The sequence below is a fragment of the bacterium genome (assembly GCA_035295165.1).
Taxonomy (GTDB): domain Bacteria; phylum Sysuimicrobiota; class Sysuimicrobiia; order Sysuimicrobiales; family Segetimicrobiaceae; genus JAJPIA01.
The window spans coordinates 57,672-115,342 of sequence record DATGJN010000092.1; the positions used below are offsets into that span (position 1 = coordinate 57,672).

The following is a 57,671-nucleotide window of genomic DNA, read 5'->3' on the forward strand; positions in this document are numbered from 1 at the left end:
CACTCAGGACATCACACCGTACGGCAACGGCGTGTATCATGTGAACAGCATTCTTCAGCCGAGCGTCGCGACGAGCGCGCCGGTCGTGGGAGTGGCGCTGACGGCCGAGATCGCTGTCCCGGGTTCGGCGACGGGGGCCAGCCAGGCGACGGACATCGAACAGGCCGTGCGGTTCTGCGTCGAAGTGGCCAAGGCGTTTGGCGCAGGCGGGTGCCGATTCTACGATCCAGCCGAATACGCTCGGCTGCTCGAACTCTACGGATCGCTCTCGTGCTTGCAGGGGTCAGGAACCGAACGGCGTGCCGCACATTGAGGGGCGCGACGTGGAGCGCGCAGGAGGGGGAGCCATGCGGACCGTTGGGTTCGTCACGATCGGACAATCGCCCAGACTGGACCTGATCGACGAGTTCGACCGGGCGCTCCAACATGCGCGGCTCGTGCAGGCGGGCGCGCTCGACGGCTTGAGCGACGCCGAGATCGCCCAGTTCGCACCGCGCGACGACGATGCGGTTCTCGTCAGCCGTCTGCGCACCGGGCGTGAGGTGCGGCTCGCGCACGGCTGCGTCGCACCCAGGGTGCAGGCCGCCGTGCGCCGGCTCGAATCCGAGGGGGCCGACCTCATCGTGCTCCTCTGCACCGGCGACTTCCCCGACCTCGTGTCCCGCGGCGCGGTCGTGTGCCCGAACCGGATGTTCCCGCACGTCGTCGCGGCGGCGCTCGAGGGCGTTCGGGCGCCGGGCCGGGAAGCGCGGCTGGGCGTGACGGTGCCTGACGCCGCGCAGGTGCCGTGGGCGGAGACTCACTGGGGTCGGCTCGCACCGGCGACCGCCGTCACGGTGTCGCCGTACAGCGAGTCGGGCGCGCTGGACGCCGCGGGGCGGGCGCTCGCGGCCGCCGGTGTATCGCTCGTGGTGATGGACTGCATCGGCTACACGAGGGCGATGCAGGGTGCGCTGGCGCGCGCGGCCGCGGCGCCAGCGGTGTTTGCGACCGGTGCGGTCTCGATGATCGTGCGGGAACTGCTCGCGGGGGCCGCCGCGCCTGAGTACGTCGGGCCGACGGCGACGCCACAAGACTTCTCGGCGGGAGCGGGACGATGAGCGACGGTCACACGGGGAGTCGCGTTGACGGCGTCGAGGTCACGGGGGTGGTGGAGGCCCGGCTTGCACCGGTGCTGAGCCCCGACGCGCTCCGGTTCGTCGCGCGTCTGCACCGCGAGTTCAACCCGACGCGGGTGGCCCTCCTTCGGGACCGCGCCGATCGGCAGGCCGCATTCAACGCCGGGGCGCTCCCAGCGTTCCTCTCCGCCACGCGGAGCATCCGCGAGAGCGCGTGGCGCACGGCTCCGGTTCCCGACGACCTTCAGCGGCGGCACGTCGAGATCACCGGCCCCGCGGAGCGGAAGATGATCATCAACGCGCTCAACTCTGGCGCGGATGTCTTCATGGCCGACTTTGAGGACGCGCTCTCGCCGACCTGGGCGAACGTCCTCGAGGGACAGCAGAATCTTATCGACGCGGCAGGTCGGACGATCGCATACACCAGCCCGGAGGGGAAGACGTACCGGCTGGGCGAGACGATCGCGACGTTGCTCGTCCGTCCGCGCGGCTGGCACCTGACCGAGAAACACGTGCTCGTGGACGGACGACCGATCGCCGCGGGGCTCTTCGACTTCGGGCTCTACTTCTTCCACAACGCGCGGCGTCTGTCGGAACGGGGCACCGGACCGTACTTCTACCTGCCCAAGCTGGAGAGCCACACCGAGGCACGGCTGTGGAACGACGTGTTCGTCGCGGCGCAGGACGCGCTCTCGGTGCCGCGCGGCACGATCAAGGCGACCGTGCTCGTCGAGACCGTGCTTGCCGCGCTCGAGATGGAAGAGATCCTCTACGAGTTGCGGGATCACTCCGCCGGCCTGAACGCCGGTCGATGGGACTACATCTTCAGCGTCATCAAGAAGTTCCGGGACCGCCCGGGGTTCGTGCTGCCCGACCGTGCGCAGGTGACGATGACCGTGCCGTTCATGCGGGCCTACACCGAGTTGCTCGTCCGGACATGCCACCGGCGGGGCGCGCATGCGATCGGCGGCATGGCCGCGTTCATCCCCAACCGCCGGGACGCGGCGGTGACCGAGGTGGCGTTGGCCAAGGTTCGGGAGGACAAGGTCCGCGAGGCGCAGGCCGGCTTCGACGGCACCTGGGTCGCCCACCCGGACCTCGTTGCGGTGGCGGCAGGTGTTTTCGACCGGGTGCTCGGGTCGCGCCCGCACCAGGTCGAGCGCCTGCGCGACGACGTCCACGTGACGGCGCGTGAAATCCTCGACGTGCGCGTGCCGGGCGGCGAGACGACGGAGGCGGGCCTGCGCAACAACATCAGTGTCGCACTGCAGTACCTCGAGGCGTGGCTCGGAGGCTCCGGCGCCGTGGCGATCTACAACCTGATGGAAGACAGTGCGACGGCGGAGATCTCCAGAAGTCAGGTGTGGCAGTGGGTGCGCCACGGGACCGCGCTCGCCGAGCACCGGCATGTCAGCGCCGAGTTGGTGCGTCGGATGTGCGACGAGGAGGTCGCCCGGCTGCGCCGTGAGCGCGGGGACACGGGCGGTGCCGCGGGTCGGCTCGATTGGGCGCGGAAGCTGTTCGAAGAGGTGGCGCTCAGCGAGACGTTTGTGGAGTTTCTGACGCTTCCCGGGTACGCTGCGTTGGACTGACCGGTTAGTGCAGCCCCAAGATCCTGGCGGCGTCCGGCACAACGCCCCAGAACATCACCAGCGCGAGCGCAATCAGCGGGATCACGATGACGTACATCATGACCAACCGCTCGAACTTGAGGTTCATGTAGTACGCGCCGATGAGGCTGGCCTTCAGGCACGCCGTGATGAGCAGGATCGTGACGCGCATCGCGGCCGGGAGCGCGAACACGAGCACGACGCTGACCTCGACCGCGGTGAGGACGAGCAAGATCAGCCACGCCGTGAGGAACGTGCGCGGCGGTGCCATGTGATCATGTTCGACGATCTCCGGGTCATGGTGATGCATTCGTTGCGCCCTCCCGCTACAGTAGGTAGATCGACGGCCAGATGAATACCCACACGAGATCGACGAAGCCCCAGTACAGGCCCGCGACCTCGAGCCCGCCAGCCCCGGACAACCCTTTGGCGATGCGATGCGCCATCGCCCACAGGTACACGCATCCGCCGACGACGTGCAGCCCATGATAGCCGGTGATGATGAAGAACGTGAAGCTGAACGCCGGCACTCCCCAGGGATTGGTGTTCAGCCGGGCCCCGTCCGCGATGAAGTGCGTCCACTCCGTCGCCTGGAGCGCGGCGAAGATGAACCCCGCCACAATCGTCGCCGCGATAAACCACACCGCTCGTTGCCGGGCGCCGCGCCGGGCCTCGTAGACCGACAGCGCCATCGTCGTGCTGCTGCAGATCAGGATGACGGTCATGATGCCGACGAGCCGGATGTTCATGATGTGCGCCCGGTCGGGCCACGTCGGACTCCCGAGGCGGAGCGTCCACAGGCCGATCAGCATGCCCGAGAACGTCAGGGCATCGGACATCAGGAACAGCCACATCATCAGCTTGCCCCAGCCGACGTCGAACGGCGACCGCCCCCCGTCCCACCTCGAGGCCGCCGTCTGATCCGGCTCGTGTGCACCTACCGCCGTCATCATCGCCTCCCCAGTGTCGCCGCCCCCGTCAGACCCAGAACAGGAGCACGAACAGGTACACCCAGAGCAGGGCCATGAAGTGCCAGTATGTCGCGCAGTTCGTGATCCCGGCGTGATTCTGCGCGGTGTAGCGCCCGCTCCACGTCCCCACCAGCACGAGCGCCAGCGCGGCGATGCCGCCGAGCAGGTGCACGCCGTGGACCGCGGTCAGCACGTAGAAGAACGAGCTGTGGGGGTTCGTGGTCAGGAACAGACCCTGCGCGGCGAGTTGCCGCCACGCGACGACCTGGCCGAGGACGAACAGCAGGCCGAGCGTCGCCGTCGCCTCGACCCCGCGCCGCAGCCCGGCGACGTCCCCCGATCGAATGCGCCGGCGCGCCCAGTCCAGGGTGACGCTGCTGCTGAGCAGCACGGCGGTGTTGAGCCACAGCACCCAGGGCGCCGCAAACTCGACCCAGCCCGTTTCCTGACGGCGGACCAGGTACGCGCTGGTGAATGCCAGAAACAGCATCGTGACTGCGGCGAGGAATGCCGCGACCCCGAGCAGACCCGTCCCGACCGGTGCCGGCTCGCGCCCCGGCGCGGCGCCTCCGCCCGAAGGTCCCCGTCCCCGGCCGCCGAGGCCGCGGAGGGGGGAGCCCGGGCGTTGGCGTTCAACGAGTTGCGTCGGCATCATCGCTCCTGGATGACCCCGTGTGGGTCACCGCGCCCCCACGTCTACGCTTCTCCGCCGCCCGCGCTCGCGGCAACGGGCACCGCCTGCACGGTCTGCGGCACGTAATCATCCTTGGCGCCGGGGACGCTGTAGTCGTACGGCCACCGGTACACCGTCGGCAGCTCGCCCTCCCAGTTCCCGTGCGGCGGCGGCGTCGTGGTGGTCCACTCGAGCCCGTTCGCGCGCCACGGATTCGGGCCCGCCGCGGGGCCGTGTTTCAAGCTCCAAAAGAAGTTGAAGATGAAGAAGAGCTGGGCGAATCCGAGCAAGAACGCGCTCAACGAGATGAACACGTCGACCGGCCCGGTGTTCGCGAGGAAGGGGTACGCGGTGTTTTCGTAGAGCCGCCGATCGTTGGAGTGGATCCCGATGAAGTGCATGGGGTAGAAGGTGCCGTAGATGCCGATGAACGTGAGCGCGAAGTGGATCTTGCCGAGCGTCTCATTCATCATGCGGCCGAAGAACTTCGGGTACCAGTAGTAGGTCGCGGCGAGAATCGCGAACAGCGACGCGCTCGCCATGACGAAGTGGAAGTGAGCGATGATGAAGTAGGTGTCGTGCAGGTAGATGTCGACGGGCGCGATGGCCAGAAAGATGCCGCTCAACCCGCCCGTGACGAACACGGACACGAACCCGATCGCGAACAGCAGCGCGGTCGTGAAGTGAATCCTCCCGTGCCACAGCGTGGTGCACCAGTTGAACGTCTTGATCGCCGACGGGACCGCGATGATGATCGTGGATCCCATGAACGCGGCGCCGAGCAGCGGGTGCATGCCGCTGACGAACATGTGGTGGCCCCAGACGAGGAAGCTCAAGAACCCGATCGCCGAGATCGACAGCACCATCGCCTTGTAGCCGAAGATCGGCTTGCGCGAGAACGCTGAGATAATATCCGACACGACGCCCATCGGCGTGAGGATCAGGATATACACCTCCGGGTGGCCGAAGAACCAGAAAAGGTGCTGCCACAGCAGCGGGTCGCCGCCCTGGTGGGCGACGGCTCCGCCCCCGATGATGAGGTTGGACGGTTCGAAGAAGCTCGTGCCCGCAACCCGGTCGAGCAGCAGCAGCCCGAGGGCGGCCATCAACACGGGGAACGTGAGCAGGGCGAGCACCGCGGTGACGAACGCGCCCCAGATCGTCAGCGGCAGGCGGCCCATCGACATGCCGCGCGTCCGCATGTTGAGGATCGTCGTGAGAAAGTTCAGCGAGCCGAACAGCGAGGAGACGACGACGAACAGGATGGCGATGATCCAGAGCGTTTGGCCGAGTCCCGCCCCACCTTCGGCCGCGGGGACTCCGGAGAGCGGAGCGTAGGAGGTCCACCCGTTGCCGGCCGGGCCGCCCGGGACGAAGAACGACGCGAGGATCGTGAGCACCCCGGGGACGAACGTCCAGTAGGAGACCATGTTCAGGAACGGAAACGCCATATCCCGGGCGCCGATCATCAACGGGATCAGCAGGTTGCCGAGCCCGCCGGTGAGCATGACCGTCAAGAAGAAGAAGATCATGATCGTGCCGTGCATCGTCACCGTCTGCAGGTACTGCTCCGGGTTGAGGACGCCGTTGTCGGGCCACCCGAGATGAGCGCGCATCAACATCGCCATGGCGCCGCCGACGAGCGCCATGAACATCGTCGTGAGGAAATACTGCTTCCCGATCATCTTGTGGTCGAGGCTGAAGATGTAGTGCCGGATGAAGCTCTCTTTCGGGTGGGCCTCGTGGGCCGCCTCCGGCTGGTGTACCGCAACCGCGTCCATGGAGTCTCCTTTTCCTCAGCGCGCTCGGCGAGCTACTTTTCCTGGGACTGGAGCCATTGGTCGAACGTACTCTGGCTCTCCACGATGACGTTCCCCCGCATCGTGTAGTGACCGACGCCGCAGAGCTGCGCGCAGACGATCTGGTAGTTGCCGGCTTTGTCGGGCGTGAACCAGACTTCGACGGTTCTTCCCGGCATGGCGTCTTGCTTCACACGGAAGTTCGGGAGCGAAAAGCTGTGGATGACGTCTATCGAGGTGACGCGGACGGCAACCGGCCGGTTAAGGATCAGGTGAAGATCGTTCACCGTGATGACGTTTTGCTTGTTCTCGGGATCGCTGGGATCCATCCCGAACGGGTTGCTAGCGGTGACGAACTTGGGATCCGTCCGGCCGAACTTGCCGTCGGGGCCGGGGTAACGAAACTGCCATTCGAACTGACGCCCGATGACATCGACCTGTTCGGCGTTCGCGGGTGGCGCGCTGTAGATCTTTGCCCAGACCACCTCGCCGAAGACGCCGAGGATGATGAACGCGATCGTCGGCACAATCGTCCACGTCAGTTCTGCGCCGAGGTGTTCGTGCCAATGCGCCGCCCGCTCGCCTCCCTTCGCGGGAAACCGCCAGAGGGAGATCCCCAGGAACAGATGGACAATTACGAACGGGATCGCGGTGAGAATCAAGATGACGTAGAACAGCTGATCCAGGACGACGCCCTGCGCGGACGCTAACGGGAGCAGCCAGTACGACCGTGCCGACCAGACGAACGAGAGGACGCCAGCGACGAGAATGAACATCATCAGCGCGGACATCCAGCGTCCCGCCCACCGCTCGTCCTTGACCTGGCCCGGGTGCTCCATCTGCCGTTATCCTCCAGAAAAACGCTTCGCCGCGGGTCGTCGCCCATGCCACGGCCCGCGGTCGCCTGCAGGTCTGTCAGTGGCCGATCGCTCCCTCAAATCTTCATCCTCGGCGTGACCGATCCCTCTCAGATGCGCGGGCACGGTCCGTCCACTCCCTCGCCCCACGATCGGCGGTCACGTTCGTTCGCGGTCGGCACTCGGTGGCCGATTTCGACCGCCTGGCCTCCGGCCCGGCGTCGTCGTGACTTTCGGTGAGAGGCTTCGTGCCCGGCGCGATCGACCCCGAACTGGAGTTCGTTACGCCATTACGGAAAGTCCACCTTGTTATTGTGCACACTCGAAGGAAAACGGAGCGGCACGGGGAATCTTACGCCAAATTCACCGCCGATGCCGGCGCGCTCGACCTGATGCGAGAAGGCATTGGGATTCCACAGCTCGGCGCGAGAGGAGGGGGTTATGCCCGTACGGACGACAACGCTATTCGCGAGGATTCTCGCGTTCTCGCTCGCTGCGACCCTCGTCGTCACGCTCACGATGTTCGGCAAGTCGTCCACGTCCTTCGCCCAAGCCAAGACGATCTACATCGGGATCGACCTGCCGCTGACGGGTGCGGACGCAGAGGACGCGACCCTGATCAAGGACGGCGCGCTCATGGCGATCGACGAAACGAACGCCAAGGGCGGGGTCGCCGGCTACAAGCTGGAGGCGATCGTCCTCAACGACGCGACCGCGACGGCCGGTCAGTATGATCCGGCGCAGGCGGCGACGAACGCGCGCCAAATGGTGGCGAACGTCGGCATCGTCGCGGCCGTGGGCCCGCAGATGAGCGGTGCGGGCAAGGCGATGTCGCCGATTCTGAGCGAGGGGGGGCTTGCGACGATCACCCCGAGCTCGACAAACCCCGACATCACCGACCCGAAATTCGCCTCGCAATACCGGCCGGGAGGCAAGGCCATCTACTTCCGCACCGTCACCACCGACGCGTACCAGGGCCCGAACATGGCCAACTTCTACGCAGAGACCCTGCACGCGAAGTCCGTCTATGTGCTGGACGACTCCGGCGCCTACGGCGTCGGGATCGCCGACACGTTCCAGAAGCAGGCGGCCGCGAAGGGCATCAAAGTCCTCGGGCGCGATCAGCTCAATCCTAAAGAGGCCGACTACACGACGGTGCTGACGAAGATCAAGGGGCTGAGCCCGGACGCGATCTACTACGGTGGTGTGGACCAGGCCGGCGCCAAGCTGGCCAAGCAGGCATACGATGTGATGCCCAAGCTGCTCAAGGGCGGCGGCGACGGCATGTACAGCGCCAACCTTCTCAAGGGTGCCGGCTTCCCGGCGTCCAACGGCTGGTACGCCACGATCGCGGGGCCGCATCTCACGGAGAGCCCAGCCCTCAAGCCGTGGGTGACGCAGTTCCACACGAAGTACGGGTCGTACCCCGGAGACTACTCCATTACCTCGTACGACGCCATGCTCGTGATCATCGACGCGATCAAGCGCGTGGCCGCCGGCGGTAAACCGGTCACCCGCGACGCGGTCCGCGATGCGATTCAAAACACACATCTCCAGACGCTGCAGGGCGTGATCGAATTCGATCAGAACGGTGACATCAAGAGCCGGGTGGTCAGCGTGTTCCAGGTGGTGCACAACACCGAGTACCAAGACGTCGACATTCTCCACCAGTTCAAGTACATCGGCGTCGCGCCGCAGAACTAGCGTGGCCAAAGTGCACGATGAGCTTCGGCGGAGCGGGCCGGCCTTAGCCCGCTCCGCCCGCCTATTGAGCCCGTGACTCGGAGCCCGGCGCGATGACCTTTACCGACGTACTGCTGCAGCAGATCATCAACGGGCTGAGCCTCGGCGCGATGTACGCGTTGCTCGCGCTCGGCTTCACGATGGTGTACGGCATCATCGAGCTCATCAACTTCGCGCACTTCAACGTGTTCATGGTCGGGTCTTTCGTCGCGATGTTCGTGCTGCAGTGGGTCGGCCTCTCCGGCCAATCCCGCGTGCTGACGGGGGTCCCGCTGATCGACGCGCTGGGGTTCGCGTTCGCGGCGACGATGCTGTTCTGCGGCCTGCTCGGGGTGGCGATCGAGCGCATGGCGCTCCGGCCGATGCGCCACGTTCGGGGCACGGCGGCGATGATCACCACGATCGGCGTTTCCTACATCCTCTACAATGTCGTGCTGTTGACGGCGGGCGCCGCGTCGCTGAACTATCCGGACCCGATGCCGCCGGTTTCCTGGCACATCGGCGGGGCGGTGCTGCGCTTACGCGAGGTCCTGCTCTGGACCGTGTCGCTCGTATTGATGGCCGCGCTCCACATCTTCGTTCGGCGCACGAAACTCGGGAAGGCGATGCGGGCGACTGCGCAGGACCAAGAGGCCGCACGCATGATGGGCGTGGAGGTCGACCACGTCGTCATGCTGACGTTCTTCATCGGGTCCGCGCTCGCCGGCGCCGCTGGGCTGATCTTCGGCCTCTACTACGACTTCACGAATTTCGTGATCGGGTACACGGCCGGGCTGCGCGCGTTTACCGCCGCCGTGCTGGGCGGCATCGGCAACATCCCCGGGGCGATGATCGGTGGCCTCGCGATCGGGCTGATCGAGTCCCTGGGCGGCCAGTTGCTTGCGGTCCGCTGGACCGACGTGATCATCTTCTCGATCCTCATCATCGTGTTGGTATTGAGGCCGTCCGGGCTCCTGGGGTTGTCCTCGCCCCAAAAGTCGTGAGGCGGGTCAATGGCTGACGTGTCTCCTTCGCCCGCGACGAGCGCCGAGGCCGTCCCGAGGTCCCGGCCGCGGTCGTGGACGGACGCGGTCGCGGCGCCGGTCCGCCGGATTCCCGAGACGACCCGTCGTCGGACGGCTCTGGTGCTGGTCGCCGTGGCGGCGCTTCTGTTTCCCGTGATCGTGCAGAACGGCGGGGATATCGACGCTGCGGCGAACGCCTGCTCGTTCGCGATCCTCGCGCTCGGATTGAACATCGTCGTCGGGTTCGCCGGCCTGCTGGACCTCGGGTACGCCGCGTTCTTCGCCATCGGCGCGTACACGTATGGAGTGTTCGCCTCGGGCCAAGTGCACCCGCTCTGGGGTGCCGCGTGGGAGCCGCTGCGGTGGCTCGGTCTGGTCAGCCGTTTTCACATCGCGGGAGCCCCGGATACCGTGCAGATGCAGTTTTCGTTCTGGCTGATGCTTCCCGGGGCGGCGCTCGTCGCGGCGTTCTTCGGCATCTTGTTCGGTGCGCCGACGCTACGGCTCAAAGGGGATTATCTTGCGATTGTCACGCTCGGCTTCGGTGAGATCGTTCCCATCGTGGTGCGCAACACGCCGTCGCTGACGAACGGCGCGATGGGGCTCAACGGGGTGATCTCGCCACAGATCTTCGGGCATCGGTTCGGCGTCAACGCGACCCCGTTCTATTATGTAGGTCTCGTCATGATCGCGTTGCTGCTGTTTGTCAGCTTCCGGTTGAAAGACTCTCGCATCGGGCGCGCGTGGATGGCGATTCGCGCGGATGAGATCGCCGCCGGCGCCATGGGGGTCAACCGGACGCGCCTGAAACTTCTCGCGTTCGCGGTGGGCGCGGCGTTCGCCGGCGCGACGGGGACGTTCTACGTGGCCAAGCTCCAGACTGCGACACCGGAGATGTTCATGTTCCCGGTGTCGGTGATGGTGCTGGTCATGATCGTGCTCGGCGGGACCGGGAGTCCCACCGGGGTCGTCGTCGGGGCGCTGCTCCTTCAGTTGCTCCAATCCTGGTTCCTCGAGGACCTCACCCAGTGGATCCACGCGTTCGGTCGGTTGGTGCATAGTGCTGCGATTCAGCAGATCGATCTCGTGCAGTCGATCGAGTTGATCTTCGGCATCATTCTCGTCGTGATGATGCTGTTCCGCCGTCAGGGTCTCATCCCGGCGACCCGCACGATCGCGCCCTTATCGTTCGCCGAGCAGGCCGCGAGCCCGACCCGCGGCGGCATCGGTGCAGAGGTGCGCGGTCTACGGCAGCCGGATCCCCCGTCGGGCGCCGCGATGCTCGAGACGCGGGGGCTCACGAAGCGGTTCGGCGGGATCACCGCGGTGAAGGGCGTGGACCTGACGATTCTGCCCCATCAGATCGTCGCGCTGATCGGTCCCAACGGATCGGGCAAGACGACGTTCTTCAACCTCGTCACCGGGCTGGACGGTCCCGACGCGGGCGCGGTGGTGTTCATGGGTACCGAGATCACCCGGCTGCCGGCGCACGTGATCGTGGAGCGGGGGATTGCACGCACGTTCCAATCGCTGCGGCTGTTCAACGACATGACCGTGCTCGAGAACGTCCTCGTGGGCATGCACGCGCGGATGCGGACCGATGCGATCGGCGCGGTGCTGCGGCCACCGTCTGCACGTCAGGAGGAGCGGCAGACCCGCGAGTACGCGATGGAGATCCTGGGGGTCTTTGGGAACCGACTGGTGCCGCGTGCCAATCACCTCGCGCACAGCTTGTCCTACGCGAACCGGCGCCGGCTGGAGATCGCGCGGGCGGTGGCGTCCCGGCCGCGGCTGCTCCTCCTCGACGAACCCACCGCCGGCATGAACCCGGCGGAGACCTTGGAGTTGGCCGATCAAGTGCGCAGTCTCCGGGGGATGGGCGTGACCGTGCTGATGATCGAGCACAAGCTCAACGTGGTGAACGATATCGCCGACCGCGTGGTCGTGCTCGACTACGGCGAGAAAATCGCGGAGGGGCTCGCCCGCGACATCCAAGAAGATCCGGAGGTCATTCGTGCCTATCTCGGACGCACCGCCACTGCTCGAGTTTAGAGACGTCGACACCTATTACGGCGAGCTCCACGTCCTCAAACAGGTGGGCTACCAGATCTTTCCCGGCGAGATCGTGTGCCTGCTCGGCGGCAACGCGTCCGGGAAGTCCACCACGATGAAGACCGTGCTCGGGATCGTCCGCCCGGCGCGCGGGACCGTCCACTACCGCGGGACCGTGATCAACACGTTGTCCACGTCCGAGCGCGTGCGCCGCGGCATCGCGCCGGTGCCGGAGGCCCGCCGTCTGTTCCCGCGGATGACCGTGTCCGAGAACCTGGAGATGGGTGCGTTCACGCGCAACGACCGCGCGGGGATCGAGGCCGACCTGGAGCGCGTCTACACGCTGTTCCCCCGGGTCAAGGAGCGACGCCATCAGCTCGCCGGCACGCTCTCGGGCGGCGAGCAGCAGATGGTTGCGATGGGGCGTGCGTTGATGGCCCGCCCGACGCTGTTGTGTATGGACGAGCCGTCGATGGGGCTCAGCCCGTTGTTCGTCGAGCAGGTCTTCGATATCATCCAGGAGATCAATCGTCAGGGCACCACGATCTTTGTGGTGGAGCAGAACGCCAACATGGCGCTGTTGATCGCCCACCGCGGCTACGTGCTGCAGACCGGTCAGGTCGTCCTCTCGGGATCGGCGCAGAGCCTCCGCGAGAACGAGATGATCCGGCGGGCATACCTGGGAGAGATGAAGACGGCGTGAGCCGCTGACGCCGGCGGGTTCCGTCCGGTGGTCACGCGAGGTCCTCGCCCCTCATGCGTCCCCGTCTTCTCGCAACCACTGTTGTGCGAGCCCTCGTCGCGCCTTGGCTTCCCGCACGCCCGTGCTGCGCAGTTTCATCGAGACCCCCAATCATTGTGAGCTTTGTGATCACTGGATGCGTCGACGAGGGGGCCCGCTGCGAACTGACAGATGATCTCCCGCCTCGCTATGCGAGCGCGTCGTCCACCGTGGTCCGCAGGAGCCGCCCGAGCTCGGCCATCTCGTCCGCGGTGATCGTTAGCGGCGGGCCCACCAGGATCTGATCGGCGACGCGGCCCGGCAGCGCCCCTCCCGCGGGGTAGACGAGGAGGCCGCGGCGCATCGCCGCGGCGACAACGGCCGCCGCAGGCGACGCGGCCGCGAGATGGCCCTCGGGGACCGCGAATTCGATGCCCCACATCAGACCGCGCCCGCGCACCTCCGAGACGCGCGGATGTCGCCGGAGCGGTTCGAGCTCCCGCGCGAGCCACTCGCCCTTGCGGCGGGCGGCCGCCACCAAGTCGTGGTCGCGGACGTACTGGAGGACCGCAGCCGCAGTGGCGCAGGCGAGCGGGTTGCCCGCGTACGTGTGGCCGTGGATGAACCGCCCCGAGGTGCGCAACAGCTGATCGGCGATGCGCTCGTGCGCGACGACTGCGCCGATCGGTACGTACCCGGCGCCCATGCCCTTCGCGCAGACGATGAGATCCGGCACCACGCCCCAATGGTCCAGGGCGAAGTTGGCGCCCGTGCGGCCGAATCCGGTCATCACCTCGTCGGCGATCAACAGCACGCCGTGGCGGTCGCAGATCTCGCGGATGCGCGGAAAGTACTCCGGTGGGGGCACCACGGCCGCGTTGGCCGCGCCCGACAGCGGCTCCGCGATGAACGCCGCGACGGTCTCCGATCCTTCCCGCTGGATCGCGTGCTCGAGCTCAGCGGCGCACTCGATCCCGCATCCGCCGTAGGTCAGGCCGAACGGACATCGGCGGCAGTGCACTTCCGGGATCTGGGGGAAGGGGATGAGGAGCGGGCCGTACGGCGCCCGCCGCGCCGCGAATCCGGAGAGCGACAACGCTCCGAGGGTCGCCCCGTGATAGCTCGCACGTTTGCTCATGACCTTGTACTTAGCGGGCCGGCCGGCGTCCACCCAGTACTGCCGCGCCATCTTGATGGCCGTCTCCGTGGCCTCGCTGCCGCCGGACACAAAGAAGACCCGCGTGAGGCCCGGCGGAGCGAAGCTCACGACCAGGTCCGCGGCCTGCTCCTGGGCCTCCGTGGTGAATTCGGAGCCGTGGGCGAACGTGAGCAGCCGCTGCTGGCGTTCCATCGCCGCGAGAATCTCCGGGACGCTGTGCCCGATGTTCGCCGCGAGAGGGCCGGACGATCCGTCGAGGTAGCGGCGCCCCTCGCTGTCGTACACGTAGATGCCTGCCGCCCGCACCGCCCGGCGGAGGCCGGCGCCGCCCTCGCCAGGGGCCCGATACAGGACGTGGGTGGGCGTGTGGGACGTCGCGTCGGCCATCGATTGCCTCCTCCGGGGGCGTGCGAGGAGGTTCGTGGTGGGGCGACCGTTCCCTGCGGCCCGTGCGAACCCGACGACGTTCGAAGAGAGGACCCGCTTTGCGGAGCGGAGAATAAGAGGACAGTTCTGGGCGGGCCTTATCGGGCAACGATAGGGCTCTTTTTCGCGGGTGTGGGGCGGGTCGATGGCTGGACGATCGAGAGACGTGACAGACGAGATTCGCCACCGGGTCAGCATCCTGGAGGTCGTCTCGCCGCATGTCACGCTGCGTCGGGCCGGCCGCAGTTACAAGGGGCTGTGCCCGTTCCACTCGGAGAAGACACCGTCGTTCAGCGTCGATCCCGAGCGCGGCGTCTTCTATTGTTTCGGCTGCCACGCCGGCGGGGACGTGTTCGACTTCGTGATGCGGATCGGCGGGCTGGCGTTCAGCGAGGCGCGAAGGGACCTTGCCGAGCGCGCTGGGGTGCGCCTCGAGGAGAGCCCGGACGCCGAGCAGCGGGCGGGCGAGCGGGAGCGGCTCCTGCGCGCGGCGGCGGAGGCGGCCGCGTTCTTTCGCGTTCAACTTGCCGAAGACGGGGGACGTCGGGCGCGTGAGTACCTCGCGTCGCGCGAGGTCGCGCAGACGGTGATCGAGACGTTCGCGATCGGCTGTGCCCCGGCGGGGTGGGATCACCTACTGCGGGCGCTTCGGGTCCGCGGGTTCGACGCGGCCGCGTTGGAGCAGGCGGGGCTCGCGGTCCCGCGGCAGGGTGGCGACGGCCACTACGACGCGTTCCGGGACCGGGTGATCTTTCCGATCCATGACCTGCAGGGGCGGCCGATCGGCTTCGGTGGGCGGGCGCTCGACGACGCGGTGCCGAAGTACCTGAACTCCCGCGAGACGCCGCTGTTCGCGAAAGGGAAGGTGCTGTACGCGCTGGATATCGCCCGGGCAGCGATCCGGGAATCCGGCGAGGCGGTGGTGGTCGAGGGGTACATGGACGCCGTGAGCTGCCACCAGTTCGGTGTCCACGCGGCGGTGGCATCCCTGGGGACGGCGCTGACCCTGGATCAGGTGCTCCTTCTCAAGCGCTTTGCGTCGCGGGCGGTGTTGGTCTACGATGCCGATGCCGCAGGCGCGGACGCCGCGGTGCGGGGGTTGGGGCTGTTCGACCAGGCGGAACTCCCGGTTCGGGTGGCGGTACTGCCCGGCGGCACCGATCCTGATTCATTCCTGCACACCCGCGGCCCGGCGGCGTTTACGGAACTCCTGGAACAGGCGCTGCCGATCTTCGACTACCGTCTGGCGATCGCCATGGAGCACCACGACCGGCGGACAGTGGAAGGAAAGGTTGGAATTGTTCACGAAATGAGTCAGTTAATCACTATAGCGCTTAACCACGTCCGGCAGGCGGAATATGTGCGTATCCTGGCGGAGCGGTTGGGTGTACGAGAGGACGCCATCCGGGACGAGCTTCGGCGTCTCGGGCATCGTCAGGAGACGCGCCGGCCGCAGGCAGCGACGTCGACCCCGGTTCCGGTAGCGAGAGGACGTGCGGCGGCGGAGGAGTTGTTGTTGCACCTCCTCGTGGCCGACGCCACGCTGCGGGCGTCGGTGCGTGACGCCGTGGTCCCGGAGATGTTTCGGGCGCCGGGGCACCGCGAACTGGCGGAGGCGCTGCTTGCGCCCGGGGCGTCCACTGACGACGTGGGTCGGTTGCGTGAGCGGCTGCGGGAGGAGGCGGCGGTCTCACTCCTGAGCCGATTTTTGATTGCCGAGCCACCGGTGAAAGGCGATCCGCATAAGGTGGCCGGGGGGTGCGTGCAGAAGATCAAGTTGAGCGATCTGGAGGAGCGAATCGCGCAGCTGATGGAGGCCCACGGCGATGCGGTGCGTGCGCGCGACGACGCGCGGCGAGACCGCCTCGCCGTCGAACTGCTCGAGGCAGGGAACGAAAAGGAGCGACTTAGGGAGTTGAAGGTGAGTGTCTAGGACCCGACGAGCACAGGCAACGACAGACGCGGACGCCACGGCCTCGAAGCGGAAGCTCGAAGCCGAGAAGGCGATCGCGACGCTGCCCGCTGAGCTGCGCCAGCTGGTCGAACAGGGGCGTCAGCGCGGGTACGTGACGTACGACGAGATTCAGGCCGTGCCGGAGGTGGAGCACAACCTCGACGAGTACGACCGGATCTACGGCATGCTGGTGGATCTCGAGATCAAAGTTGTGGACGATCCCAAGGACGCCGAGAAAAAGGAAGATGAGGACGAGGCCGAACCTGTCGAACTGGAGCCCCTGGAAGGCGTCAGCATCGACGACCCCGTCCGGATGTACCTCAAGGAGATCGGCAAGGTGCCGCTGCTCAATTCCGCGGACGAGATCAAGCTTGCGAAGCGGATGGAGCGGGGCGACGAAGAGGCCAAGCGTCGGCTGATCGAGGCGAACCTGCGTCTCGTGGTCAGCATCGCGAAGAAGTACGTGGGCCGGGGGATGCTGTTCCTTGATCTCATCCAGGAGGGCAACCTCGGTCTGATCCGCGCCGTCGAGAAGTTCGACTGGCGGAAGGGATACAAGTTCAGTACCTACGCCACCTGGTGGATCCGGCAGGCGATCACGCGCGCGCTGGCGGATCAGGCGCGGACCATTCGGATTCCGGTTCACATGGTCGAGACGATCAACAAACTGATCCGCGTGTCCCGCCAGCTCCTCCAGGAACTCGGCCGGGAACCGACCCCGGAAGAGATCGGCCATATCATGAAGATGCCGACCGAGCGGGTCCGGGAGATCATCAAGATCGCCCAGGAACCGATCTCCCTGGAGACGCCGATCGGCGAGGAGGAAGACAGCCACCTCGGCGATTTCATCGAGGACCAAGACGCGCTCGCCCCAGCGGAGGCCGCGTCGTTTACGATGCTCAAGGAGCAGCTCGAGGGCGTACTGGAGACCCTGACGCCCAGGGAGCGAAAGGTGCTTCGACTCCGCTTCGGCCTGGACGACGGACGTCCGCGAACCCTGGAGGAAGTCGGGCGGGAATTCGGCGTGACCCGCGAACGGATCCGACAGATCGAGGCCAAGGCTCTGCGGAAGCTGCGTCACCCGAGCCGCAGCAAGCGGCTCAAGGACTTCATCGAGTAGGGAACCCCGCCGATCGCTCGCCACGGGGGTGTGTGCCCGGCCGCCGGAGCGGCCGGGCACCCTCGTATTTCACGGTCGCGTCGGTCTCAGGCGTTCCAGGAACCCCCGACGCGCGCGTCCAATCCTGCATTCGATCGGTCCACTGGACGCGGTGGAGGAGAGAGTGGCGCGATGCGGCCGGAGACGGATCGGTGGGGTCTGGTGATCGTTCGGATGCTCGTCGGCGCGATCTTCATCGCGCACGGATCGCCGAAATTGCTCGCGGCGCGCCGGAACCCCAGCCTCCCGGACTTTGCCGCGTCGCTGCATCGGATCGGCCTGAACCCAGGCCTGTTCTGGGCGTGGGCGGTCACGATTGTGGAGTCTTTTGGGGGCGTGTGCCTGTTCCTCGGCGTGTTCACGCGGGCCGCCGCCGCGCTGATCGGCGCCGAGATGATCGTCGCCGGCCTCAAGGTCAACGGCCTCCGGGGATTCTACTGGACCCACGGCGGGTGGGAGGTCCCGTTGGTCTTCGCCGTGCTCTGTGCCGTGCTTGTGCTCACGACCCCTGGGCGGCGCTCGGCCGGCCAGGCGCGGCGGTAGAGAAGGAGGCGGAGCGATGCCGGGACTGCGATTTCGGGCCGATGCGCTTCGGACGGTGGCGGCGCGGATCTTCATCGCGATCAGGACGCCGGACGATGTCGCCGCCGTGGTGGCGGACACGCTCGTCGAGGCGAACCTGATGGGGCACGACTCGCACGGGGTGCTCCGCGTCCCGCAATACGTCGGCGCGGCGCGGGAGGGACGCCTGAAGGTCGCGGCGCGGCCGAGACGCGTGACCGCGCGCGGCGCCACGGCGTTCGTGAGCGGTGAGTGGGGGTTCGGCCAACTGACCGGGAGGCTGGCGATGGACGAGGCGGTCCGCCTGGCGCATGAGTACGGCATCGGTGCCGCGGCCGCGATCCGGTGTACCCACCTGGGGCGCGTCGGCGACTACGTGGAGCGGGCCGCCGCCCACGGGTGCGTGGGGATGGCGTGGGTCGGGGGGTTGCATCCGGCCGCCGTGCCGTATGGGGGCCGCAGGCGCACGCTGGGGACCAATCCGATGGCGGTCGGGTTCCCGGTCGCCGGCGACCATCCGGTCGTTCTCGACTTCGCGACGACGATGATCGCGGCGGGGAAGATCGCGGCGGCGCGGGCGGCCAAGAAACCGCTCCCGCCGGGACGCATCGTCGACCGCGACGGCACGTCGGCGACGGACCCGCAGGCGTTCTACGACGGGGGCGCGTTGTTGCCGTTCGGGGAGCACAAGGGGTACGCGCTGTCCACGGTCGTCGATTTGTTGGGGCAGGCGCTCACCGGAGCCGAGCGCCCGGACGAGCATGGCGACGTACAGCCGGGAGAGCGGCGCTCGGGCGCGCTGTTCATCGCAGTCAGTACCGGCGCGTTCCGGCCGGCCGAGGACGCGGCGGCCGCCGCGCGGTCCATCGTCGACCGGTTGCGCGACGTGCCAACGGCACCCGGGTTCGATCGGGTGCTCACGCCCGGACAGCCCGAGGCGCTCATGCGGGCGCGGTGGCTGCGGGACGGGATCGAAGTGGCGGAAGCCACGTGGCAGGCGATCCGCGACACGGCGGCGGCGGCGGGTCTGGCCGCGGCCGCGCTCCCCGAACCGATGGGGTAGCCGCGGGTCTACCCGCAGACGTCCCTGAACACCCGAAGATAGTTGAGCCCCAGCAACTTGCGCAGTTCCTCCTCGTTGAAGCCCCGCTTCGCGAGCGCGACGGTCAGGTTCGGCCAGTCGCCGAAGTTCTCGTAGCCCCGGAGCACGTGATCTCCGAGCAACCGGTGCTCCTTGAGCCGGAACCCCGCCCAGTCGAACGTTGCGGGGTTGTGGCGCGGCATCGAGTCCGGATACTCGACGAGCGACTCGGTGCCCGGTCCGGGGCCCATCTTGTCGGTGCCGATTCCCACGTGATCGATCCCGCACACGTCCACAAGGTGCTCCACGTGATCGACGAACGCGTCGAGCGGGACCTCCGCTTTGTCGGAGATGAACCCGGGGATCACCACGACACCGAAGTACCCGCCGCGGTCGGCGACCGCCTTCGCGAGTTCGTCGGTCTTACCGCGGTCGTGGTAGCACACCGCCTTGCTTGCGGAGTGGGACACGATCACGGGGGCCGTCGAGATCTTGAGCGCGTCCCAGCCGACCTGCTCGCTGCAGTGGCTGACGTCCACCAGAATCCGCGCATCGTTCAGGGCCCTGACCATCTCCCGACCGAAGTAGGAGAGCCCGCCCTGGCCGGTCTCGGTGCAGCCGTCGCCCACGAGGTTGCGCAGATTGTAGGTGAGCTGCACCATCCGCAGCCCGAGGTTGTAGAAGTGCCGGACGCGGTCGAGGTCGTCCCCGAACGGGGTGGTGTTCTGGAAGTCGATCACGATCCCGCGCTTGCCCTCGCGGTGGACGCGCTCGATCTCGTCGGCGCGCCGAACGATTTCCACCGCCCCGCCGAGCGCGTCGGCGATGCCGTAGGCGCGCGAGATCAACTCGTTCGCGCGTTCGTACGCGCCCGTGTATCGGTGCGTACCCGAGAACGTGCCGCACGCGATGGTGACGCCCGATCGGTCCCACAATGCGAGGTACTGGGTCCGAGCCTCCGGGGACGCGATGATCTCCTCCGCCGTCATCGCCGCCATGCGGGGAGCGATCTCGTCGCGCGCCGTCATTCCCTTGCGCATGCTGTCCTCGAGCGCCTGCTTCATGCGCGGGGTAAACAGCGCGCCGCTTGTGATCGGAGGCTGCTGCGTGTCTATCACGAGCGCGTCGCGATGAATGCGGCGGGCTTCGTCCGGGGTCACGCGTGGTGTGCGCGTTCGAGCCATTGAGTCCCTCCCATGGTGGTGCGCGGCGGCCTCGCCCCGGCCGTCGTCCCCGACGGCTTCTGGGTTTCGCGGCCTGCTTCCTCTGGCGGGCCGGACGGACGCGTTGGAGCCATCGCGCCCGGGCGGCCAGATCTCAGCGCAGGGCGATCTCCAGCCGGCGGTTGGTCTTGCCTTTGTTCTCGGTCTTCGTGATCGTGAGACGGCCGATCTCGCCGGTGCGCGCCACGTGCGTGCCGCCGTCGGCCTGGGCGTCGAAGCCCTCGATCTCGATGACGCGTACGGTCTGGATGTCGGGTGGCAGCGAGACGTTCGCGAGCCGCGTGAGATCGGATCGTTCGAACTCCTCGCGCGCGACGAACCGTGCCAGGATCGGTCGGTCCTCCGAGATGATCCGGTTGGCTTCTGCCTCGATTGCTGCGATGCGTGCCTTGCTCAGGTCCTCCAGCGCAAAGTCCATCCGCGCCCGATCCGGATAGATCGCGCCGCCGGTTACCAGCGCGCCGAACAGGCGGTAGACGGCGCCGACCAGCACGTGCAGCGCGGAGTGGTGGCGCATGATCGCGTGGCGGCGCTCCCAGTCGATCGAGCCGCGCACCGAGCTGTCGCGCGCGGGGCCGGCGTCCTCCAGCACGTGCCAGATCGTGCCCCCGTCCCTGCGCTGTCCCGTCACGCGGGTCTGGCCGTCGCTCCATGCGAGCGTTCCGGTGTCCGACGGCTGGCCGCCGCCCCCGGGATAGAACGCGGTGCGATCCAGGGAAACGGCGCGGCCGTCCACCGTGGTGACGGTCGCGTCGAACTCTCGCATGTAACTGTCGTGGAGGTACAGCAACTCGGTCATTTCGCCTCCGCCCGTGCCGCGTCGACGTCGTTCCGGCGAACAGATACGCCGTCGCTCACGACCGAACCCTTCCGTGTTCGCCCCGTCGTCGCACAGCCCGGCAGCCGGACCGGCCGGTTGCGGTTTTATGGCATTGACTCGTCCACGGTGATCGACGTCGCGGTGAAGCTGCCGTCCGCGCCGGCGGTACCGCGCACGGTCACCTTCATCTGCGGCTTGAGCGCGCTGCTCGTCACGACCGCGAGCCGGTGGATCGACGCAGACGGCGGCACCGCGATCTTCCAGACCTGACCTTGGTAGCTCAGCGCTACCGTCCGGCCGGACACCGCCGACACGTACTGCGTCACGACCGCATTGGTCATGGTGTCCCCCGAGTCCATCAGCCACTGGCCCTCTCGGGCCCGGCCCTTGAACTCCGGCGGGAAGATGTTGATCGAGACGGCTGTGAGCGATCCATCCGCACCCTTCTTCGCGTCCACCCCGATGAAGTCGCCGCTCTTGATGTCAGACAGGGGGACCGTGCTGCGGCTGATGAAGTTCGTTGTCTCGGTGGTCTTGACCGTCTTCGTACCGTCGGCGGTGGTCAGGACCACGGCTCCGGGTGCCGCCGACGCGATCGTGCCGGCGAGCGTCGTTGTCGCTTGAGCGGCGCCGTTTTCGGGGGCCGCGCTGAGCGCACCCGCCACGACGGCGAGCGCCGCGAGCATGGGGAGTAGCGCGAGCCGGCTCTTGTGGTGTTGCATGCGGTGCACCTCCGGGTGTCGTCTCAAGGTCCGTCGAGACCGGCGCCATTCTAGCACATCCCGGTTGTCGGTTCGTCACATTTGGTTAACGAGTCGACCACCCGGCGCACCTGGGGCGTGTGCGGGATGCGCACACGGCTCCGGCGAAACTCTTAGCCCGTACCGTGCGGATCCCGCGAGACCGAGCAGGCCCGGCACGGAGGAGTTCACGTGCGCGTCCATCGATCGACCACAGTGGCCAGCGACCGACGACAAGCCGCGGTCCCAACCGCAGAGGCGGCCCCGACGGCACGGTGGACTGCCCTCGCACTGATCGCGGCCGCGCAGGTCGGGGCGATGAGCACTTGGTTCAGTGCGGCCGCCGTCGGTCCGGCCTTGGCGGCGGCGTGGCACCTGTCCGGCCCGCAGCTCGCGCTGCTGACCGTGGGCGTACAGCTCGGGTTCGTCGCGGGGGCGCTCGCGCTTGCGGTCGGCGGGATCGCGGACGTGTTCCCCACGCGCGGGGTGTTCGTCGTCGCGGCGGTCCTGGCCGCGGCCACGAACGCGTCGATGCTGTTGGCCGGCGGGGACATGCGGATCGCGCTTCCGCTTCGCTTCGCCCTCGGCGTCGTCCTCGCCGGCGTCTACCCCACGGGGATGAAGCTCATGGCGGGGTGGTTTCGTGAAGGGCGGGGCTTCGCGATCGGCACGCTCGTCGGGGCCTTGACGCTTGGGGCGGCGCTCCCCCACCTGTTCGCGGGCCTCGGTGCGGCAACGTCCACCTCCTGGCAGGGCGTGATCGTGGCGACGAGCGTCGGGGCGCTCGTGTCGGCCGCCGTGATGGCCGCGTTCGTCCGGCCCGGGCCGTTCGAGGCGCCGGCGGCCCGCCTTGACCTCGGGTGGGCGCTGCGGGCGCTTCGCGATCCTGCGCTCAGGCTCGCGAATTTCGGCTACTACGGCCACATGTGGGAGCTATATGCTATGTGGACGTGGATCCCGGCGTTCCTGCTCGCCAGCCTGCGGGCGTCCGCAGGCGCCGCGGATCCGCCCGGCGTGGGGCGCGTCGCCAGCTTGGCTGCGGCCTTGGTGATCGCCGCGGGCGCGGGGGGGTGTGTCGCGGCGGGGTGGGTCGCCGACCGCATCGGCCGAACCTACACCACCGCGGGCGCCATGGCGTTGAGCGGGACCTGCGCGATCGCCACGGGACTGCTTTTCGGGCGCGCGCCGGCGCTGGTCATCGGCGTGGCGGTCGTCTGGGGGATCGCCGTCATCGCCGACTCGGCCCAGTTTTCCGCGGCGATCAGCGAACTCTCCGAACCTCAACGCGTGGGCAGCTCACTCGCGCTTCAGACGTCGGTGGGCTTCCTGCTCACCGCGGCCAGCATTCAGGTCCTACCGTACGTCGCGCGCACGGCGGGATGGCCCGCAGCCTTCCTGCTCCTGAGCGCCGGCCCGGCGGCAGGCACGATCTCGATGCTGCGTCTGCGCGCCAGGCCGGAGGCGGCCCGTCTCGCCGGCGGGCGCCGCTAGGGTGGACCCGGCGCCCGCCGATTCGCCTTAGCGCTTTTCCTCCGCAGGCATCTTCGTCGGATACGTATGCACCGGGTGCCGCCCGTCCCCGCGGAGCACATCGAGCGTAAGCCGAGCACCGACCGCGTGTCCTCCGACGGCTAGCAGGAGGTCGTCCAACGTGGCCAAGGGGCGCCCGTTCGCGCCGACGAGGAGATCGCCCGGCTTCAGGCCGGCGGTCGCGGCGGCGCTTCCGGGTTGCACCTCGGTGAGCCGCACCGCTGTCGGCGCCTCGACCCCCGCGGCCACGGCGATGCGGCGGTCCAACGTCACGGTTTGCGCCGATACGCCCAGGTACGCGCGCTGGACGCGTCCATACCGGATCAGCTGGGACGCGACCCAGGTCGCGGTGTTGATCGGAATCGCGAAGCAGAGCCCCTGCGACCCTGCGATCACCGCGGTGTTGACGCCGATCACCAGCCCGCGGGCGTCGGCGAGCGGACCGCCCGAGTTCCCTGGGTTCAGCGCCGCGTCGGTCTGAATGACGTTCTCGATCAGGCGCCCGCTCTCGGCGCGGAGTGTACGGCCGAGCGCACTCACGACGCCGGCCGTGACCGTGGCCTGGAATCCGAGCGGACTCCCCATGGCGACGACCAGCTGGCCGACTCGCAGGCGCGACGAATCCCCGAGCGCCGCGGCCGCCAGTCTTCCCTCCGCCACCCGGACGACCGCTAGGTCGGTCGGCGGGTCGTTCCCGACAACCTCCGCGGCCAACGCGCGGCCGTCGGCCAGCCGCACTTCGACGCGGGCGGATCCGTTCACGACGTGACTGTTAGTCAAGATGTACCCGTCCGGTGCGATGATCACCCCGCTGCCGCCGCCGCGCAGTTCGTGCAGGCCCCGCCGCCGCAGCCGTTCGGGAGCCGGACGCGCGACCGCCAAACTGGCGACTGCCGGGCCGAGTCGATCGACCGCTCCGATCACCGTTCGGGAGTAGGCGTCCAGTGCCGCCGCTTCATCGCCGGCGGCACCCGGCCCGCTTCCCGCCGGCGCCGTTCCGTTCGCTTCGTGCATCAGAAGTTGCGCCGTTTCCATGATCTCCTCCCGCCGTCAGATGCCCATCGGCGACTCGTTCTCCCTTTACAACGTTCCCGAGGGCCGCCCCTATTTCACGCAGCCGCGGACGTGTCCGACGCGATGTCCCCCGCGCACGGTCGCTACCCGAGCGCGCACGGCAGGGGCCGATATGCCCTCGTCGAAGTCGATTAAGTTACCGTGGGAACGCCGCCGAGGGCCCGGATGCGGGCGTGGCGTTCCCCTGTGGAGGTGGTTCGGTGAACAGCGATGTTCAGGATCTCAGACTCGCCTCGTCGGGCTGGGATCGGATCAGCTGGGCGGACGGTGAGATGCCGGTGTTGCGGGCGGTGCGCGATCGCTTTTTGAACGAGAAGCCGCTTGCCGGTGTCAGGATTGCGGCCTGCCTGCACGTCACGACCGAAACGGCCAATCTGATGCGGACGCTGCGGGACGGAGGCGCGCAGGTGGCGTTGTGCGCCAGCAACCCGCTGTCCACGCAAGACGACGTGGCGGCGGCGCTCGTTGCGGAGTGGCACCTGCCGGTGTTCGCGCGTCGCGGCGAAGATCGCGACACGTACTACCGTCATATCCATCAAGCGCTCGACACGAAGCCGCACCTGACCATGGACGATGGCGCCGACCTCGTTTCGACGATCCACAACGACCGGACCGAGTTGCTGGCCGGCGTGCTCGGGGGAAGCGAGGAAACCACGACGGGCGTGGTCCGCCTGCGTAGCATGGCCAGGGCCGGCGTGCTCCGGTATCCGATCGTGGCGGTCAACGACGCGCTGACGAAGCACTTGTTCGACAACCGCTACGGGACCGGCCAGTCCACGATCGACGGGTTGATCCGCGCAACGAACTTGCTGTTGGCGGGGCGGACGGTGACCGTGGCTGGCTACGGGAACTGCGGGCGCGGGCTGGCGTTGCGTGCGCGCGGGATGGGCGCGCACGTGATCGTCACGGAGGTCGATCCAACCCGGGCGCTCGAGGCTCACATGGACGGATACCGCGTGATGCCGATGCTCGACGCCGTGCACATTTCCGACATCGTGATCACCGTGACGGGCAACACCTCGGTGGTACGGCGCGAGCACTACGAGATGATGAAGGATCGAGCGGTCATCGCCAACTCCGGGCACTTCGACGTGGAGCTGGACCTGTCCGCGCTTGCGGACCTCGCCGAAGAGCGCCGGATCGTCCGCCCGCAGATCGAGGAGTTCCGCCTCCGCGACGGCCGGCGGATCTACGTGCTGGCCGAAGGCCGGCTTCTCAACTTGGCGGCCGCCGAGGGACATCCGGCGTCCGTCATGGATATGAGCTTTGCGAATCAGGCACTCGTGATGGAGTACCTGGCGCAGAATGCCCGCACGCTGGGTCCTGAGGTCTATCCGGTCCCGTCGGTGATCGACCGCCAGATCGCGGCCCTGAAGCTGGCCGCAGCCGGCGTGACGATCGACCGTCTCACCCCGGCGCAGGAGCGCTACCTCAACTCGTGGGAGGAAGGCACATGATTCCGGCGGACGCACCGGGGCGCGCGGGGTCCGCGCAGCCGCCAACGCCGGCCCTCCGGCTGGCCGAGCGGATGGGGCGGCTCGGCACCGAGACCGCGTTCGAGGTGTTTGCGCGGGCCAGGGCGCTCGAGGCACAGGGCCGGTCGGTCGTCCATCTGGAGATCGGCGAGCCAGATTTCGACACCCCGGCGCACATCACGGAGGCGGGGATTCGCGCGCTGCGCGACGGGTTGACCCACTACACGCCGCCGTCGGGCCTGCCAGAGGCGCGCGAGGCGATTGCCGAGTACGTGTCCCGGACGCGCGGGATCGAAGTCGCACCCGATCATGTCGTGATCACACCGGGCGGCAAGCCGGTGATGTTCTTCCTGATCCTGGCCCTGGTCAACGCGGGCGACGAGGTGGTGCATCCCGACCCCGGATTCCCGATCTACGAGTCGGTCGCCCGGTTCGTCGGCGCGCGGCCGGTGCCGTGGGTGTTGCGCGAGGACCGCGGGTTTCGCGCGGATCCGGAGGACCTCCGTCGGCTGCTCTCGCCGAGAACGCGGCTTGTCATCCTGAACTCACCGCACAACCCGACGGCCGGGGTGCTCTCGCGCGAGGACCTTGAGGCGGTCGCGGAGATGGTCCGCGACCGGCCGATTACCGTCCTCTCCGATGAGATCTACGGACGGATCCTCTACGAGGGCACATTTGCCAGCCCAGCGTCGGTGCCTGGGCTGCAGGCTCAGACGGTGATTCTCGACGGCTTCAGCAAGACCTATGCGATGACCGGATGGCGGCTCGGGTACGGCGTGATGCGCCCCGATCTGGCCGCACGTCTCACGCAGTTGATGGTGAATTCCAACTCGTGCACCGCGGCGTTTACGCAGATGGCCGGGGTCGCCGCCCTGCGCGGGCCTCAGGACTCTGTCGACCGCATGGTCGCGGAGTTCCGCCGCCGGCGGGACGTGATCGTGGACGGCCTGAACCGCCTGCCTGGCGTCTCGTGCGGACAGCCTCACGGCGCGTTCTACGCGTTCCCGAACGTGCGCGGGGTGGACGCGGATTCCCTCCGGCTGCAGGATTACTTGCTGCAAGACGCGGGTGTCGCTGTGCTGTCCGGGACGTCGTTCGGATCGCACGGGCAGGGGTTCTTGCGGTTGAGCTACGCGAACTCCGTGGAGGCGATCACGGAGGCGCTGCGTCGCATCGGTGCCGCCCTCGAACGGTACGCGCCCCGCGCCCGCGCCTGACGACGCCGGCGCGTCAAGACGAGGTGCGTGAGGCTTCGGCCGGCACGTAGGTGTAGGCATCCACCGTGCGGCCGTCGTGCGTGCGAACCTCGATGACGACGCGCCGGTACTCGGTCCCCTCGTAGGCGTCGAGCGCCGCGAGCGCGGCGACATCCACCGTTTCGATCACCCGACCGTCCACACTCGCCCCGGTCGAGGGGTGGACCACGTGGTACCCGATCGATTCATCGAGGGTCCGGCGGTACCCCTCCAGGACCGCCCGCCGCCACGGAAGCCGACGCCCGACAAGGCGCGCGACGAGCGCGTCGTCTTGGAGCGTGCCGTACACGAATAATCGTGAGGGCGTCACACGACCCGCCCGCGTTGCTGCAGCCAGTCGCGCAGCGCTTCGCGTGCCGCGTCCCACCCCTGGCGGAGCGCTTCGCGCGCGACTGCGCGCTCGGCATCCTCTTCGCCGCCCCCCCGGCGGTGCCCCAGGGCGGCCCGCAGCCGGGCCTCCGCCACGGGCGCCGCGTCCTCGAACCGCATCCGCTCGAGCGCGGACCGCAACTCCTCCGGTGCGATGCTGCGGCCGACTTCTACCGGCAGATGCTCCAGCCGGTGCAGCAGTTCTAGGTGGCGCTGCGCGCTCCGTTGCTCCAGGGCCTCCAGGCCGTGCTGGAACACGTGCGTGGGATCCTTCTGCGGGCGGTCGCGGTAGCCGTCGATGAAGAACGCCGGGGGCTGGTTGAGCGCCTCGCACAGCCGCAGAAACGTCTCGAACTTCGGGAGCGCCTTGCCGCGTTCCCAATCGCCGACCGCGACGCCGCTGCGGAGCCCGAGCTGGCGCGCCAGTTGGGCTTGACTCAGCCGCGCGGCGTGCCGCGCTTCCTGAACTCGTTTCCCGAATGCGCGCCGAAGATCGGCGACGAACCGCTTCTCCATGCACTCAACGCCGCGGTCCCGTCCGCAACGTCCTCCCTTCGCTAGGTGCCTGCGGCGGCCGCACCACGCGCGACCGCCGCCACATTCAGAGGATACTCTCCCCTCTGCGAAAGTGCAATTGCTCAGAACAGCCGTTCCTGGACGCGCGGCCGGTGCATCCGTCGCACCGCCTCGCGCGCTGCGTCGAATGTCAATCCGCGCTCGGTCATCAGAGAGTGGATCGCCTTGCCGTCGTGCCCGGGTAGAAATCGCGCGCCCGGCGTGATCGTCGGATGGCCGCAGCCGCAGAGACACGGACCGCCGCCGTTCGCGCCGCGCGGGCTCTTCACCACGCGGCGATTGATCCAGCGTTGGAACTCACCCTCCTCGATGCGCCACGCGCGGCCCACGCGGATCGCGGGGAGCTCCCGCCGACGGAGGAGCCGCCGGATCGCCTCGGCGGACACGCGCAGCTGCGCGGCGACCTCATCGGGCGTGAGGAACTTCCGGGCCATGGTGCTCCTCTGTTGGCGGTCGGAGCGGCGTCTCCCTGCCTCGTGTTCGTGAGGCCCGCGCGGCGCGACCGGCATCCGTCGTGCTCGGTCCCGACGGATCCGTTGGGCAGGTGGCGGTTGGTGCGGCGGCGACTAGAGCCGGTCGAGCGATGACGCTGGGCTCAAGCCGAGGCCGCACGACGCGACCGGCAGGATCACTCCGGTGATCGCCGCGGTGGTGTTCGATGTCGGAGCGGAGCCCGGACCGAGCGATAACGAAATCGCGGCGGTCCAACCAGTCTGAACGCCCCACGTGCCCTGCATGGACGCGCCGCCCCCGAGCCCCACGGCGAGCCCGACGCTCGTACCCTGGCCCGGCCATTCGGCCGCGGACAGCGTGACCGACCCGGTGCGCAACTGCAACGAGGGAACGCCGCCGGTTGGTCCCACCAGGTATCCCACACCGAGCGGACCGAATCCCAGCGTCGCCTGGGTGGCCGCGACGACATCGCCGGTTTGCGTCAGCAGCGCGACGCTCGACAGTGTCACGTCCCCTGCCGCCACCGTCGCTTCTCCGATCGGGCCGAGCGTCGTGTCACCCACGACCATCATCATCCCGGTGCCGAGCGGCATCTGATACGCCAGCGCCCCCACGCTCTGGGTGGCCGTGACGTTCCAGCGATCCCACGCGACGTCCACTCCCGGGCCGCCCGCGATGCCCAGCAGCGCAAGCGGCGTGCTCAGCGTGTGCGACGCGGTCACCCGTCCGTCGCTGTCGGGAAAGTTCCAGAACGCCTGCCACTCGCCTGGCGACCACTTCACCCCCGTGGTCGGGTGCGGGAACGCCGCACCGGCCGGGCTCACCCCCACGACCTCGAGAGGGGTCGAACACATGCTTTCGGCAAACAGCTGATGCGGGTCGGCCGGCAAGACCTGCAGCGAGCGGGCTTCGATGCCGTCCGGCGAGGTCAGGATCAGGGTGGCCGTGCCGCGTTGGAGGCCCCAGAGGATGAGGTGATCGTCACCGGCCCACGCGCCGGCTACCCCCGTCGGCGCGACATCCACCTGCGTGATTCCTTGAGCCGGGACATCGATCACACCGCCGACCGGCATCGTCACCGCGACGAAGGGGGACGCGCCGGCCGGTGAGACGGGCGCGCCAGTGACCAGCGCGCCTGCCAGTGCAACGACGCGGAGCATTCGATTCAGAAGCGTTCGACGCCGATCGGAGGCACGTGTTCCTGGCATGGACGATCCCTGCTCGAGACCGCGGCGCCAGCGCCGCTGGGGATTGACGTGCACCCGCGTTCGCGGCGCCGCCTAGCCACGATGATACCACGCCCGCGCGGTGCGCGCCGTTCTCAGGGCGTCCCGTCGTCGGCGGCGCCGGGGTTACCACGGAGCCGTGCGCACCGGCCACGCGAGCATCGCGACGCGCAGCACGACAGTGCCACGCAATTGCGTCACCACGCGGAGAAACGCGGCCGTGGCGCTCGCGGTGTCCTGTACGACGCGGAAAGACAGCCAGAGCGCGGTCGCGCCGAGGACGAGCGCCGTACTCCACGCGCCCGCTCCCGCGGCATCCGCGGCCAACGCACCGGCTCCGGCGGCCGCGAGGAGTCCCCAGACCGAACACCGCGGCCACGACCACAGCAGCACCCGCTGGCGGCCGGCTCCGTGTTCCTCGATCGCGAGGCGGAGGCGCATCCCGCCGAGCGCACCCCCGCGTACCTCAAGATCCCATTCGTCGAAGTCCCCGCCCCGCGCCACCACGGCGCCTTCCTGTTGCAGATCGTGCTCCACCGTTTCCAGCCAGGTTTCGGCGGCCCTCCACCGTTCGCTCCAGACTGTGGACACCCGGGGCCACGGCGCCGTTGCGCCGGTGACCTGGTGGCGCCGCCACGGCGTCAGGCCGTTCCGGATGCGCCCGTACAGCCGGGCGGCGGGGTGGATCAAGTGGAGCAGCGTCATGATCGCGTGGCGCTGCGCCCGCTCGAGAGGCCCGCGCGGCGTGCGTTGCGACGAGAGCGACCGGGCGGCGCACGTCGCCGCGTGGACGCCCAGCGCCGCGACCGCGAGGAGCAGCACGGGGATCGCCATCCGCAGCGGGGCCCAGAGCGCACCGAGCGCGGACAGCCCGGCGAGGACCGCCACGACGAGATACCACTCCGGAACCGAGGGGAGGGACCACAGCGGATGAAACGGTGCCGCGTAGAGCGATTGATACGCCGCGAGCCCCCAAGTTCCATGGTAGACACGGCCGCGGCGCGGGGCCGCGGCGGGCTCGTACACGCGACCCTGCCACGCGAGGTGCCCGGCGGTGTTGTACTTCTGCGGCCACTTCTGCTCGAGCAGCGCCTCGGATTTGCCGTATCCGACCTGCTGCGTCCAGTACCGGGGGATTGTGTCCCGTCGCCGGTGCCAGACTACGGCGGTCGGGCTGAAGCCGAGTGTCCCGCCGGCGCCTTGGATGCGCCAGCAGATGTCCACGTCGTCGCCCGCGACACGGAAGCGCCGGTCAAAGCCTCCGATCGATTCCAGGGACGCGCGGCGAAACGCCATGTTGCATCCCGGGACGTGTTCCGCCTCGTCGTCCGTAAGCATGACGTGCGTGGGCGTGCCGGGCGCCACCGCGAGGCACTCTTCGATCACGCCCGGGGTGTGTGTCGGCCCCGCAGGAGGGCGATTCGGCCCACCGACCGCGGCATGCGCGGTGCGGCCAAAGGTCGTAGCGAGGTAGTACAGCCAGTGCGCCTCGGGGCTCGCGTCGTCGTCGAGGTACGCGATGATCTCCCCCGTGGCCTCCGCCAACCCGGCGTTGCGCGCTGCGCTAAGCCCCGCGCCGCCACCGTCGATCGTCTTGGCGCCGTACGCGCGGGCGATCGCCGCGGTGTCGTCCACGGAGCCATCGTCGACGACGATCACCTCATAGTCGGGATACTCCAACCGAACTACTCCCGCGAGGCACTCCCCGATGGTGCGCGCCCCGTTCCGGCTGCACACGATGACGGAGATCCGCGGCCAGCTCAGGTGCCGGGCGAACGGCGTGTCCTTGAGCGCGGCGCAGACGGCGGCCATGCCGGGCTTGGGCGCCCGGTCCCGGTCGGTCAAGCCGAACGCCCACTCCTCGATGTCGTATCCTCCCCGATGCCACTCGTCTGTCCACGCGAACACACACACGCCGGTACATCCCGCCGCGAACGCCGCCCGCGCCTGGCCTGCGACGACCGTGTAGGCCGTCGCGCCGTGGCTGGCGGTGTCGCACCCGATCTCCGTGAGCACCAGGGGACGGTCCCCGGCGATGTTCTGCAGACGGCCGACGTAGGACTCGAACCGGCTCTGCGATTCAAGGTAGACGTTGAAACAGACCAGGTCCAGGAACGGCAGGTCCAAGTACTCGGTGGTGGGGTAGTTCACATACGTGACGAGGCTTCCGGGATCCTCGGCCTTCGCCGCGTTGTACAGACGCCGGATGTAGCGCTCGATGCGCCGTGCTCCGTGCCAGCGGACGATCGACGCCGGGATCTCGTTGCCGACCGCGTAGCCTAGGACGGCCGGATGGCCAGCGCATCTCCGCACGCCGGCACGCACCCCGGTGACGATATCTCGTGCGCGAGCGCGATCGTCGAGGAACGCGATGTGCTGTTCCCAGGGGATCCCCACCAGTACCCGCAGGCCTCGTTGTTGGGCGGCATCCAACAACCACAGCGGGGGGACGGTGTAGGTGCGCACCACGTTGAACCCGTGCGCCGCCATGCGTTCGAAATCCGCAACGACGACATCGCGCGCGGGATACTCGATTCCGTCCTCGCGAGGGCGGAACGGCCCGTAGGTGACGCCTCGGATCCACAGCGGCCGGTCGCCGACGCGGACGAACTTCCCGGTCACCCGGGGGCGCGGCGGTACCTCGGCGGAGGGCCGCGCGACGGGCGGAGACGTTGTCGCGCTACGCGCCATGACGTGTGGGGCTGGCCGGCGGCGCCGGTCGCAGCGGGGTGACGGCTCGGCCGTGCGTCCGTCGCTGCCCGCGGCGAGGACATCCGGCGGCGGTACCGCAAGCGGCGCTGCCGGACGATGAAGCCGGCGGCCGCCGCTTGCGCATCAGGGGCATCGTCACGCGGTTGATGGCTCCTCCGAACCTGCTCGACTGTTGGATCGCGATGAACCGGCGGCGTTGCGAGGTCCGTCGGGAAGGCGGTCGTGCGGCGATCCTTGACTCACCGCCGCGGCGCGACCGCGGTCCCTTCGCGTTCCCTATTGATGTGATACCCACGAATCGCCGATCCAAACCTCGGTCTAGCGTTCCGTCCGGCGGGATGGGGAGGCGGCGGACCGCCAATGTACGTGTTCTGCGTAACCCTCAGAGAGGTGTTCTGAATAGGTGTTTCGGGTAAGTATTATAAGTATTAATGGTACGCATCATGAGGACCCCGCTGCTGTTGCTTCGATATCTGCGGCCGCACTGGCGCGAAGCGCTGGGCGTATTTGCGACGATGCTCGTGACGATCGGCATCGATGTACTCCGTCCGTGGCCGACGAAGCTCCTGGTCGACCAGGTGCTGGGACATCAGCCGCTGCCGGCCTGGCTGCGGGGCGTCGCGGGCGCGTCGCCCGCCGCAAGCGGCGCCGGGCTGCTGCTGTGGGTCTGCGTCGGTACCGTGCTGATCTTTGCCGTCGGCGCGGTCTCGTCGATGGTCGAGACCACCGCCGCCGTGCGGCTCGGCCAACGCATGGTGTACGATCTCGGCGCCGATTTGTTCTCGCATCTGCAACGCCTGTCGCTGACGTTCCATCGTCGCCGGCCGGTCGGGGACACGATCTCGCGCGTGACCGTGGATTCCTATTGCGTGCAAGCCCTGTTGAACGGCGCCCTGCACCCGCTGCTGCGCTCCGTGGGTACGCTGGCCGCGATGTTCGCGGTGATGTGGCGGCTCGAGCCGCGCATGACCGCCCTCTCTCTGCTGGTCACCCCGCTGCTGGCGCTGACCATCCGTGTGTGCGGCGAGTCGATGCGGGTTCGGCACCGGCGGCGGCGCGATCTGGAAGGGCGCATGATGTCCGTGGTGGAGCAGACCATGAACGCGATCGCGGCCGTGCAGGCGTTCGCACGCGAGGAGACGGAACAGGCCCGCTTTCGCGCCTACGCAAAGGACACGGCGTCCGCCTACGTACGCGCCACGCAGGCGGACGCGCGTTTCGGTCTGTTCGTCGGCCTGGTCACGGCGGTTGGGACCGCTGCGGTGATGTGGGTGGGCGCGGTGGATGTGCTTCACGGCCGAACCACCGTCGGAACGCTGCTCGTGTTTCTCGCGTACCTCGCGGCGCTCTACGTCCCGCTCCACGCGAGCACCTCCACGGCGTCCACGGTGCAATCCGCCGCGGCGGCCGCGGAACGCGTGCTGGAGTTGCTCGACACGGCGCCCGAGGTGCGGGACGGCCCCGACGTCCTCGATGGGCGCGTGCGCGGGCACATCCGCTACGAGCACGTGACGTTCGGGTACGAGCCCGGGCGTCCGGCGCTGCGGGAGGTCTCGTTCGACGTGCACCCGGGCGAGATGGTGGCCATCGTGGGTCCCACCGGTGCGGGCAAGAGCACGCTCGCGAACCTGCTTGTGCGGTTCTACGATCCGTGGTCCGGCCGAATCACGATCGACGGCCACGACCTGGCCCGGCTTCGCGTGCGGTCGCTGCGCCAGCAGATCGCGATCGTGCTGCAGGACCCGTTCATCTTTCCCCTGACGGTTGCGGAGAACATCGGCTACGGGCGGCCGAACGCGACGCGTGAGGTGATCGTCGCCGCCGCGGTCGCCGCGAACGCCGACGCGTTCATCCGGCGTTTGCCGGACGGATATGACACCGTCCTCGGGGAGAAGGGCGCGACCCTGTCGGGCGGCGAGAAACAGCGTCTGTCCATCGCGCGGGCGTTTGTGAAGGACGCGCCGATCCTGATCCTCGACGAACCGACCTCGGCGGTGGACGCGCTCACGGAGGCGGGGTTGCTCGCGGCGTTGGAGCGGCTGGGGAAGCACCGCACGACGTTCGTGATCGCCCACCGGCTCTCCACGATCCGGCGGGCCGACCGGATCCTGGTCCTCGACGAGGGCGCCGTCGTCGAGGAGGGGCGGCACGCCGACCTGATGGACCGGAACGGCCTCTACGCGAGGTTGTGCCGCCAGCAGACGGTGTTCGTCCCACACGACCCGGCGCTCGCGAGCCATGGCGCGCCCGGCGGGTCGGCGGACGCATGACCCGGCGTCCGCGCCTGGTCGTGATGGGCATCGCGGGCCGGCTGCCGTTTGCCGGCGTTGCGTGGCAGACGCTCCATTACCTCGAGGGGTTCCGGCGGCTCGGCTGCGATGTTGCCTACGTTGAGGACACGGGCGCGTGGCCGTATGACGCGGAGCGCAACACGGTGACGGACGACCCCAGCTATACGGTCGCGTACCTGGCGCGTCTGATGGCCCGACGCGGCCTTGATGCACAGTGGGCGTTTCGTGCCGCGTCGCGAGGGCGGCGGGTGTACGGCATGAACGAGCGCCGGCTCACCGATCTGTTCGAGGGCGCCGACGCGCTCATCAATCTTTCGGGAGCGACCATGCTTGGCGACGAGCACCTCCGCGTGCCCGTGCGCGTTTACCTCGAGACGGATCCCGTGCGGAGCCAGATCGAGGTCGCCAAGGGAGATGCGGAGGCGATTGCGATGCTCGAGACGCACACGCACCACTTCACGTACGGGGAGAACCTGGGCGCGCCGGACTGCGGCGTGCCCGTCGAGCGGTTCACGTGGTCGGGGACGCGTCCCGCCGTGGTCCTCGATTGGTGGAACCCGGGCCCCCCGCCGTCCGACGACGCGCCCCTGACCACCGTGGCCAACTGGAGTCAGTCCAACGACGTCGAGTGGAACGGTGAGACCTATCGGTGGAGCAAGCACGAGGAGTTTCTGAAGTTCATCGAGCTTCCCCGCCACGCCGCGGTGCCGTTCGAGTTGACACTCGCGTGTGGCGACGCCGAGACGGTACGCAAACTCGCGGGGTATGGCTGGCGAGTGCGCGACGCCCTCGCCCTCTCCAGAGACCTCGACCCCTACCGTGAGTACATCCGCTCGTCGCGCGGGGAGTTTACCGTGGCGAAAGACCAGAACATCCGGCTGCGGAGCGGGTGGTTCAGCGACCGGAGCGCGTGCTACCTGGCGGCTGGCCGCCCGGTGATCACTCAGGACACCGGCTTCGGTAACGCGGTGCCGACCGGGCGCGGGTTGTTCGCGTTTCGCACGATGGAAGATATCGTGGAGAGTGTCGCTCGGATCAACGCCGACTACACCCTTCACGCCCGGGCGGCGCGGGAGATCGCGGAAGAGTACTTTGGCGCGGACCGCGTGCTGGCCGATGTCCTCCGGCGAATGGACGTGTAGCCGCCCGCGTCGAGCGCGGCCGGGAGACGCGATGGATCGCGTGGGGGGGGGCGGCGCTAGTGGCTGTGTTGCTGGTAGTCCCGAACGAGGCGCTGGTTGGTGTCGGCCGCGGAGATGATCTGCTGCCGCGATGCGTCCTGCGTCGATGCGACCGCCTTCTGTACCGCCGCCATATACGCGTCATGGGAGGCGAATCCCGTTGGTGCCAGCCCGTTGGCCGCGTACCCTTCTCCACCGATCAACATGCCGTTCGTGACGAGGGTGAACTCGATCCGAGCACCGAGGTAAACCCCGAAGAACAGCAGCGTCGTGCGATCTCCGTTGACCGTGAGCAGGATCTGGCCGTTGGTCGATCCGGCGGCGGTCGTCAACGAGAACGTCCCGCCGCCGGCGGACTTGCTGGCGCCGAGACCGTAGCGAAACTTGCCCGTCTTGATGGCCACGCCGCCGAGCGTGCCCGCGATCGTCCCGGAGTAGAAGGTTTGCACGTTCTGATCGTTGGGACTCCCGGGAGGCGGGATCACACCGCCGATGGGTGGTGTCTGGACCGCATTGGGGTCGGTCACCGAAAACCCCGGGAGCACCAGCGGGATCTTGAAGTTGAAATAGAGGGGGTAGGACGGCTGGGCCCCCAACGGGACGGGCGAGAGGGCGCACGCAGCCCACGCCAGCGTCAACACGGCGCCCCAGGTCGCCGCGAGTCGCCACATACGGGGTACGCAGACGCGTCGCATCGTGCCGTTCACCTCTTCTCATGGGTTCGTCGAGGCGGAGGATCGTCCCTCCGTTGCTTGTCATGCCATCGCAGGTGGTCGTATAATGTGAGTAAACCCAACGTTGATCGCTTGACTTGCACCGCACGTTTTGCCGGCACCGGTCCCTGGGGGAATGTACTTTGGGGTTCGCGGACAAGGCCCTCCAGTGTCTCGACTGCGGCAAGGAATTTGTCTTCACGGCGGGGGAACAAGAATTCTATGCCAAGAAGGGATTTACGAACGAGCCGTTGCGGTGCAAAGATTGCCGGGACGTCCGGAAGCGCTCTCGCGAGTCCGTCGCGGGACTGCCTCGCGAGATGTTCGACGCGATCCGCACGAAATGCGGGTCCAAGACACAGGTTCCGTTTCGGCCCCGAACCGACCGGCCAGTGTACTGCCCCGATTGCTTTCGTGAACTCCGCGCGCAGCAGCGCCGGGCGTAGGGGCAGCCACCAGTTCGTTGACGTGGGCGCAGCACTCACTCCGTGTACGTGGCGCGTGAACCCAAGAGCATGCCGTCGAGCCGTTATCGTCGATGGCCCGACGAGCGATGGTGTGCGTCCGTCGCCGGCGGACTTCCGGCGCGCGAATCGGCGGCAACACCGTCCGCCGATGTCCGTGGACACGGTCCCGCACGTCCGCAGGAACGGGCACGGTTGAGACACACGTGGGTCTCGTGACGCTCTGGTGCGGCCCGTTGCGTGCCGCGGCGCGCTCGTCGTGGCTTCGGCGCGTCGCGGTGCCCGCGCTCGCAGCGCTTGCGCTCGTAGCCTGCGGAGCTCGTACGGGGCAGGTACCCCCGCTCCCGGCGGCACCGCATGTCGCCGCCGTCGGGCCGACGGTGGACAAGATTCGCCGCGCCGGGGTGTTCCGAGTTGCCGTGGACCTGTCGTATCCACCGATGGCGTTTCGCCGGGACGGCGCGCCGGCCGGATTTGACATCGAGTTGGCGACGTTGCTCGCCAGATCGCTGGGCGTCCGGCTCGTGGTCGTTGATACACCGATCCTGACGGTCCGCGACGGAGTGCCGGCGGACACAGACGCGGTGGTTGGGGTCGCACCGCAGGCCGTCGTGCCTGGGCTACCGTCCGACCCGTATTACACGTCACAACAAGCCATCCTGTCCCAGGGGCGCAGCGCCGTCGGGTCGCTCGACGGACTGCGCGGCCTCCACGTGGCGGTGGCCGCCGGGAGCCGAGGGGTGGCGGTGGCGCAGGACGCGGGGGCGATCCCGGATCTCACCTACCTGCCCGAAGAGGCGCTTGCGGCGGTGGCGCAGGGCCGTGCGCGGGCTGCGGTCGCCGACGCCCCCCTGGTGCTCGACTATGCGGCCAGTCACGCCGGACTGCGGGTCGTCGGCGGCTTCGGCGCCCCCGTTCCGCGGGTCGTCGTCGTGTCGAAGGACGCCCCGGATCTGGCCTCGGCTGTCTCTGCCGCGGTGCACGCGCTCGATCGTGACGGAGGCCTCGGGCGGCTCCGGGCGCGGTGGCACCTGTAGCCGGCCGGTCCGGTCGTGGAGCGCGTGCGGCGTGACGGGTAGGGGCCGGACAGGAGCGGCGGCGCCGGGGGATGAACAGTACGGTACGAAGGCGGTCGTCGCCGCGTTCGGAACGCGAGGCCGGCGCACGGAGTTCCGGAGGGGCCCGGCGGCCTTCGCGCGCGGGCCGGACCGGTTCGCCGGATCCCAAGGGGGGGCGATGATGGAGCAACCGCGGCGGTCGCTGGCGCACGAGGCCGAGGAAGCGGTGCGCCGTCTCCGCGGCGTGTCGGCCGTGCGGGTGGATCTCGGAGAGGACGGGGCGATCGCTCGTGTGCACGTGTTGGCCTCGGCCGAGCGTAGCCCCAAGGTGATCGTTGCGGATGTGATCGCGACGCTCGCGGCGCAGTTCGGCGTCAGCCTGGAGCCGGGGCACGTGAGGGTCGCGGGCCTGCGCCCCGGCCAGGCCGAGTCGGGTCCGTCGCCGGTGCGGTCCCGGCTCAAGTCCGTCGGGCTGACGGTGTCGCGGCTCCGGTCGTCGGCCGAGGTACGCGTACAACTCGAGCACGACGGGCTGATTTACGAAGGCGCGGCCTCCGGGCCCAACGCGGCGTCCCACCTGCTCGAACTCGTCGCGCAGGCGACCCTGCGCGCCGTGGAGACGTACCTGCGCGCAGACGCGTTATTCGTCGTGCAGTCCGCGACCGCTGTGTTGGCCGGCGCTCACCAGATCGCCTTGGTGGTCGTCTCGTGGTTGGGCCCGGACGAAGAGACGCTCAGCGGGTCGGCCGTGGTGCGCAACGACGCCCGGGAGGCGATGGTCCACGCCACGCTCGACGCCATCAACCGCACCGTACTCGGGCTCGGTACCCGCTAGTGCCTGTACGGCCGGTCTGGACCGCGCTTGCGCGGGCGGCGGCGATCGCCTGCGTGGTCGTCTGTGCGGCGCCGGGCGTGCCGACGCGAGGAATGGCCGCGCAGACGGCGGTCCCGGTGCTGATGTATCACCGGATCGATACGGTGCTGTCCGCGCGCGATCCGATCACCGTGGGCCTCACGGTGATGGCGCCCGCGTTCGAGGCGCAGCTCCGATTCCTGCGGCGGCACGGGTTCCGTTCGATCACGCTCGACGACATGTGGACGCACATGGTCCGGCACGCACCGGCGTCCGGGCCGGAAATCGTCCTCACCTTCGACGACGGGTACGAGGACAACTATACCGTCGCGTTCCCGCTGCTCCGCCGGTACCGGTTCACGGGAACGTTCTTCGTCGTGACGTCCACCGTGGGGACGCCCGATCACCTGACGGTGACGCAGATCAAGGAAATGGCCGCCGCCGGGATGGCGTTTGGATCCCACGGGCAGCACCACGTCGATTTCTCCGCTCTGCCGCCGTCGATTGCCCGCCTCGAGCTCGAACACAGTAAACGTTTCATCGGCGAGTGGGCAGGAGACTCGGTCACGTTCTTCGCGTACCCCTCCGGCCGATACTCCCAAAGCGTGGAACGGAGCCTCTCCGACCTTGGCTACCGTGGCGCCGTGACGGAGATCCCGGGGTTCGTCAGTGCCGCGAGCCGCCCGTACGAGCTGGAGCGCGTGCGGGTCGCGCACGACGATTCCCTGGCGGGATACGCCCGCAAGCTCCGGCTGCCTGCGCCCTGACGCGCGCGGCAGCCTGCGCCCGCCCCCGGTGTAGACAGCCTGGACTATAATGGGCGTGGGCGTACGTTAGGCTAAGGAGCGCGGGATTGGTGAATCATATAGTAGGAGCCGGAGGACCGGCGGCACCGTAGCGTCCGTGGGCGACCCGTGGTCGAGGGGCGTGCCCGCGACTTCAGGAGCGATCGAATGCTGAAGCTCTTCCAGAATCTGCTCGGTGACAGTAGCGAGCGCATCGTGAAACACCTGCGCGACACGCTCGTGCGCGACGTGAATGCGATGGAGCCCGATCTCGAGGGCCTGTCCACCGACGCGCTGCGCGCGAAGATGGACGAGTTGCGTGAGCGCGTCCGCGGTGGCGAGCCGCTCGACGACGTGATGGCCGAGACGTTCGCGGTGGTCCGCGAAGCGTCGAAGCGGGCGCTGGGCCAGCGCCACCACGACGTCCAGTTGATCGGCGGCGCGGTGCTGTTCAGCGGGAAGATCGCCGAGATGAAGACCGGCGAGGGCAAGACGCTGGTCGCGACGCTCCCCCTGGCGCTGAACGCGCTTGAGGGACGCGGGGGACACCTGGTCACGCCGAACGATTATCTGTCGCGGGTCGGCGCTGGGTGGATGGGGCCGATTTACCATCTGCTCGGGATCAGCGTGGGCGTGATCACGCACGAGTTTGCCGGGCTCTACGATCCCACGTATCATGACGCGGCCCACCACGGTGACGAGCGGCTCGTGCACTTCCGCCCGGTCCACCGGCGCGAGGCATACCTCGCGGACATCACGTACGGCACGAACAACGAGTTCGGGTTCGACTACCTTCGTGACAACATGGTGATCCGAGGGGAGGATCTCGTCCAGCGTGAGCTCCGGTACGCGATCGTCGACGAGGTCGACTTTATCCTGATCGATGAGGCGCGGACGCCGCTCATCATCTCCGGCCAGGTGGAGCAGTCTACGGACCTCTACTACCAGTTTGCCAAGCTGGTGCCCCGTCTCGCCGCCGAGCAGGACTACCACGTTGACGAGAAGCTCAAGACCGCGACGCTGACGGAGCAGGGTGTGAGCCAGTTCGAGCGGTGGCTCGGCATCGACAACCTCACCGATCCGAAGCACATCGAGCTGATGCACCATGCGCAGCAGGCGTTGCGCGCCCACACCCTGTACCACCGCGACGTCGAGTACGTCGTCAAGGACGGCCAGGTGCTGATCGTGGACGAGTTCACGGGTCGCCTGATGTTCGGACGGCGGTACAGCGACGGGCTGCACCAAGCGATCGAGGCCAAGGAAGGCGTGAAGATCGAGAAGGAGTCCCAGACCCTCGCCACGATTACGTTCCAGAACTTCTTCCGCATGTACGACAAGCTTGCGGGGATGACCGGAACGGCCAAGACCGAGGAAGCGGAGCTCACGCAGATCTACAACCTGCCCGTGGTCTCGATTCCCACCCACCAGCCGATGGTCCGCAAGGACGCGCCGGACCTCGTCTACAAGCATGAGAAGGCGAAGTTCAAGGCGGTCGCGGACGAGATCGCTGAGTGGCACCAGAAGGGGCGGCCGGTGCTTGTCGGCACGCGTTCCATTGAGAAGAGCGAGGCGGTGTCGGCGCTCCTCCGCCGGCGCGGCATTCCGCACCAGATCCTCAACGCGAAGTACCACGAGCGTGAGGCGGAGATTATCGCCCAGGCCGGTCGGTCGGGCGCCGTGACGATCGCCACCAACATGGCGGGGCGCGGCGTGGACATCCTGCTCGGCGGCAACCCGCCCGAGGCGGGGGACGCGGAGAAGGTGCGCACGCTGGGCGGGCTGCACATCGTCGGGACCGAACGGCACGAAGCGCGCCGCATCGACAACCAGCTGCGCGGCCGCGCCGGACGCCAGGGTGATCCGGGCTCGTCCCGATTCTTTGTCGCCCTGGACGACGAACTGATGCGTCTGTTTGCCGGCGAACGCATCGCCGGCATCATGGAGAAGCTCGGCATCGAGGATGACGTCCCGATCGAGCACGCGCTGGTGACACGACAGATCGAGAACGCGCAGAAGAAGGTCGAATCGTACCACTTCGACGTGCGGAAGCACGTGTTGGAGTACGACGACGTGATGAACGTCCAGCGGCAGGTGATCTACGGCGAGCGCCGCAAGGTCCTCCTCGGCGAAGGGTTGCGGGAGAACATCCTGGACTTCATCGAGCAGCTCGTCGACGATCTCGTTGCGGGATTCTGCTCCACGGAGTCGCGGCCGGAAGAGTGGGACCTCGACGGGCTGCTACAGGAGGTTCGGCATGTGATCCCGCTGCCTCCCGACCTCACCGTGGAGCAGTTGCGCGGGCTCGACGCCGACGGCGTGACCGAACACGTGTTGGAGGCCTCGCTGGCCGCGTACGAGGCCAAGGAGCAGGCGGTCGGGCCGGAGACGATGCGCGAGCTGGAGCGCATCATTCTGCTGCAGACCCTGGATCGCAAGTGGATCGACCATCTGTACGCGATGGACGCGCTCCGCGAGGGCATCGGGCTCCGGGCGTACGGACAGGCGAATCCGCTGATTGAGTATCAGAAGGAAGGATACGGGTTGTTTGAGCAGCTCAAGCGGGACGTGCAGGAAGAGACGGTCCGGTTCCTGTACCTCGTGCAGGTCCAGGCCGCGGCGGCGGCGCCCTCCAGGGACGCCGGTCCCGCGGTTCGCACCCCGGCGCGGACCGGATACCGCGTGACCCGAGAGAGCGGCGGCGGCGATGCGGGGCGTCCGCAGCCAGCCGCGGCGGCGGTCGGGGGCGGCGGGACCGCGACACAGGTCCGCGTGGCCAAGGTCGGGCGCAACGACCCGTGCCCGTGCGGCAGCGGGAAGAAGTACAAGAAGTGCCACGGCCGGGGTGAATGAGCTAGTGTGACAGCGCCGCGGTTCCTCGCGGTTCTCCTCGCCGGCGCCGCGTACGCGGCGGCGTTTCCCCCGTTCGACCTCGGATGGCTCGCATGGGTCGCGCTTGTGCCGTTGTGTGTCGCGGCGGCGACCGAAACTCCGCGGACCGCGTTTCGCCTCGGCTACTGTTGGGGATTGGTCGCGTTCGGCGGCGTGTTGTGGTGGCTCACGGCGTTCGGCCCCGTCGTGTGGGTGTCCGCCGTGGCGCTCGTCGCGGTCTTCCCCGGCGCGGCGACCGCGACCGCCGCGTGGGCGCAACGCGGGCGCGGCGACGCCCTCGGATTGCTCTGGATGCCCCTCGTGTGGGTTGTCGGTGAGTTCGTGCGGAGCCAGGGCCCGCTCGGATTTCCCTGGGCGCTCGTGGGAGAGTCGCAGCACGGGGCACTCCCGGTGGCGCAACTTGCGTCAGTCGCCGGGGTGTGGGGCGTCAGTTTCATCGTTGTGCTGGCGAACGCGCTTCTGGCAAACGTGGTCGTCCGCCGCGCCACGGTGAGCGCGTGTCTGGCCGCGGCGGCGCTGATCGCGGGAACCGTCGGGTGGGGGTGGTCGGCGCTGCAGACCCCGGTTGCGCCAGCCGGGCCCTCGGGTGCGGTGACCGCCGCGGTCGTGCAGCCGAACGCGCCCCCCCGCGGGCCCACGACCCTGTCGGACACACGCGCGCAACTCGCGGTCCTCGAGACGCTCACGAGCGAGGCTACGTCACGCGGGGCTCAGCTCGTGGTGTGGCCGGAGACCGCGTTTCCGACGGATGTCGCCGGCGACGCCGCCGCGCTCGCCCGCATCGGGAGATGGATCCGTCGGAGTCCCGTCGCGCTGATCGCAAGCAGCCTGGAGGGCGGGACCACCGACTCCGCGTTCGCGTTCTCGCCCGCGGGTGCCCTTGTGGGTCGCTACGACAAGATGCACTTGGTACCGTTCGCCGAGTTCGGCGAGCGCGCCGGTCGGACGCCCGGCGTGCTGCCGGCGCCGAGCGGGCCGGTGGGGATCGCGATCTGCTTCGAGAGCGTGTTTCCCGAGATCGCCCGCAACACCGTGTTGGGCGGCGCCGATCTCCTCGCGGTGCTCACGAACGACGCGTGGTTCTCCGGCCCTGCCCCGGCGGAGCAGCACGCCGCCGCGGCGGCGTTTCGGGCGATCGAGGAAGGGCGCTACCTGCTTCGTGCCGCGAACAGCGGCATCAGCGAGGTGATCGACCCCCACGGCCGCGTCGTGGCAATGCTGCCGCTCGGGGCCCGCGGCGTCCTGGTGGCGCGCATTGCCGCGACGGCCAGGTTGACGCCGTACGCCCGATACGGCGACCTGCTCCCGTGGGCTACCGTCGCCATCGGCACGGTGCTGCTCGCGCGGCGGGCTTGGGTCGGCGGGATGCCTCCCGCGGATCCTGCGTTCGTCCGCCTGCTCACCGTGTCCGTCGCCCCGTTGCTCGCGATCGCCGCCGTGGCATGGGGCGCCGATGCCGCGCGGACGCCCGGCCTGCTCGTCGCGGGTGCGCCGGTGCCGCTGCCGGTGCTGGCGGTGTTGGGGGCGAACGTCGTGTTCAGCATCGGTCGGCCGGTGCGCAGCCTGGGGTTCCAGGCGGCCGGGTTCGTGCCGGCCGCGGTTGCGGGCCTGGCCGTGGTCGGGGTTGTGGTGGGCGTCGCGGCGCAAGCGTTCGCGTCGCAGGGCGCGCCGGTGACCTTCGGGTCCCCGGCGGGCGGGTGGTGGGTAGGGAGCCTGGTGCAGGTGCTCGTCGTCGGCCTGACCTTGGAGTGGTGGCTGCGAGGACTCGTGTACGGTGCCGCGCTCGCCTGGCGCGGCTGGCGCGTCGCGGTCGCGTGGTCCGCGGTGCTCGGGTTGCTCGCCGCCTCGCCGAGGGGCGCGGAGGCCATGGTGTGGAGTTGCTGCGCGGGGCTCGCCTTCGGCGCGATTCGGACGCGGTGGCCGCAGGTTCCCGCGCTCGCGGTGGCGCACGGCGCGGGCGCGGTCTTCCTCGGTTTTTTGCTTTCACCCTGGTGAGTGATATAATGGGACGTCGGGCCGCGCGGCGTGCGCCGCGGGTCGGCCTCGGCGACGTGTACGAGTTGGGGGTCGGCAGTGACGGTCGAGGAACTGAAGCGTACGCTCGAAGGCTATCAGGAGCGCCTCAGCGGTATCGGGAGGCATCTTTGACGTTCCCCGCATGCGCGCCCGCGTCGCGGATCTCGAACGGCAGATGCAGCAACCGGGTTTCTGGGATGACCAAGACGCCGCCCGGCGCGTCTCGCAGGAGGTCGCCGGGCTTCGCTCCCGGATTGACGAGCTGACCGATCTCGATCGCGAGATCGGCGACCTGCGTGAGCTGGTGGAGCTCGCCGGGAGCGAGGATGCGGCGACGCTCGCCGAGGTTGAGCGCGAGCTGGAAGCGGTCGGCGGGCGGCTCGATCGCTTCGAACTGGCGACGCTGCTTGCGGGTGAGCACGATGCGAGCAACGCCATCCTTTCGGTACACGCCGGCGCGGGTGGTACGGAATCCCAGGACTGGTCCGAAATGTTGTTGCGCATGTATCTTCGGTGGGCCGAGACCCACGGCTATCGCACCGAGGTCGTCGACATGTCGCCCGGCGAGGAAGCGGGCCTGAAGAGCGCGACCGTCATCGTCTCCGGCCCGAACGCGTACGGCTATCTGCGGGGCGAGCGCGGCGTCCATCGGCTCGTCCGTCTCTCGCCGTTTGATGCGGCGCACCGCCGCCACACCTCCTTCGCCCTCGTCGATGTGATCCCTGAGGTCGAGGCGACCGAGGTGCAGATTCGTGACGACGAGCTGCGCGTGGATACGTACCGATCGGGTGGCGCCGGCGGCCAGAACGTCAACAAGGTCGAGACCGCCGTCCGGATCACCCACCTGCCCAGCGGCATCGTCGTCCAGTGCCAGAACGAACGCTCCCAACACGCGAACAAGCTCACCGCGATGAAGCTGCTCCAGGCGCACCTGTTCGAGCGCAGCCAAGAGGAACAGCAGCAGAAGCTCTCGGCGATCCGCGGGGAACACCGCGACGCCGCGTGGGGGAACCAGATTCGGTCGTATGTCTTGCACCCGTACACGCTCGTGAAGGATCATCGCACCGGCGTCGAGACCGGCAACACGCAGGCGGTGCTCGACGGCGGGTTGGACCCGTTCATCGACGCCTACCTTCGACTCGGCCGCGCGCCCGCGCAGGCCGGCGAGGTGAGCGCCGGCGCGGACCGCCGCGGCACCGAACCGCAGGCGCCCTCCTGAGAATGGCCGCGGCGCGGTGGAACGCTTCGGACTCGGCCAACCGGACGCCGCGCAAGGCCGGCGTTCGGGCCGGCGTCTTGTGGTGGGCGGTCGTCGTGGCGCTGGTGGTCGCGGTCGGGGTAAGCGTGGGAGGGCCGACGGTCGCGTCCGCCGCCCTGGACATGGCGCTCGTGCGGGCGCTGGACGCGGAGCGCGTGCGGGTGGAGGTCACCGCGTGGCCGCCGGCGGCGCTGTGGTGGGGACGCGTGGACGTTCTCACCGTGGCCGCCAGGAATCTGCGCGTCGGTACGTTGCGGGTGCAGTCCCTTGACGCCACGTTGGACCGCGTGCAGATGGACGCCGGCGCGCTCTACGCGGAGCGCCAGGTCTCGATCCGCTCGCTCGGTTCGGCCGTCGCGCGGTTCACGGTGGCGCAGGACGCGCTGCAGAGCATGCTCGGCGCGCAGCCCTCGGTGCGGGACGCCGTCGTGACGTTGCACCCGGGACGGATTTCCCTCGCCGCCACGGTCGGCGTGCTCGGCATGTCGCTCCAGGCGGTCGGGACCGGCCGGCTGGTGCTGCGCGGCGAGCACGCGGCAGATCTCGCCCTGGATCGCGTGACGGTCGCCGGCGTGCCGGTCCCGAGCGCGATCGTGGCGCAGCTGATCGGGGGGTTGAACCCGGTACTGGACGTGGGGGCACTGCCGTTCGGTCTGCACCTCACGGGCGTGACGGTGGGCGAGGGAGAGGTGATCGTGGATGCGGCGGCGGGGACGCGGTAGGCCCGCGGGGGTGGCGCGATGACGGCAATGGTTCGAACGCTCGCGCGCCGCTACCCCGTGCTGACCGTCTGCGCCGTGTTGGGGGTGGTGGCGGCGTTTGTGATTCTCGGCCACCGCTCCGAAGTCGAGCGCGCCTACCATACTGTGGAGATCACGGCCGACGGCGACGATTGGACGACCCTGGCCCGACGGGACGGCATGGACCTCGGCACGCTGTACGCGGCGCTGCGCGAGCGCGGCGTACGGAGCGTGACGCTGTACGCTGCATCGCTCCGGCGCTTGGCCAACACGGGAATGATCGCGTACATGACGGGCACCGACGCGCTGAACGCCGTCCGCACCGGCAGCCTCGGCGGTCCGCTCTTGGACATGGCGCGGCAGGGGCGGATTCACCCGAACAGCACGTACGTGGTCGGCGAGCCGGCGGTGCTGCGACTGGTCCAGCGCGGGTTCGCCGACCAATTGGGGGCCGATCGCGCGGTCATGCGCGAGGGGAGCGGCCCGGTGCTCGAGATTGGCGCGCGCGGCCAAGAGGTGGAGGATGCGTCGCTCGGGGTGCCGCCGGGCGCGATTCAGGCACTCCACGATCGCGAGCTCGCGGCGGAGTTGCGCGTGCTCAACTTCCACTACGTCGCGCCGGGTGGGCTCGACGCGTTCTTCGTGGACCTCCGGCAGGCGGGCCAGCCGTTCACGCTGATCTTCGACCGCGATCAAGTGCTGGGGTACGACGCGTTGATCCCCGACGTCGCCGCCCAGATGAAGTCGGCGGGGTTCGCGTTCGGCCGCATCGAGTCGTTCATCGCGACCCGCAAGCAGAAGGGCGAAGATGGGTTGACGAGACTCGTCGCCCCGGACATGATCCGCGTCTTCAGCATGACGCCGCAGGAACTCGCAACGTCAACGCCGGAGGACGCGCGCGACAAGTTCGTGCTCGCGGCGCGCGAGCGCAATGTGCGGATCCTCTACGTCCGTCCGTTTCTGAGCACGACCGCGGGCGTGGACGAGATGCAGACGAACCTCGATTATGTGAAGTCGATCGCGGACGAGCTGACGCAGGCTGGCTACAAGCTCGGTAAGGCGGCGCCGTTGCCCGTGATGAGCACGCCCGCGCCCTTGTTCGGCCTCGCGGCGCTCGGAACGGTATCGGTCACGGCGATCGCCACGGCCGAGGTGTGGGGCGCGCTTGCGCGCCCGTTGCCGGTCGCGCGGCTGCACCTGTGGGTCGGCGTCGGCGCCGTGCTTACGGTGGCGGCGCTCGCGCTCCACCACGTGACCCTGTGGCGCGAGGCCCTCGCGTTCCTGGCCGCGCTGACATTCCCCACACTCGGGATGATGTGGCTGGTGCCGGCGGCCCGTCGGGAGGACATCGCGGGGCGGCGGGCCGCGCCGACCCGGTCGGGGCTGCGGGCGTTCGCGCGCGGCGTCGTCGGGCTGTGGACCGTGTCGCTCGTGAGCGTGTTGGGCGCGCTCGTGATGGCGGCGTTGCTGAGCGAGTGGGATTTCATGATGGAAGTGCGGGAGTTCCTCGGCGTGAAGCTCGCCCACGTCGTGCCGGTGATCGTCCTCGGTCTGCTGCTGGCCGCGGCGGACGTGGCGCCGGGCGAGCTGTGGCGGCGGCTGCGCGGGTGGCTACGGCAGCCCCTGCTGCTCGAGTACGGCATCGCGATCATCGTCATCGCCACCGCGGTGGTGTTCGCGCTCGGTCGCACCGGCAACTCCGGGCTGCCCCTCCTCGGCGGTCTCGAGCTGAAGAGCCGCGTCGTGCTGGAGCGGGTCCTGATCGCGCGACCGAGGACCAAGGAGTACCTTGTCGGCGACCCGTTCATGGTGCTGGCATTCGCCCTTGCGGCCGCCGGGTTGCGGCGCTGGATCCTGCCGGCCGCGGTGATCGGGGCGATCGGCCAAGTCGGGCTCGTCAACTCGTTCTCGCACATCCACACCCCGCTCGTCTACGCGTTCATGCGGACGGTCTACGCGCTCGCGATCGGCTCGGTGCTCGGCGGCGTGCTCGTTGCGCTGCTGTGGTGGGCGCGCCGTTGGTGGGGACCGGCCGTGGACGGCGACTCTTCCCGAGCGTCCCCCGGGGCGTCACGCATGGCATGAGCCGGATTGTTATCTCCGGCTACTACGGGTTCGACAATCTCGGAGACGAAGCGGTGCTCGCGGCGACCGTCCAAGAACTGCGGCGCCGCCGGCCGGATGCCGAGATCGCCGTGCTCTCGGCGGCACCGGACGCGACCGCGAGGACCCATGGTATCCGCGGCGTTGCCCGCACGGCGCCCGGCGCGATCGCCGGCGTGCTCCGCGGGGCCGACCTGCTTCTGTGCGGTGGCGGCAGTCTCTTTCAGGACGCGACGAGCTGGCGCAGCCCTTGGTACTATCTCGGCGTGCTCAGCCTGGGGCGGCGCCTCGCGCGCCGGACGGCCGTGCACGCCCAGGGGATCGAACCGCCGACCCGGGCTACCGTCCGCGCCGGGGTCGCCTACGTGGTCGACCGCGTGGATCTTGTGACGCTGCGCGACCGCACGTCGCAGAGCGTGCTTGCGTCGCTCGGTGTCCGGCGCCCCAGGATCGTCGTCAGCGCCGACCCGTCATGGCTTCTCGAGCCGGACTGGTCGGCCGCGGCGGTGGCTGAGCGGGCCCGGTGGGGCGCGGGACCGCGCTTCGGCCTCGCGCTGCGGGCGTGGGGATCCGGCGCCGCGGTGCGGGCGGCGGTCGCGGCGGCGCGCGCGGTGACCGCCCGCCTGGGCGTGCGCTGGGTGTTGTTGCCGATGCATCGGCCGTGGGACCTGGCGGTCGCCGATGAGGTGGCGGGCGAACTCGGGGACATCGCGACGGTGGTGCGTGCCCCGCTCGGCCCGCGCGAGATCCTCGCGCTGGTGGGGGCACTCGATGTGCTGGTGGGGATGCGGTTGCACGCGCTGCTGTTCGCGGCGGCCCAGGGTGTGCCGATCGTTCCCGTCGCCTACGATCCAAAAGTGACCGCGCTGGCGCGAGAGCTCGGCGAGCCCGATCCGGCCGGCGCCGAGTCGATTGCGCCTGACGATCTGGTCGCGTCGATCGACCGAGCCGTCGCGGAGCGCGCGGCGAACCGTGCGCGTCTCCTGGCGGCGGCCGCGCCGCTGCGAGACCGCGCGAAGCTTGCGCCAGCGCTCGCGGCGGACCTACTCGCATGAGCCGGATCGACATTCTCGGGGTCGGTTTCGACCCGATCGACCTCGACGGCGCCGCGGCGCGGATCGTTGAGTTCGCCCTGCAACCGGACCCCCGCCTCGTCGTTACGGTCAACGTGGAGATGGTGATGCTCGCGCGCAGGGACGCGGACGTACGGGGGATCCTGCGCCGGGCGTCCCTGGTCGTCGCGGACGGGGTTGGTGTCGTGTGGGGATCGCGGCAGCTCGGCCGCACGCTGCCGGGGCGCGTGCCGGGCATCGACCTCGCGGCCCGCCTGTGTCAAGAGGCCGCGCGGCGTCAGTGGCGCGTCTACCTCCTCGGCGGTCGTCCTGGCGTGGCCGACGGTGCCGCAGCGCGCCTACGCGCGTGGTACCCTGGGCTTCTGGTTGTGGGTGCGCGGGACGGGTACTTCTCGCCGGACGCCGACCGCGACGTCGTGCGCGCGATTCGTGACGCAGCGCCGACCGTCCTGCTCGCGGGACTGGGGGCGCCACGCCAGGAGCGCTGGCTCTCGGAGCGGCTCGCGGACCTCAGCGTGCCCGTCGCAATGGGGATCGGGGGCGCCTTGGACGTGTGGACCGGGCGCGCCCGGCGCGCGCCGCGGGTGTGGCAGACGCTGGGCCTCGAATGGTGCTACCGACTCCTGCGCGAGCCGAGACGCTTTGGCCGGCAGCTCGCGATCCCGCACTTCATGGCGGTCGTCTACGGGCAGCGTCTCCGCGCGTTGCTGCATCCTGCGTCCGGGTCGTGACAAGCCCGCCCGACGCGCTTCTGAAGGAGTTCCCCCGCGTATCATGGAATAGGGGGCCGGATCGGTCGCTGGCGCAGCGAACGAAGGAGCCGTGGCCGCATGGGGGAGGTTCTGAAGGTCTCGGCCGACTCGAAGCCCAAGGCCGTGGCGGGTGCGGTGGCTGCGGTGCTGCGGGAGAAGGGATCGGTCGAGCTTCAGGCCGTGGGCGCCGGTGCCGTGAATCAAGCTGTCAAGGCGATCGCCATCACACGTGGGTTTGTCGCTCCGAACGGCATCGACCTGATCGCGATCCCGGCGTTCACCAAGGTGGAGATTGAAGGCGAAGAGCGAACCGCCATCCGTTTCCTGGTCCAGGCGCGCTAGGCTCGACCGGCGTCCCGGCGGGGGTCGGCGGTTCGATGACAGCCTTTCCGACGGCGACATGAAAGTGTTCTGCGGGACCGCGAACCGCGCGCTCGGCGAGGAGGTCGCCTCCGAGCTCGGGTTGCCTCTCGGCCGCGTCACCATTCGGCGGTTCGAAGATGGCGAGATCTACGCGCGGTACGAGGAGAGCGTCCGCGGCGTAGATGCGTTCATCATCCAGCCGACGTGCCCGCCGGTCAACGAGAATCTCATGGAGCTGCTCGTCATGGTGGACGCGCTCAGCCGGGCGTCCGCGGGGCGCATCACCGCGGTGATGCCGTACTACGGCTATGCGCGGCAGGACAAGAAGCACGCGCCGCGGTCGCCGATCACTGGACGCCTCGTGGCGGATCTCCTCCAGAGCGCCGGCGTGCACCGCGTGCTCGCACTGGACCTCGACGCCGACCAGATCGAGGGGTTCTTCGAGATCCCGGTGGACCATCTGCGCGCGCTTCCGCTGTTCGCGGAGTATCTCGGGACGCGCGACCTCTCGGATGCGGTCGTGGTGGCGCCGGACGACAGTGCCGTCAAGACCGCGTTCCGGCTGGCCGAGCGGCTGCACCTGCCGCTCGCGGTGGTGTTCCAGCGGGGCCAACTCCATGGCGCCGGCCCGCTGACCCAGGTCGTCGGCGACGTGGCGGGACGGGTACCCGTCGTGGTCGATCGGATCGTGGATACGCCCGATCGGATGTGCGCGGCGCTCGACGCGATCCGGGAACAGGGCGCGCGTCCGGAGGCGTACGTGTGCGCGACGCACGGCGTGCTCGTGGAAGGGGCGATCGACGCCGTGTGCCGCGAGGACGTGCGGGAGGTCGTGCTGACGAACAGCGTCCCGATTCCTCCCGAGAAGCGGCTCGACAAGGTGCGCGTGCTGTCGGGCGCGCCGCTGCTCGCCCGCGCCATGCGCAACATCCACCTGAACGATTCGGTCAGCACCCTGCTGAGCTGATCGGTCCCGCGCCGTCCGCGCGGCCGCGTGTTTGCGCCGCAGACGGGTGGTGTGCTACGCTGACCGCATGACCGTGCGCACCCGCTATGCTCCGAGCCCCACCGGTTTTCTTCACGTCGGCGGCGCGTGGATGGCGTTTTTCAACTGGTTGTTCACGCGGCACTACCGCGGGCAGTTCGTGCTGCGTGTCGAGGACACGGACCGCACCCGATCGACCGAGGAGTACGAGAGGTCCATCCTCGAAGACCTCCGCTGGCTCGGCGTGGACTGGGACGAAGGCCCGGACGTCGGCGGGCCGTATGGACCCTACCGGCAGACGGAACGGAGCCGGCTGTACCACGAGCAGGCGCAGGTGCTCGTCGCGCGGTCGGCCGCGTACCCGTGCTACTGTACCCCGGAGGAACTGGAGGCGGAGCGCGCCCGCGCCGCCGCGGAGCGGCGGCCGTACCGGTATTCAGGCCGCTGCCGGGATCTGTCGGCGGCGGACCGTGCGCGATTTGAGGCGCAGGGGCGCCGACCGACGTTGCGGTTTCGGGTGCCGGCAGCGCATCCGACGATCATCGTGGAGGATCTGGTCCTCGGGCGGGTGGAGTTCCAGCCGGGCGATCTGGACGACTTCATCATCGTGCGGTCGGACGGCACCCCGCTCTACAACTTCGCGAACGTCGTCGACGACCACGGTATGCTCATCACGCACATCGTCCGCGGTTCCGAGCACCTCTCCAACACGCCGCGGCAGTTCCTGATGTATCAGGCGTTCGGGTGGGAGCACCCCAAGGTCGCGCATCTGCCGGTGCTGCTCGGGGTCGACCGGAAAAAGCTGAGCAAGCGCCACGGCGACACCGCGGTGCGCGACTACGCGGCCCAGGGGTTCCTGCCCGAGGCGCTCGTCAACTTCTTCGCGCTGATGGGGTGGTACCCTGAGGACGGGCGCGAGGTGTTCTCCGTGTCCGAGCTCGTCGAGCGGTTCCGCATCGAGGAGATGGGCAAGAGCGGGGCCGTGTTCGATGTCCAGAAGTTGACCTGGCTGAATGGGGTGTACATGCAGGAGGCCTATCGCCGCGACCCGGACCGGGTCGTCGATCTGGTCGTGGGCTACCTTCGGCGGCAGTCGGTGTTGACCGGGGAGGTCACCGCCGAGCAGCGGGCGTACGTCGCGCGGGTCGTCAGCATCATGGGAGAACGGCTTCGATTGCCAAGCGACGTGCTCGTGTACGGCGACTTCTTCTTTTCCGACGACGTGACGTACGATCCGCAGGCGGTGCAGAAGTATTTCAACACAGACGGTGTGGCAAAAGTGCTCGCGTACATGCGTGAGGCTCTGGCCGCCGCTACGAATTTCACGCTCTCCGACATCGAACGGGCGATCACGCGCGGTGCGGAGTCATTTGGTGTTTCCCGCGGGGTCATCATCCACCCGCTGCGCGTGGCGATCACCGGGAAGACGGTGGGCCCCGGGTTGTTCGAGTTGATCGAGGTCCTGGGGCGCGAACGCGTATTGGCACGGCTCGACAAGGCGATCGAGTTGACCACTGCTGGACGCCTCCCTCGCGCGTAGCTGGCGTCCGTTCGATGGCGGTCCCCGCGACCGCCGGAGCACCCCGCGTCGTGATGGGTCCGCCATTCGCGTTGACACGCTTCTTTGGCCCTCAGTATAATGAGGGCGCCCGTGAGGTCTCGTTGGGGGATCGTCTAGCGGTAGGACGACGGGCTCTGGACCCGTTAGCGGGGGTTCGAATCCTCCTCCCCCAGCCACGCCTTGTGGCTCCTCGATCGTTGCACCGAACAGCACGGTTCGGCACCGAGGAGAGCGCCGCCCGCGCAGTTTGCGACCAAACTCACCCTCCCCCGACTCCGGGAATGCCAACTCGTCAAGCCATTCCGTTCGCTTGGGCCGTGGCTCCAATGATGTGCATGGCGGTCCATGGTGCACCCGGCCGCGGGCGGCCGAGCTGGCATTCCCGTGGGCACCGGGCCAGGGTTCCGACGCTAGCAGGAGTCGAACGCGAACAACGGAAACCCGCAAGAGAGGGAGGCCAACATGATCCAAAACCGTTGGTTCGCACGCCTGAAACAGGTGAGCGACAGGTATGGACAGTCTCCTGCGTTTAGACTGCTGCACACCTCTGGCCTACTCAACAGCGGAAAGATGGGCGCCGCGGGCGATCCTCCGCTCGCCTTGAGAAGGGTAATCGATAAAGGGTTGCGGCCGAACGACGCGGGTCACCATGTCACGTATCTCGAAGTCTATGAGCCCGACGTAGCTGCGGACCAAATGCAGCTGGTCCTCCGTTACGGAGCGTCGCTCTTCGACTGACCCCGGAGGATCAGGAACACTTGTGAGGCTGACCGCCGAAGCCGCTCACCAATCCAGTGTCGCATGGAGGACCCGAATGGCCACGGTCGGCGCGAATCAGCCGCCGGTCGGGCAGCGGCGGTTGACGCGGCGGGCTGCCGATCTTCGCTCAAGGGGTGCCTAAGCGTCCACGCGGCCGACGGCGGAGCCGGAGCCGGGGGTATTGGTGAATCGCCCGCCGGATCCGATGGAACTGTTCCGTCGGCTCTCTGCGTTGAGACGTAGTAAGTAGGGGGACGCCGAGCGACGTGACGGCGCTCGATCGAGGAGGCATGGCGACGCAGCGCATCGGTGTGTTTTGGAAGGGCGGCCTGGCGGTCGTTGTATTGGTCTGCTTCGCGAGTGCCATGTCCGCCCGCGCAGGTACGGTGGCCGGGCGGCCGATTTCATTTCCGGTTACCGTGTCCCTTCCCCTGGATCATGCTACGGATTCCGAAGGCGCAGCCGAAGCGTGGTCGGTTCAGGGTTCCAGCGTGGTCGGCCTGCGCCCACCCGCTCCGGTTTGGATGCGTGACGGTGTTCAGGCGGTGCTCGATGCGTTGCAGTCACTCCGTCGATCGAGTATAACTCGGATCTCCCTCCCTCCGCCGGCCCGCGGTTGATTCAGCGGTCTGCGCTACTGCGGCGGACTGACCGCCGTATGCGTCCCCATCAGGAGGGAGAGTACATGGGACTGTTTGATGCACTGCGCGGGCGTGGACAGCGTTCTCGACGTCTCGTCGGCCGCATTTCCGACGAACCCCAGTTGATCGGTCAAAACGGCGTGAGATATCTCGTGTTTCACGTTGCGGAAGCCCCCCATATCGAGTTCAGGCTCACCATGTTGCCAACAACCCAGAAGCGTCGCAAGGGCGACCGGGTCGAGTTGACGTGGTCGCGGGAGGACGGGGGCGTTGCCATTCTTGAAGGGTTATATGCGGCCCCTGATTGGGAGTCGGTGAAACGGCGCAATGAGACTTACCTTCAGGACATCCAGGCGCGAGAAGCGAAGGACGGACACTAGGATCTGGCGGGGCGGGCCACACCTGGCCCGCCCCGCACTCAGTGTCGCAGCGTTGGCGGACGATGAATATGGAACAAAGCACCTGGGGTGGATCCGCCGAGGAGGCTGGCCGGAGCACGGACCGGGCCGGCTGTGTTGTGCCGGGCTGTAGGAGCGGGGATCCAGCGCAGAACACCGAACGGCGGTGCGGGATCGGGCGTGCCGGCGACATTGCGGTGCCGCACGACGCCGAGGCTATCCCGGGTTTTTCTACCCAATCGATGGGTGGCCGCTAGCGCCCAGCAGGATCGCCGACTACAATGTCAAAAAGGAACGCTCCACATGTTTCCGTCCGCGGGGCGGGAACGTGGGGATCTCACGATGCTTCGTGAGTGGATCCGAGCCCGGGAGCGGCGTGGAGGTGAGAGACCGCCATGAATGGAGCGCTGCGATTCCGATATCCCTACGCGCTCGTTTGTATCGCGGTCCTTGTTGTCGTCATCGCGGTTGGTGCCGGAAGTGTTCGCGCCGGGTCAGCCGTCGTGACCAAAGTCGCCGCGGTGGAGACGGTGCAGGGGGTTGAACTGTCCGTCGTCGCATCGGCCCCGATCCGGTACGAGCTCCGGCAAGTGCAGTCGAACTGGATCGTGATCGACGTAACCCCCGCCGAACTCGGGATTCCGGCCGGCACCCTGCCAACTGCCGGGCACGTGGTGACCAAGGTGCGTGTCGGGCAATTTCAATCCGACGTGGTGCGGGTTGTCGTTGAGATGGTGCGGCCCACGCCGTTTCACGTGACCGCTTCGGCGGATCGGACCGCGTTGCTTATCGGCATCGGCGCGCCGACGTCGGCGGTCGCGAGCGGCGGGGTAGGGCCATCGACCACGGCGCAGGCGCCGCCCTCGGCCCATCCCCAGGCTCCCCAGGACACGACCATCGTGTTCAAGTCCACCGCCGTCCTTCCGCAGCCAACCCGGCCGCAGACGCCCCCGGCGCAGACCGCCCCAACGCAGACGCCGCCGGCACAGACCGCTCCAACACAGACGCCGGCACAACGGGTCCAAAGCGTGGTGCCAGGCAAGGGCATCGGTCCGGTGCACCTCGGCATGCGCGTCGCGGAAGTCGTGGCTGCGCTCGGACAACCGGTGCGGTCGCAGTCTTTGTCCGACGGGACCACGGCGTACGAGTGGTTTGGGCCGCCGAACAACAGCGGACTTGGCGTGCGCACAACGCCGGCGGGTGTCGTGTACCGGGTGTGGGTCATCAACGATGCCCAGTACGCGATCCAAGACCGAGTCCACGTGGGCAGCACGGAGACTGATGCGCGTGCGGCGCTTGGGGAACCCTCGCAGGTCCTGGTCGATGCGTCGCACGGACTGAAGACGCTGACCTACCCGGCTCTTGGCGTGTGGATCGTCATCCAAACGGACAAGCAGTACGCGTTCTATAACCAAGTCTTCGAGATCGGTGTAACCACGCTGCCCGAGCCTGCCGCCGCGCGATAGGCGTGTCGTGCCGGCACGCCGGCGCTGACGCTTGGGTTTCTGCAACAAGCCGTTCGGGGGCGCGGCGATACGCCGGGGCCCTCTGCGCGAACGTGTTTTCGCTGCGAGGTCCGCCGGTGCGCGCGCGATTGCCCCCGGTCGTGCGGCTTGTTATACTCCTCAGTGGTTCAGTGGTTCTCTGCGCTGGCCCCATCGTCTAGAGGCCTAGGACGCGGCCCTCTCAAGGCCGAAACGGGGATTCGAATTCCCCTGGGGCCACCAAACCGATTCCAGAAGGTGCGCGCACGCCCGAGGTATCGTACCCTACCGGGAACTTCAGCACGACGATCGCAGGAGGGGGTTCCAAATGGCCAGCAAGCGCGAGTACAAGGTGATCTGGATGGAGGACAGGGGGTCTGTTGAGGGAGCGTTGAACCAGGCCGCCCGCGGTGGGTTCAAGATCGTCGGCACGACCGCACAAGCGATCATCCTCGAGGGAAAGACGAAAGGCAAGAATAAGGACGACGACGATGAGGATGACGACGACGACGAAGAAGAAGAGAACGACTAGTCGCTCTCGCGTCGGCAAGGGGCTCGGTCCGCGCTACTGACCCGGGAGTACGTCGTCGGCGCAGGGACGGTCTTCCTCGGTGGGAATCTGATCGCGTGTCGTTGACACTAGGATGTGTAGGGCAAGTTCTCGGCGATCGGGAGTGAGGTCATGCCACAGACGATCTTCGAGATAGACCAGCGCGGTCAGATCGTGGAGATCGGTCCGCACGACCTGATCATGATGAGTGACGAGCGCACCGTGGAAGCTTACAAGCCCCAAAGCGGAGAGCGTATCCTCCTGGCGAGCCACGGTGATGCGGTCGAGCTCTTTCAATACGTTGTCGAGCTGGAAAAGGACCGCGGCGCATTGCTCGAGAAGCCCTGCCGGTACGTCAGCAATCCGGAGGACTGGCACGGGGACGGCATGGCGCTGCTCGGCGTCGGGGCGC

General features: G+C 68.4%; 50 protein-coding genes and 2 tRNA genes (2 of these 52 cut by a window edge). 36 read left to right on the forward strand and 16 right to left on the reverse strand.

The genetic code is table 11. The features are described from left to right. The 3 genes in view from VKZ50_15740 to aceB are tightly spaced (at most 34 nt apart) and all read left to right on the forward strand, a layout consistent with a single transcriptional unit that may run on beyond the window. Positions 1-313 carry the final stretch of a DUF1177 domain-containing protein gene (locus VKZ50_15740; GenBank protein HLJ61179.1) on the forward strand. The gene continues 638 nt to the left of window position 1, outside the view, so the window shows 313 of its 951 coding nt (coding positions 639-951); its start codon lies beyond the left edge, outside the window; it ends in the stop codon at positions 311-313. Positions 314-347: 34 nt separating this feature from the next. Continuing rightward, positions 348-1,100 (forward strand): AroM family protein, encoded by a 753-nt coding sequence (locus tag VKZ50_15745; GenBank protein ID HLJ61180.1) that lies wholly within the window; start codon positions 348-350, stop codon positions 1,098-1,100. Beyond that, on the forward strand, positions 1,097-2,710 hold the full coding sequence (aceB, locus tag VKZ50_15750) for a malate synthase A (protein HLJ61181.1): 1,614 nt from the start codon (positions 1,097-1,099) through the stop codon (positions 2,708-2,710). Before VKZ50_15745 ends, aceB begins: the two co-directional genes overlap by 4 nt. A 4-nt stretch (positions 2,711-2,714) precedes the next feature. Here aceB and VKZ50_15755 read toward each other — a convergent pair whose 3' ends face one another. Genes VKZ50_15755 through coxB form a run of 5 tightly spaced genes read right to left on the reverse strand, consistent with a single transcriptional unit; the run spans position 2,715 to position 7,010 of the window. After that, the gene (locus tag VKZ50_15755) at positions 2,715-3,038 is read right to left on the reverse strand and encodes a cytochrome C oxidase subunit IV family protein (GenBank protein HLJ61182.1); all 324 of its coding nucleotides are present in this window, start codon (positions 3,036-3,038) and stop codon (positions 2,715-2,717) included. A 16-nt stretch (positions 3,039-3,054) separates the two neighbouring features. Beyond that, positions 3,055-3,678, reverse strand: a complete 624-nt coding sequence (locus VKZ50_15760; GenBank protein ID HLJ61183.1) for a cytochrome c oxidase subunit 3 — start codon at positions 3,676-3,678, stop codon at positions 3,055-3,057. Positions 3,679-3,706: 28 nt separating this feature from the next. Continuing rightward, a complete protein-coding gene (locus VKZ50_15765; GenBank protein HLJ61184.1) occupies positions 3,707-4,351 on the reverse strand; it encodes a cytochrome c oxidase subunit 3 in 645 nt (214 codons plus the stop codon). 44 nt (positions 4,352-4,395) lie between these two features. Next, complete coding sequence (locus tag VKZ50_15770) at positions 4,396-6,153, reverse strand: cbb3-type cytochrome c oxidase subunit I (GenBank protein ID HLJ61185.1); 1,758 nt, start codon at positions 6,151-6,153, stop codon at positions 4,396-4,398. Positions 6,154-6,185: 32 nt separating this feature from the next. Further along, positions 6,186-7,010: a cytochrome c oxidase subunit II gene (gene coxB, locus VKZ50_15775; GenBank protein ID HLJ61186.1), complete on the reverse strand. Its 825-nt coding sequence runs from the start codon at positions 7,008-7,010 to the stop codon at positions 6,186-6,188. A gap of 459 nt (positions 7,011-7,469) precedes the next feature. Between coxB and VKZ50_15780 the strand changes: the two genes are divergently transcribed. From VKZ50_15780 to VKZ50_15795, 4 genes are all read left to right on the forward strand, one after another. Further along, complete coding sequence (locus tag VKZ50_15780) at positions 7,470-8,732, forward strand: branched-chain amino acid ABC transporter substrate-binding protein (GenBank protein ID HLJ61187.1); 1,263 nt, start codon at positions 7,470-7,472, stop codon at positions 8,730-8,732. Positions 8,733-8,824: 92 nt separating this feature from the next. Beyond that, a complete protein-coding gene (locus VKZ50_15785) occupies positions 8,825-9,754 on the forward strand; it encodes a branched-chain amino acid ABC transporter permease (GenBank protein ID HLJ61188.1) in 930 nt (309 codons plus the stop codon). A 9-nt stretch (positions 9,755-9,763) separates the two neighbouring features. Beyond that, on the forward strand, positions 9,764-11,827 hold the full coding sequence (locus VKZ50_15790) for a branched-chain amino acid ABC transporter ATP-binding protein/permease (protein HLJ61189.1): 2,064 nt from the start codon (positions 9,764-9,766) through the stop codon (positions 11,825-11,827). Beyond that, positions 11,796-12,530, forward strand: a complete 735-nt coding sequence (locus tag VKZ50_15795) for an ABC transporter ATP-binding protein (protein HLJ61190.1) — start codon at positions 11,796-11,798, stop codon at positions 12,528-12,530. Before VKZ50_15790 ends, VKZ50_15795 begins: the two co-directional genes overlap by 32 nt. Positions 12,531-12,756: 226 nt before the next feature. On the opposite strand, the gene VKZ50_15800 is transcribed toward VKZ50_15795, so the two are convergent. Further along, a complete protein-coding gene (locus VKZ50_15800) occupies positions 12,757-14,094 on the reverse strand; it encodes an aminotransferase class III-fold pyridoxal phosphate-dependent enzyme (protein ID HLJ61191.1) in 1,338 nt (445 codons plus the stop codon). A gap of 205 nt (positions 14,095-14,299) precedes the next feature. Here VKZ50_15800 and dnaG point away from each other — a divergent pair, with 205 nt between their 5' ends. The 4 genes from dnaG (at position 14,300) to VKZ50_15820 (ending at position 18,870) form a co-directional block, all read left to right on the forward strand. Beyond that, a complete protein-coding gene (gene dnaG / locus VKZ50_15805; protein HLJ61192.1) occupies positions 14,300-16,066 on the forward strand; it encodes a DNA primase in 1,767 nt (588 codons plus the stop codon). 73 nt (positions 16,067-16,139) lie between these two features. Continuing rightward, positions 16,140-17,207: an RNA polymerase sigma factor RpoD gene (rpoD, locus tag VKZ50_15810; GenBank protein HLJ61193.1), complete on the forward strand. Its 1,068-nt coding sequence runs from the start codon at positions 16,140-16,142 to the stop codon at positions 17,205-17,207. 171 nt (positions 17,208-17,378) lie between these two features. Next, a complete protein-coding gene (locus VKZ50_15815; protein ID HLJ61194.1) occupies positions 17,379-17,789 on the forward strand; it encodes a DoxX family protein in 411 nt (136 codons plus the stop codon). Between the two features lie 16 nt (positions 17,790-17,805). Continuing rightward, positions 17,806-18,870 carry an Ldh family oxidoreductase gene (locus VKZ50_15820; GenBank protein HLJ61195.1) on the forward strand — a complete coding sequence of 355 codons (1,065 nt, stop codon included), beginning with the start codon at positions 17,806-17,808 and terminating at the stop codon, positions 18,868-18,870. Positions 18,871-18,878: 8 nt separating this feature from the next. Here the strand turns inward: VKZ50_15820 and VKZ50_15825 are convergent, their stop codons facing one another. From VKZ50_15825 to VKZ50_15835, 3 genes are all read right to left on the reverse strand, one after another. Further along, positions 18,879-20,072, reverse strand: coding sequence for a dipeptidase (locus VKZ50_15825; protein ID HLJ61196.1), 1,194 nt, complete (start codon positions 20,070-20,072; stop codon positions 18,879-18,881). Positions 20,073-20,205: 133 nt separating this feature from the next. Further along, positions 20,206-20,910 (reverse strand): alanyl-tRNA editing protein, encoded by a 705-nt coding sequence (locus tag VKZ50_15830; protein ID HLJ61197.1) that lies wholly within the window; start codon positions 20,908-20,910, stop codon positions 20,206-20,208. A 125-nt stretch (positions 20,911-21,035) separates the two neighbouring features. Then, positions 21,036-21,653 (reverse strand): DUF5666 domain-containing protein, encoded by a 618-nt coding sequence (locus tag VKZ50_15835; GenBank protein ID HLJ61198.1) that lies wholly within the window; start codon positions 21,651-21,653, stop codon positions 21,036-21,038. A 210-nt stretch (positions 21,654-21,863) separates the two neighbouring features. On the opposite strand from VKZ50_15835, the gene VKZ50_15840 reads away from it, so the two are divergent. Then, positions 21,864-23,162, forward strand: a complete 1,299-nt coding sequence (locus tag VKZ50_15840; protein ID HLJ61199.1) for an MFS transporter — start codon at positions 21,864-21,866, stop codon at positions 23,160-23,162. Between the two features lie 27 nt (positions 23,163-23,189). Here VKZ50_15840 and VKZ50_15845 read toward each other — a convergent pair whose 3' ends face one another. Next, positions 23,190-24,236, reverse strand: a complete 1,047-nt coding sequence (locus VKZ50_15845) for a trypsin-like peptidase domain-containing protein (protein HLJ61200.1) — start codon at positions 24,234-24,236, stop codon at positions 23,190-23,192. A gap of 239 nt (positions 24,237-24,475) precedes the next feature. Between VKZ50_15845 and ahcY the strand changes: the two genes are divergently transcribed. Then, positions 24,476-25,732 carry an adenosylhomocysteinase gene (ahcY, locus tag VKZ50_15850; GenBank protein HLJ61201.1) on the forward strand — a complete coding sequence of 419 codons (1,257 nt, stop codon included), beginning with the start codon at positions 24,476-24,478 and terminating at the stop codon, positions 25,730-25,732. Then, positions 25,729-26,967, forward strand: coding sequence for a pyridoxal phosphate-dependent aminotransferase (locus VKZ50_15855; GenBank protein ID HLJ61202.1), 1,239 nt, complete (start codon positions 25,729-25,731; stop codon positions 26,965-26,967). Before ahcY ends, VKZ50_15855 begins: the two co-directional genes overlap by 4 nt. A 13-nt stretch (positions 26,968-26,980) precedes the next feature. Here VKZ50_15855 and VKZ50_15860 read toward each other — a convergent pair whose 3' ends face one another. The 5 genes from VKZ50_15860 to VKZ50_15880 all read right to left on the reverse strand — a co-directional run bounded on the left by VKZ50_15860 (position 26,981) and on the right by VKZ50_15880 (position 32,252). After that, entirely contained in the window at positions 26,981-27,316 is a 336-nt protein-coding gene (locus tag VKZ50_15860; protein HLJ61203.1) for a gamma-glutamylcyclotransferase family protein, read from the reverse strand. Continuing rightward, entirely contained in the window at positions 27,313-27,891 is a 579-nt protein-coding gene (locus VKZ50_15865) for a helix-turn-helix transcriptional regulator (protein HLJ61204.1), read from the reverse strand. Before VKZ50_15865 ends, VKZ50_15860 begins: the two co-directional genes overlap by 4 nt. 122 nt (positions 27,892-28,013) lie before the next feature. Next, positions 28,014-28,385, reverse strand: a complete 372-nt coding sequence (locus tag VKZ50_15870) for a helix-turn-helix domain-containing protein (GenBank protein HLJ61205.1) — start codon at positions 28,383-28,385, stop codon at positions 28,014-28,016. Positions 28,386-28,517: 132 nt separating this feature from the next. Next, positions 28,518-29,612, reverse strand: coding sequence for a hypothetical protein (locus tag VKZ50_15875; GenBank protein ID HLJ61206.1), 1,095 nt, complete (start codon positions 29,610-29,612; stop codon positions 28,518-28,520). 144 nt (positions 29,613-29,756) lie between these two features. Then, a complete protein-coding gene (locus VKZ50_15880; GenBank protein ID HLJ61207.1) occupies positions 29,757-32,252 on the reverse strand; it encodes a glycosyltransferase in 2,496 nt (831 codons plus the stop codon). 533 nt (positions 32,253-32,785) lie between these two features. Here VKZ50_15880 and VKZ50_15885 point away from each other — a divergent pair. After that, entirely contained in the window at positions 32,786-34,612 is a 1,827-nt protein-coding gene (locus tag VKZ50_15885; protein HLJ61208.1) for an ABC transporter ATP-binding protein, read from the forward strand. After that, on the forward strand, positions 34,609-35,775 hold the full coding sequence (locus VKZ50_15890) for a hypothetical protein (GenBank protein HLJ61209.1): 1,167 nt from the start codon (positions 34,609-34,611) through the stop codon (positions 35,773-35,775). The genes VKZ50_15885 and VKZ50_15890 overlap by 4 nt, the downstream gene beginning before the upstream one ends. Positions 35,776-35,831: 56 nt before the next feature. Here VKZ50_15890 and VKZ50_15895 read toward each other — a convergent pair whose 3' ends face one another. Next, on the reverse strand, positions 35,832-36,509 hold the full coding sequence (locus VKZ50_15895; protein HLJ61210.1) for a hypothetical protein: 678 nt from the start codon (positions 36,507-36,509) through the stop codon (positions 35,832-35,834). A 161-nt stretch (positions 36,510-36,670) separates the two neighbouring features. Here VKZ50_15895 and VKZ50_15900 point away from each other — a divergent pair, with 161 nt between their 5' ends. The 20 genes from VKZ50_15900 to VKZ50_15995 all read left to right on the forward strand — a co-directional run. After that, entirely contained in the window at positions 36,671-36,973 is a 303-nt protein-coding gene (locus VKZ50_15900) for a zinc-ribbon domain containing protein (protein HLJ61211.1), read from the forward strand. Positions 36,974-37,206: 233 nt separating this feature from the next. Further along, positions 37,207-38,028 carry a transporter substrate-binding domain-containing protein gene (locus VKZ50_15905; GenBank protein ID HLJ61212.1) on the forward strand — a complete coding sequence of 274 codons (822 nt, stop codon included), beginning with the start codon at positions 37,207-37,209 and terminating at the stop codon, positions 38,026-38,028. Positions 38,029-38,059: 31 nt separating this feature from the next. After that, on the forward strand, positions 38,060-38,884 hold the full coding sequence (locus tag VKZ50_15910; protein HLJ61213.1) for a hypothetical protein: 825 nt from the start codon (positions 38,060-38,062) through the stop codon (positions 38,882-38,884). Next, positions 38,884-39,669, forward strand: coding sequence for a polysaccharide deacetylase family protein (locus tag VKZ50_15915; protein ID HLJ61214.1), 786 nt, complete (start codon positions 38,884-38,886; stop codon positions 39,667-39,669). The genes VKZ50_15910 and VKZ50_15915 overlap by 1 nt, the downstream gene beginning before the upstream one ends. Positions 39,670-39,855: 186 nt before the next feature. After that, complete coding sequence (secA, locus tag VKZ50_15920; GenBank protein HLJ61215.1) at positions 39,856-42,537, forward strand: preprotein translocase subunit SecA; 2,682 nt, start codon at positions 39,856-39,858, stop codon at positions 42,535-42,537. A 6-nt stretch (positions 42,538-42,543) separates the two neighbouring features. Further along, a complete protein-coding gene (gene lnt / locus VKZ50_15925) occupies positions 42,544-44,571 on the forward strand; it encodes an apolipoprotein N-acyltransferase (protein ID HLJ61216.1) in 2,028 nt (675 codons plus the stop codon). 135 nt (positions 44,572-44,706) lie between these two features. Beyond that, a protein-coding gene (gene prfB / locus VKZ50_15930; protein ID HLJ61217.1) for a peptide chain release factor 2 occupies positions 44,707-45,811 on the forward strand; the annotation gives its coding sequence in 2 pieces (ribosomal slippage) (positions 44,707-44,721 and positions 44,723-45,811; 1,104 coding nt in all). 2 nt (positions 45,812-45,813) lie between these two features. Continuing rightward, positions 45,814-46,572, forward strand: coding sequence for a DUF2993 domain-containing protein (locus VKZ50_15935; GenBank protein ID HLJ61218.1), 759 nt, complete (start codon positions 45,814-45,816; stop codon positions 46,570-46,572). An 18-nt stretch (positions 46,573-46,590) separates the two neighbouring features. Continuing rightward, a complete protein-coding gene (locus VKZ50_15940; protein HLJ61219.1) occupies positions 46,591-48,675 on the forward strand; it encodes a DUF5693 family protein in 2,085 nt (694 codons plus the stop codon). Next, on the forward strand, positions 48,672-49,748 hold the full coding sequence (gene csaB, locus VKZ50_15945) for a polysaccharide pyruvyl transferase CsaB (protein HLJ61220.1): 1,077 nt from the start codon (positions 48,672-48,674) through the stop codon (positions 49,746-49,748). The genes VKZ50_15940 and csaB overlap by 4 nt, the downstream gene beginning before the upstream one ends. Continuing rightward, the gene (locus tag VKZ50_15950; protein ID HLJ61221.1) at positions 49,745-50,497 is read left to right on the forward strand and encodes a WecB/TagA/CpsF family glycosyltransferase; all 753 of its coding nucleotides are present in this window, start codon (positions 49,745-49,747) and stop codon (positions 50,495-50,497) included. Before csaB ends, VKZ50_15950 begins: the two co-directional genes overlap by 4 nt. A 99-nt stretch (positions 50,498-50,596) precedes the next feature. Next, a complete protein-coding gene (locus VKZ50_15955) occupies positions 50,597-50,860 on the forward strand; it encodes a stage V sporulation protein S (protein HLJ61222.1) in 264 nt (87 codons plus the stop codon). A gap of 58 nt (positions 50,861-50,918) precedes the next feature. After that, complete coding sequence (locus VKZ50_15960) at positions 50,919-51,848, forward strand: ribose-phosphate pyrophosphokinase (protein ID HLJ61223.1); 930 nt, start codon at positions 50,919-50,921, stop codon at positions 51,846-51,848. Positions 51,849-51,915: 67 nt separating this feature from the next. Beyond that, a complete protein-coding gene (gene gltX, locus VKZ50_15965; GenBank protein HLJ61224.1) occupies positions 51,916-53,406 on the forward strand; it encodes a glutamate--tRNA ligase in 1,491 nt (496 codons plus the stop codon). Positions 53,407-53,529: 123 nt separating this feature from the next. After that, positions 53,530-53,603, forward strand: a tRNA-Gln gene (locus VKZ50_15970). A 1,268-nt stretch (positions 53,604-54,871) separates the two neighbouring features. Continuing rightward, positions 54,872-55,207, forward strand: a complete 336-nt coding sequence (locus tag VKZ50_15975) for a hypothetical protein (GenBank protein HLJ61225.1) — start codon at positions 54,872-54,874, stop codon at positions 55,205-55,207. Between the two features lie 413 nt (positions 55,208-55,620). Continuing rightward, positions 55,621-56,691: an AMIN domain-containing protein gene (locus tag VKZ50_15980; GenBank protein HLJ61226.1), complete on the forward strand. Its 1,071-nt coding sequence runs from the start codon at positions 55,621-55,623 to the stop codon at positions 56,689-56,691. Between the two features lie 185 nt (positions 56,692-56,876). Beyond that, positions 56,877-56,952, forward strand: a tRNA-Glu gene (locus VKZ50_15985). 85 nt (positions 56,953-57,037) lie between these two features. Continuing rightward, positions 57,038-57,241 carry a hypothetical protein gene (locus VKZ50_15990; GenBank protein HLJ61227.1) on the forward strand — a complete coding sequence of 68 codons (204 nt, stop codon included), beginning with the start codon at positions 57,038-57,040 and terminating at the stop codon, positions 57,239-57,241. A gap of 150 nt (positions 57,242-57,391) precedes the next feature. Continuing rightward, positions 57,392-57,671, forward strand: the 5' portion of a protein-coding gene (locus VKZ50_15995) for a hypothetical protein (GenBank protein HLJ61228.1). The gene runs 110 nt beyond the window's last position; only the first 280 of its 390 coding nucleotides appear in the window; the start codon lies at positions 57,392-57,394; its stop codon lies off the right edge, out of view.

Coding starts and splice junctions, on each gene's coding strand:
- VKZ50_15845 (HLJ61200.1), bottom strand. CDS start 24,236: ATGGAAACGGCGCAACTTCTGATGCACGAAGCGAACGGAACGGCGCCG.
- VKZ50_15980 (HLJ61226.1), top strand. CDS start 55,621: ATGAATGGAGCGCTGCGATTCCGATATCCCTACGCGCTCGTTTGTATC.
- VKZ50_15935 (HLJ61218.1), top strand. CDS start 45,814: ATGGCCGCGGCGCGGTGGAACGCTTCGGACTCGGCCAACCGGACGCCG.
- VKZ50_15950 (HLJ61221.1), top strand. CDS start 49,745: ATGAGCCGGATCGACATTCTCGGGGTCGGTTTCGACCCGATCGACCTC.
- coxB (HLJ61186.1), bottom strand. CDS start 7,010: ATGGAGCACCCGGGCCAGGTCAAGGACGAGCGGTGGGCGGGACGCTGG.
- VKZ50_15955 (HLJ61222.1), top strand. CDS start 50,597: ATGGGGGAGGTTCTGAAGGTCTCGGCCGACTCGAAGCCCAAGGCCGTG.
- VKZ50_15940 (HLJ61219.1), top strand. CDS start 46,591: ATGACGGCAATGGTTCGAACGCTCGCGCGCCGCTACCCCGTGCTGACC.
- VKZ50_15870 (HLJ61205.1), bottom strand. CDS start 28,385: ATGGCCCGGAAGTTCCTCACGCCCGATGAGGTCGCCGCGCAGCTGCGC.
- VKZ50_15815 (HLJ61194.1), top strand. CDS start 17,379: ATGCGGCCGGAGACGGATCGGTGGGGTCTGGTGATCGTTCGGATGCTC.
- VKZ50_15825 (HLJ61196.1), bottom strand. CDS start 20,072: ATGGCTCGAACGCGCACACCACGCGTGACCCCGGACGAAGCCCGCCGC.
- VKZ50_15895 (HLJ61210.1), bottom strand. CDS start 36,509: ATGCGACGCGTCTGCGTACCCCGTATGTGGCGACTCGCGGCGACCTGG.
- VKZ50_15765 (HLJ61184.1), bottom strand. CDS start 4,351: ATGCCGACGCAACTCGTTGAACGCCAACGCCCGGGCTCCCCCCTCCGC.
- gltX (HLJ61224.1), top strand. CDS start 51,916: ATGACCGTGCGCACCCGCTATGCTCCGAGCCCCACCGGTTTTCTTCAC.
- VKZ50_15835 (HLJ61198.1), bottom strand. CDS start 21,653: ATGCAACACCACAAGAGCCGGCTCGCGCTACTCCCCATGCTCGCGGCG.
- VKZ50_15800 (HLJ61191.1), bottom strand. CDS start 14,094: ATGGCCGACGCGACGTCCCACACGCCCACCCACGTCCTGTATCGGGCC.
- VKZ50_15770 (HLJ61185.1), bottom strand. CDS start 6,153: ATGGACGCGGTTGCGGTACACCAGCCGGAGGCGGCCCACGAGGCCCAC.
- VKZ50_15975 (HLJ61225.1), top strand. CDS start 54,872: ATGGGACTGTTTGATGCACTGCGCGGGCGTGGACAGCGTTCTCGACGT.
- VKZ50_15745 (HLJ61180.1), top strand. CDS start 348: ATGCGGACCGTTGGGTTCGTCACGATCGGACAATCGCCCAGACTGGAC.
- VKZ50_15780 (HLJ61187.1), top strand. CDS start 7,470: ATGCCCGTACGGACGACAACGCTATTCGCGAGGATTCTCGCGTTCTCG.
- VKZ50_15760 (HLJ61183.1), bottom strand. CDS start 3,678: ATGACGGCGGTAGGTGCACACGAGCCGGATCAGACGGCGGCCTCGAGG.
- VKZ50_15875 (HLJ61206.1), bottom strand. CDS start 29,612: ATGCCAGGAACACGTGCCTCCGATCGGCGTCGAACGCTTCTGAATCGA.
- VKZ50_15990 (HLJ61227.1), top strand. CDS start 57,038: ATGGCCAGCAAGCGCGAGTACAAGGTGATCTGGATGGAGGACAGGGGG.
- VKZ50_15885 (HLJ61208.1), top strand. CDS start 32,786: ATGAGGACCCCGCTGCTGTTGCTTCGATATCTGCGGCCGCACTGGCGC.
- aceB (HLJ61181.1), top strand. CDS start 1,097: ATGAGCGACGGTCACACGGGGAGTCGCGTTGACGGCGTCGAGGTCACG.
- VKZ50_15865 (HLJ61204.1), bottom strand. CDS start 27,891: ATGGAGAAGCGGTTCGTCGCCGATCTTCGGCGCGCATTCGGGAAACGA.
- secA (HLJ61215.1), top strand. CDS start 39,856: ATGCTGAAGCTCTTCCAGAATCTGCTCGGTGACAGTAGCGAGCGCATC.
- VKZ50_15960 (HLJ61223.1), top strand. CDS start 50,919: ATGAAAGTGTTCTGCGGGACCGCGAACCGCGCGCTCGGCGAGGAGGTC.
- csaB (HLJ61220.1), top strand. CDS start 48,672: ATGAGCCGGATTGTTATCTCCGGCTACTACGGGTTCGACAATCTCGGA.
- VKZ50_15785 (HLJ61188.1), top strand. CDS start 8,825: ATGACCTTTACCGACGTACTGCTGCAGCAGATCATCAACGGGCTGAGC.
- VKZ50_15790 (HLJ61189.1), top strand. CDS start 9,764: ATGGCTGACGTGTCTCCTTCGCCCGCGACGAGCGCCGAGGCCGTCCCG.
- VKZ50_15755 (HLJ61182.1), bottom strand. CDS start 3,038: ATGCATCACCATGACCCGGAGATCGTCGAACATGATCACATGGCACCG.
- VKZ50_15890 (HLJ61209.1), top strand. CDS start 34,609: ATGACCCGGCGTCCGCGCCTGGTCGTGATGGGCATCGCGGGCCGGCTG.
- VKZ50_15830 (HLJ61197.1), bottom strand. CDS start 20,910: ATGACCGAGTTGCTGTACCTCCACGACAGTTACATGCGAGAGTTCGAC.
- VKZ50_15855 (HLJ61202.1), top strand. CDS start 25,729: ATGATTCCGGCGGACGCACCGGGGCGCGCGGGGTCCGCGCAGCCGCCA.
- VKZ50_15820 (HLJ61195.1), top strand. CDS start 17,806: ATGCCGGGACTGCGATTTCGGGCCGATGCGCTTCGGACGGTGGCGGCG.